The following is a 56,356-nucleotide window of genomic DNA, read 5'->3' as shown; positions in this document are numbered from 1 at the left end:
GCCGGAACCCGCTCGCGCAGCAGACGCCAGGCAACATCGGTACCGGCTCCGAAGCGTTGTTCCTTGAGGAATTCAAACGCCTGGGCCGCCAGCAGGTACTCAATGGCGAGGATCTGCGTGCAGTTTTCCAGGGCGCGGTGCAGCTTCAGCGCGGCGTTGGTGCCCAGGCTCAGGTGGTCTTCCTGCAGGCCCGAGGTGACGTAGTTGTCGAGCACGGCCGGTTGCGCCAACTGGCGGTTTTCCGCACACAGCGAAGCGGCGACGTACTGGACGATCATCATTCCGGAGTTAACGCCCGGATTGGCCACCAGAAATGCCGGCAGGCCACTGACGTGCGGGTTGATCAGACGATCCAGGCGACGCTCGGCGATGGAGCCGGTTTCCGCCATGGCAATCGCCAGCAGGTCCGCCGCCATCGCCACGGACTGGCCATGGGGGTTGGCCTGGGACACCACGCGGTAATTGTCCGCAGTGCCTAGCACCAGCGGGTTGTCGGTGGCGCCGTTGAGTTCGGTTTCGATCTGCCGGGTCGCGTGTACCAATTGGTCACGAGCGGCACCGTGCACCTGTGGAATCGAGCGGATGCTCAGGGCATCTTGCGTGCGAATGCCTTTGCTCTGGGCAATCACTTCGCTGCCTTCGAGCAAGGCACGCAGGTTGATCCCGACCTGTTGCATGCCAGGGTGCGGCTTGAGCGCGATGATCTCGGCATCGAATGCATCGATCTGCCCGCGCTGGGCTTCGAAGCTCATGGCACCGATTACATCGGCCCATTCCAACAGGCGCGTGGCATCGGCAATCGCCAGGCAGCTCAGGCCGGTCATGCACGGTGTGCCGTTGACCAGGCACAAACCATCTTTCGCTCCAAGCTTGACCGGTTGCAGGCCTTCTTCGGCCAGCGCTTGCTGCGCGGAAACGATCTGGCCGCGATAGCTGACATTGCCGACACCCAGCAGCGCGATGCCGATGTGCGCCATATGGGTCAGGTAGCCCACGGAACCCTGGGATGGCACTTGCGGGGTGATGCCCCGGTTGAGCAATGCCAGCAGCGCTTCGACGACCTGACGATGCAGGCCGGATTTGCCGTGGCTGTAGTTGACGATGGCAGCGCACATGATCGAGCGGGTCTGCTCGTTGGTGAGCGGTGCACCGACGCCACAGGCGTGGCTGAGTAAGGTATTGCGCGACAATTGGCTGAGTTGTTCGTCCTGCAGCGAGACGTTGCACAACGCACCCAGGCCGGTGTTGATGCCGTAGGCACGTTCGCCGCTGGTGACGATGCGCTGGACGATGGCCTGCGCGTTTTCAATCCGTGCCCAGACCTGCGCCGACAGCTCGAGCTGTGCGCCATGACGAGCTACGGCCACCACATCCTGCCAACGCACCGGGGCATCGGCGATAACGATTTTTTCAGCCTGGGACATCATTAACCTCGTGCTTACAACCTGAATATTGATGCAGCTTTACCGGCCCTTTCGCTGGCAAGCCAGCTCCTACAACGCGTGCGCAACTCTGTAGGAGCGGGCTTGCCCGCGAAGGGGCCCGTCCAGCCACCACAATTCTTTTAAACCACCGCCGCCCGACGCTGCACAAAGCGGTCGACATACTCATCCGCCGGCGAATGCAGGATCTCTTTCGGCGTGCCGACCTGGATCAGGCGGCCGTCCTTGAGGATCGCGATGCGGTTGCCAATGCGCACGGCCTCGTCGAGGTCGTGGGTGATGAAGACGATGGTCTTGTGCAGGGTCTTTTGCAGTTCCAGCAACTGGTCCTGCATCTCCGCGCGGATCAGCGGGTCAAGGGCACTGAAGGCTTCGTCCATCAGGATGATGTCGGTGTCTGCCGCCAATGCGCGGGCCAGGCCCACACGCTGACGCATGCCGCCGGAAAGCTGATGCGGGTATTTGTTTTCGTAGCCCTTGAGGCCCACGGTGTTGATCCAGTGCAGCGCACGCTCGGCGCACATGGCTTTGCTTTCGCCACGGATTTTCAGGCCGTAGGCAACGTTGTCCAGCACGCTCTTGTGCGGCAACAGGCCGAAGCTCTGGAACACCATGCTGATCTTGCGCCGGCGAAATTCGCGCAGGGCTTCCATGTCGTATTGCAGGATGTCCACGCCGTCCACCAGGATCGCGCCGCTGGTCGGGTCGATCAGGCGGTTGAAGTGGCGCACCAGGGTCGACTTGCCGGAACCCGACAGGCCCATGATCACGAAGATCTCGCCGCTGCCGATGCTCAGCGACAGGTCGTTCACGCCGACCACGCAGCCGGTTTCGGCCAGCACCTGGTCCTTGGTCTTGCCTTGGCCGACCATGGCCAGCGCGTCCTTGGCACGGTTGCCGAAAATCTTGAAGACGTTCTTGACTTCGATCTTGCTCACGGTTGCGTTGTTCATTTGCTCACCTCATGCCGTGCGCGACCATACGCCTGAGTAATGCGGTCGATCACAACGGCCAGAATCACGATCGCCAGACCGGCTTCGAGGCCACGTCCGACGTTGAGGGTTTGAATCCCCACCAGCACGTCTTCACCCAAACCACGGGCACCGATCATCGAGGCGATCACCACCATCGACAGGGCCATCATGGTGGTCTGGTTGATCCCGGCCATGATGCTCGGCAGGGCCAGCGGCAGTTGCACGCCGAACAGTTGCTGCCAGCGGTTGGCACCGAAAGCGTTGATCGCTTCCATCACTTCGCCGTCGACCTGGCGAATGCCCAGATCGGTCAGGCGGATCAGCGGTGGCGCGGCGTAGATCACCGTGGCGAAAATCGCCGGGACCTTGCCCAGGCCAAACAGCATCAGCACCGGGATCAGGTACACGAAGCTCGGCATGGTCTGCATGATGTCCAGCAACGGCATCAGCACCGAACGCAGGCGATTGCTGCGCGCCGAGAGGATGCCCAACGGCACGCCGATCAGCACCGAAATGACCGTCGCCACCATCATCAGCGCGAGGGTCTGCATCAGTTTGTCCCAGAGGCCGACCGCACCCACCAGGAACAACAGACCGACGATCACCGCCGTGGTCACGACTTTACGGGTCGCGTGCCAGGCCACGCCTGCCACGATGGCCAGCATCAGCCACCAGGGTGCAGCGCGCAGCAGGCTTTCGAGATTGACGATGGCCCACAACAGGGTGTCGGAGATGTGCCGGAACACGTCGCCGTAGTTGGTGACCAGCGAATCGACCCAACCGTTGACCCAGTCGGCGATAGAAAAGGTAAAGCTTTCGGGAAACATAAGAGACTCTCAATCAAGGGGTTGCGATCAAGCGTCCGACTGCCGTTGCCGACAGTCGGCGAAGCTCAACCTACAAGGCCGCGTCGATTTTCTTGGCTGCGTCGTCGCTCACCCACGCGTGCCAGACTTCAGGATGTTCCTTCAGGAAGATCTTCGCCAGTTTTGGCGACTCGATCCGCTCTTTGGTCATGCGTCCCAGGTTCTGGTTCAGCAGGTCGATCGGCACGTTGACCTTTTCCAGCACGGCCACCAGTTCCGGTGCTTCGTCGTGGAAAGTCTTGGACAGGCCGACCTTGATATCCACGGTCTTGTTCACGCCTGGCTTCTCTTCGAGTTTGACCACGTCGACCTGGCCCATCAGCGGCGTTGGCGACCAGTAGTAGAACAGGATCGGCTCGCCACGCTTGTAGCTCGACAGTACGGCGGCATCCAGCGCCGGGCCGGTGCCTGGGCGGAAGTTGGTATAGGTGCTTTCCAGGCCGTAGCTTTTCAGCATTTCGCTGTTATCGAGCTCACAGGTCCAGCCAGCCGGGCAGTTGTAGAAACGGCCCTTGGAGGGCTCTTCGGCGTCCTTGAAGATCGCCGAGTACTTGCCCAGATCGGCAATGTTTTTCAGGTCCGGGGCCTTGGCTTCCAGCTTGCGCTTGGCGTCGCCTTCGATCACGTAGCGCGGGACGTACCAGCCTTCGACGGCACCCACCACTGGCGCGCCAACACCGACGACTTTGCCGGCCTTCTCGGCCTTGTTCCAGACTTCGCTGCGGCCGACCCACTCTTCGGCAAACACCTGGATGTCGTTGCTGCTCAGGGCGTTTTCCATGGTGATGGAGTTGCCTGGCAGGCTGTCGGTCTTGCAGTCGTAGCCTTTCTCCAGCACGACTTGCAGCACGTCGGTCAGGAGCATGGCGCTTTCCCAGTTCAGGCCGGCAAATTTCACCGGTTTGCCGGACTCGCACCAACCCGCCGCTTGAGTGGCGCCAGCGCTGGCCAGCAGGCCCATGGAAAGCAATGTGGTCAGCAGGGTCTTGTTCGATTTCATTGTTGTGACGCTCCTAATCATGAATTGGCTTACGGCAGTCAAGAGGCATCCAGCCCTGGCAACGTCCAATCAGGCCTGCGCTGCAGCGCGACCAGCCTCGCTTTTTTTAGGTTGTACAACACTGTCCTGCTCGACCGGCAGAATCAGTTGATCGGGCACTGCGCCGTGCCATTTTTTCGCGCACACGTAATACAGGGCTGCGGGAAGCACCAGACCGATGATCCAGGAAATATCCACATCACCCAGAGCTGCCACCAGCGGACCGGTGTAGAACTTGGTGGAGATGAACGGCAGCTGCACCAGCACACCGAAAACATAGACGCTGATACCGAGAGGGTTCCAACGGCCGTAACGACCGTTCGGATCGGCCAGTGCCGGCACGTCATAGCGTTCGCGAGTGATGCAGTAGTAATCCACCAGGTTGATCGCGCTCCATGGCGTAAAGAACGCCAGCAAGAACAGGATGAAGGACTTGAACGCACCGAGGAACGAGTGCTGACCGAGCAACGCCATCAGGGTCGCAGCACCGACGATGACCAGCACGAAGACCAGACGCTGCAAGCGCGTGACTTTCAGGTCACCACGGAAACCGCTGATGATGGTCGCGATGCACATGAAGCTGCCGTAGGAGTTCAGCGTGGAGATGGTGACCTTGCCGAACGCGATGCTGAAGTACAGCAGCGCAGCGGTGGCACCGGTACCGCCCAGACCCACGATGTAAGCCACTTCATGGCCAGCGAATTGCCCGTTGGCCGAGGCGGCAGCGAACACGCCGAGGACCATCGCCACCTGTGCACCAATGACCGAACCTGCGCCTGCGGCAAAAAAAGTTTTCACCGAGGAAATCTTGCTCGGCAGGTAGCGAGAATAGTCAGCCACATAAGGGCCGAAGGCGATCTGCCAGGACGCCGCGAGCGACACCGCGAGCAAGAAACTGCTCCAGCTGAAGTGGCGGATTTGCAACAGAGCGCCAACGTCAACCTGGCTCATCAGACGGCTGAACAGATAAACAAAGGCAATCACGCCAATGACACTGGCAACACGGCCGATCCAATGGATCACCCGATAACCGAGCACCGTGACCAGCACGATGACACTGGCGAAAAAGAGGATACCGACGGTGTCGCTGACGCCAAACAACTGGCCCAGCGCCTGGCCGGATAACACGGTTCCCGTTGCGGTGAAGCCCAGGTACATCAAGCACACCAGCACGATCGGGATGGCCGCGCCATACACGCCGAACTGTACCCGGCTGGAAATCATCTGCGGCAGGCCGAGCTTGGGCCCTTGCGCCGCATGCAGCGCCATCACGCCACCGCCGAGCAATTGCCCGATCAGCAGGCCGATCAACGACCAGAACACATCACCGCCGAGTACCACGGCCAGGGCCCCGGTGACAATCGCGGTGATTTGCAGGTTGGCACCCATCCACAGGGTGAACTGGCTAAACAGACGACCGTGTCTTTCCGCTTCCGGGATGTAGTCGATCGAGCGTTTCTCGATCAACGGTTTGTTGCCTGCACGTTCGTCAGTGACAGCCATGGTTCAACCTCTGTGGATTGTTATTCTGGGTTGGGACAACCCCTGTAGGAGCCGGCTTGCTGGCGATGGCGGTTTGCCTGACACCTTGCGGTGTCTGAATCGCCAGCAAGCCGGCTCCTACAGGTTTTTTTGCGTTATGCCGAAGGCTGTTTTATTTGCCGGTAATCATCGGCAGGTTCAGCCCTTGTTCCTTGGCGCAGTCGATCGCGATCTGGTAACCGGCATCGGCGTGACGCATAACGCCGGTGGCCGGGTCGTTGTGCAGGACGCGAGCGATACGCTCGGCTGCTTCGTCAGTACCGTCGCAGACAATCACCATGCCCGAGTGCTGGGAGAAGCCCATGCCGACGCCGCCGCCGTGGTGCAGGGAAACCCAGGTCGCGCCGCTCGCGGTGTTGAGCAGGGCGTTGAGCAGTGGCCAGTCGGAAACGGCGTCGGAACCGTCCTGCATCGATTCGGTTTCGCGGTTCGGGCTCGATACCGAACCGGAGTCCAGGTGATCGCGACCGATCACGATTGGCGCGGACAACTCGCCGCTGCGCACCATTTCGTTGAACGCCAGACCCAGCTTGGCACGCAGGCCCAGGCCAACCCAGCAGATACGTGCCGGCAGACCCTGGAAGCTGATGCGCTCGCGGGCCATGTCCAGCCAGTTGTGCAGGTGGGCGTCGTCAGGGATCAGCTCTTTGACCTTGGCGTCGGTCTTGTAGATGTCTTCGGCGTTGCCCGACAGCGCAGCCCAGCGGAACGGGCCGATACCACGGCAGAACAGCGGACGGATGTAAGCCGGTACGAAGCCTGGGAAGTCGAATGCGTTTTCCACGCCTTCTTCCTGGGCCATCTGACGGATGTTGTTGCCGTAGTCGAAGGTCGGAATGCCCATCTTCTGGAAGTCGAGCATCGCTTTGACGTGCACGGCCATCGATTGCTTGGCGGCTTTGATCACAGCGGCCGGCTCGGTCTTGGCGCGAGCGCGGTATTCGTCCCAGGTCCAGCCGGCAGGCAGGTAGCCATTGAGCGGGTCGTGGGCGCTGGTCTGGTCGGTGACCATATCCGGGCGCACGCCGCGCTTGACCAGTTCTGGAAGGATTTCAGCGGCGTTGCCCAGCAGAGCGATGGAAATCGCCTTGCCTTCTTTGGTGTATTTGGCGATACGGGCCAGAGCGTCGTCGAGGTCGGTGGCTTGCTCATCGACATAGCGGCTTTTCAGACGGAAATCGATGCTGACCTGCTGGCATTCGATGTTCAGCGAGCAAGCGCCGGCCAGGGTTGCAGCCAGAGGCTGGGCGCCACCCATGCCGCCCAAACCAGCGGTCAGGACCCAACGACCTTTCAGGTCATCGTTGTAGTGTTGGCGACCGGCTTCGACGAAGGTTTCGTAGGTGCCCTGGACGATGCCCTGGCTGCCGATGTAGATCCAGCTGCCGGCGGTCATCTGGCCGTACATGGCCAGGCCTTTGGCGTCGAGTTCGTTGAAGTGTTCCCAGCTCGCCCAGTGCGGTACCAGGTTGGAGTTGGCGATCAGAACGCGCGGGGCGTTGCTGTGGGTCTTGAACACGCCGACCGGCTTGCCGGATTGCACCAGCAGGGTCTCGTCGTCGTTCAGGTTGGTCAGGCTTTCGACGATCTTGTCGTAGCATTCCCAGTTACGTGCAGCGCGACCGATACCACCGTAAACCACCAGTTCCTTAGGGTTCTCGGCGACTTCCGGGTCGAGGTTGTTCATCAGCATGCGCAGCGGCGCTTCGGTCAGCCAGCTCTTGGCGGTCAGCTTGTTACCGCGGGCAGCGCGGATTTCGACGTCGCGAAACTTGGTACGTTTATTCTCGGTCACGAAAAGAACTCCTCAGCAATCAATCCAAACCAACCCAGGCAGTGGGCGAGCAAGCCAATGGGCATCAGTGCACACCGGCGAATCAGTGGACGATGGTTGAGTCCTCGCGACTCATACACATACGTCTTTACTTGTACATACAAGCATATGCAATCAAGCGGCCAACTTGTTGGATGAGCATTCAAGAAAAGTTCAGAACCGGCTGGAGAGCGCCTGGAACAAGGGTTCTGGGAAAGATGAAATATTTTCCGGGGGACTTTTGTGGCGAGGAGACTTTGTTACTTGAGCGTGGTTTTGCGCCACGCTGGGGCATTCGGTAACAAAGTGGTGCGCGATGGGAAACGGGGTCGGGGAGAGAAACAACATCGTGGGCAAACATGGCCCTCTGTAGGAGCGAGCTTGCTCGCGAAAGTCGTGAACGAATACGCGTAAAACCAGATGCCCCGTGGTGCATTGAGGTTCTTCGCGAGCAAGCTCGCTCCTACAGAGGATCAGGATTGCCCGCGAAAAGGTGTCAGATCAGTGTGCGGACAGCTCAATCACGCAGCATGGGCCGTTGACTGAGATTTCCAGCAGGCCAGTGTTACCGTCAAGTTGCAGGCAATCATGCCGGTCAAGTTGCGAAGCGTTGTTACCGACTTTCACTTCCAGTGCATCGCTGATGCTGAACACCAACAGCGTACCCGCCGAGCTGAAGAACCGCTGCTCACCGCTCAACCACTGCAACCGTGCACCGTAACGCTGCGGCGCATAAATCAGGTTGAAATCGCGAATCGGGCCGCCGAGCAATGTGCAGGAAACCTTGCTTTCACCGCTGAAGGCAAACGGGTCCAGCGGTAACAGTGACCGAGTATTCTGGCCATCCACTGTCAGGGTCATGCCCTCGCCTTGCAGCACGGTGATTACCCGCTCATAACCGGCGAACGTGGAAAACCCGCCCGATTCACCAATGTCGGCAATCGACAGGCGCCAGCCAAAGCCGTCCAGGCCGGTGCCCGCATCGCGGGTGATTTCTTCGGTGCTGCCGCCGCCGTTTTTCCACGGCATGCGCGGGTAATCTTTGGCGCGTAAAACCTTCAATTGATTCATTTGTGAAAGCGTCCTTCCAGACGATGACGGGAACCGGGGTGGATCAAGCGAGCGGCGGTCACCGGCTGGCGACCGGACCAGGTGCGGCGACGGATCAGCAGGCACGGCTCGCCCTTTTCAATCTGCAGCAATTTGCATTCGGACGGCTCGGCCAGGATCGCCTCGACCACGTGCTCGCCTTCGGTCAGCGGCGCGACCTGGTTCAGGTAGGCGTAGGGCGTTTGCAGGGTGAAGTCCTGCTTGAGGTAGTCCGGTGCCACCAGCGCATTGACGAAACGATCTTCGATTTGCACCGGGATATCGTTTTCGAAATGCACGATCAGCGAGTGGAACACCTTCTGCCCTTCGCGCATGTCCAGCGCCAGGGCGCGCTCGGAACCGGCGGCCTCTTCTTCAAGGGTGATCACCTTGCAGGTGTGGCGATGGCCACGGGAGGCGATTTCGTCGGCAATGTTGTGTACTTCGAACAAAGCGGACTGGCTTTTCGGCTCGGCGACGAATGTGCCAACACCCTGCATGCGCACCAACAGACCGTCGGCAGTCATCTCGCGCAGCGCGCGGTTGATGGTCATGCGGCTGAAGCCCAACTGATTGACCAGTTCGCTTTCCGACGGCACACGATAGTGCGGCGGCCAGTTTCCACTGTCGATTTGCTGGGTGATCATTTGTTTGACGCGGGCGTACAAGGGCGCCGGACTGTCGCCCATGTTCGCGGCCAACGGAGAGACTGGAGGCGGAGTCGGCACGGTTAATCCTTGGTCATTTGATTGATGTCGCTAGCTTGCCGGAGTTTACCGGGCAGGCAAACGTCTGTATATGTATATACAAATAACACACGATGGGGTGCTGAACCATGTCCGCCTTCTTTGCCGAACGCGCGCTGCTGCCTAGTGGATGGGCCAACAATGTACGTCTTGAAGTCAACGCCGACGGCGTATTGACCCATATCCAGGCCGATTCCCATGCAGATGGCGCCGAACGGTTGAGCGGTCCGCTGCTGCCGGGCATGCCGAATCTGCATTCCCACGCCTTCCAGCGGGCCATGGCCGGGCTGGCGGAAGTGGCGGGTAATCCGAACGATAGTTTCTGGACCTGGCGCGACCTGATGTATCGCCTCGTCGGAAAAATCAGCCCGGAACAACTCGGCGTCATCGCCCGTCAGCTGTACATCGAAATGCTCAAGGCCGGTTACACCTCGGTGGCGGAATTTCACTACGTGCATCACGACATCAGTGGCCAGCCTTACGCGGATCCGGCCGAACTGGCCCTGCGTATCAGCCAGGCTGCCAGTTCCGCCGGTATCGGCTTGACCCTGTTGCCGGTGCTCTACAGCCACTCCGGTTTCGGTGGCCAAACGCCGAACGACGGTCAGCGCCGCTTTATCAACAGCACCGAAAACTACCTCAAGCTGCAATCGCGCCTGCAACCGGTTCTGGCGCAGCAACCGGCGCAAGCCCTGGGTCTGTGTTTCCACTCGCTGCGCGCGGTCACGCCGCAGCAGATCAGCGAAGTGCTGGCGGCCAGCGACAAGCAATGCCCGGTGCACATCCACATTGCCGAGCAGCAGAAAGAAGTCGACGACTGCCTGACCTGGAGTGGCCGTCGTCCGCTGCAATGGCTGTACGAGAACGTCGACGTCGATCAACGCTGGTGCCTGGTCCACGCGACCCACGCCAACCCGGAAGAAGTCACGTCGATGGCCAAGAGTCGCGCCATCGCCGGCCTGTGCCTGACCACTGAAGCCAACCTCGGCGACGGGATTTTCCCGGCGGTGGATTTCCTCGCCCAGGGCGGCCGCATGGGCATCGGTTCCGACAGCCATGTGTCGTTGAGCGTGGTAGAAGAATTGCGTTGGCTGGAATACGGCCAGCGTCTGCGCGACCAGCGGCGTAATCGTTTGTATGGTGCGGATCAGCCAATGGTCGGTCGCACGCTGTTTGATGCCGCGCTGGATGGCGGCGCTCAGGCGCTGGGCCAGCCGATTGGCGCGCTGGAAGTCGGCAAGCGCGCCGACTGGCTGGTGCTCGACGGCAATGATCCGTACCTGGCAACGGCCAGCGGCGACGGGATTCTCAACCGCTGGCTGTTTGCCGGCGGCGATCGTCAGGTGCGAGATGTGTTGGTAAACGGCCAGTGGGTGGTGCGCGACGGGCGCCATGCTGATGAAGAAGAAAGCAGCCGCGCCTTCACCCAAGTCCTGCGCGAACTTTTAGGCTGATACAAAACAAAATGTGGAAGCGGGCTTGCTCGCGAAGAGGACATCACATTCAACAGAGATGTTGACTGACAGTCCGCCTTCGCGAGCAAGCCCGCTCCCACATTTGTTATATGCTGACAGTTAGTTCGAGGTCTCGGCCATCTGCTGTTCCGACGCCCGCCAGATCAGCCGCGTGGTGTCGTAACCCTGCTGGCGCGCCTTGCTCAGCAGCTCCTCACGCACCACACCGTTCACGGTCGGTGTGCGTGACAACAGCCACAAATATTTCCGGCTAGGATCACCGACGATGGCAGTCTTGTAGTCATCGCTGACGTACAGCACCCAGTATTCGCCCTTCGCCGTACCCGGGATCAGCCTGGAGAACCAGGTATCGAACTCAATCCACAGCTTGTCGCTCTTGCCGGGCACCTGTGGATAAGCCGTGCCCTTGACCTCTTCCCATTGCCACTGTGCCGTCAGGCAGCGGTTCAACACCGCGACATTGCCGTCGGGCTTGAGTGTGTAATGGGCTTCGGATTGCGCACAGTCGCGCTGGAAGTACATCGGCATGCGAGCCAGCTCGTACCAGGTGCCCTGATAACGCTTGAGGTTGACACTGTTGACCGTCTTGGGCGCCAAAGAATCCTGGCCAGACGTGGCACAGCCGGCCAATACCAGACCGGCAAAAAGGATGATCAATAACCGCTTCATTATTTTTCTCCCGTGGGCAATCGCCCCGGTTTACTTCAGGCCTTGGCCGGAAAACATCAGCACTTTTTCACCGGCGAACTGCACGCTGATAAAGCTGTTCTTGTCGCCCCAGGTGCAACTGGACATGCCGAGCGCGCCTGAACAATCGGCGGGTTTGCCCAACAGCGTCTCCACATCGGCCTTGGCCATGCCGGCCGAGAGTTTCGAGTAGTTTTCCTGATTAACCTTGCTGCAGGCAGCGAGCAATACGCAGAACGAAAGCAGGGCGATGGAACGCAGCGACATGGTGAAACTCCGGGGGGCGTAGGGGATTGGCATGGCTGCCAAGCTGAAGCTTAGAAGAGAAAACCCCTGTCAGGTTCCCTGCCCGGCAGGCTATTTATCGGGCCACTCGTCTGCCTTTTGCCAAAATCAGCCACTTTCCGTGTTTACCGGGCATTTCGTCGTTTTTCAGAAAATCCGCCTAATCTTTGGCGCCGTTCAGTCGACATAAATGCAACGCAAAGCCACGTCGGTGGCATTTGCTCCCCCATTTTGTTGAACAGCCCCTCTGCGGTAGCGCATCCATGACCAGAAACATGAAATTCAGCCACAAGATCTTGCTGGCTGCCGCCCTCGTGGTAGCCGTCGCATTCGCTTGTTTCATCCTGTTCAACGACTATCGCCAGCGCGAAACCTTGCGCAACAGCACCGAAGCCTCGATGCAGGAACTCGGCAGCCTGACCACCAGTAACATCCAGACCTGGCTGGAAAGCCGCATGCAGTTGCTGCAATCAATGGCCCAACAAGTCACCGCCGATGGCAACGCTTCCGCCAGCCTGAAACGGATCATCGACCTGCCCGCCTACACCGGCAACTTCCAGCTGAGTTACTTCGGTGGCGCCGACGGCGTGATGTTCTCGGTCCCGGCGGGCAACCGCGCAGCGGACTACGACCCACGGGCTCGTGGCTGGTACAAGGCGGCCAATAGCGCGCAACAGACCATCGTCACCGAACCGTACATCGCCGCCTCCTCCGGAAAACTGGTGATCACCGTGGCCACCCCGGTGCAGCACCAGGGCCAGATGATTGGCGTGGCCGGCGCCGACATCGACCTGTCCAGCGTCAGCGCGATCATCAACTCGCTGAACTTCGGCGGTCACGGTCATGCGTTCATCGTCAGTGCCAACGGCAAGATCCTGATTCACCCGGACAGCAAGCTGGTACTCAAGAGCCTGGCCGAGGCTTATCCGAACGACACGCCGAAAGTCAGCCCGGGCATGAAAGAAGTCGAGATCGACGGCAAGCGCCAGTTCATCTCCTTCACCCGCGTCAACGGTGTGCCATCGGCGGACTGGTACGTGGCGCTGGTGCTCGACCAGGAAACGGCGTTCTCGATGCTCAGCGAGTTCCGCACCTCGGCGATCATCGCCATGGTGATTGCCGTGGTGATCATCATCGCCCTGCTGGGCATGCTGATCAGCCTGCTGATGCAGCCGCTGCTGACCATGGGCCGCGCCATGCACGACATCGCTGAAGGCGAAGGTGACCTGACCAAACGCCTGACCATCCACGGCCACGACGAATTCGGCGCGCTGGGGCTGTCGTTCAACCGCTTCGTCGAGCGCATTCACGCCTCGATCATCGAAGTGTCCTCGGCCACTGGCCAGGTCAACGAAGTGGCTCTGCGTGTAGTCGCCGCCTCGAACTCGTCGATGTTCAACTCCGACCAGCAAGCCTCGCGCACCAGCAGCGTGGCCGCGGCGATCAACCAGCTCGGTGCCGCCGCCCAGGAAATCGCCCAGAACGCCGCCCTCGCCTCGCAACATTCCAGCGATGCCCGCAGCCTGGCCGAAGACGGCCAGCAGGTTGTGGATAAAACCATCGCGGCGATGCAGCAATTGTCGGCCAAGATCAGCGATTCGTGCGGCAACATCGAAACCCTCAACAGCAACACGGTAAACATTGGGCAGATTCTGGAAGTGATCACCAGCATCTCCCAGCAAACCAACCTGCTGGCCCTCAACGCCGCCATCGAAGCGGCCCGCGCCGGTGAGGCCGGCCGAGGCTTTGCCGTGGTAGCCGATGAGGTACGCAACCTGGCCCACCGCACCCAGGACTCGGCGCAGCAAGTGCAGACGATGATCGAAGAGCTGCAAGTCGGCGCCCGGGCAGCGGTGGGCATCATGACCGACAGCCAGCGCCAGAGCGAAAGCAGCGTCGGCATCGCCAACCAGGCCGGCGAACGCCTGGGCAGCGTGACCCAGCGCATCGGCGAGATCGATGGCATGAACCAGTCGGTAGCGACGGCCACCGAAGAACAGACCGCCGTGGTGGAATCGATCAACGTCGACATCACCGAGATCAACACGCTGAACCAGGAAGGCGTGGAAAACCTGCAGTCGACCTTGCGTGCGTGTGCCGATCTTGAGCAGCAGGCGGCGCGGTTGAAGCAGCTAGTTGGTAGCTTCAGGATCTGAGGCGCGTTCACCGGCCCCTTCGCGGGCAAGCCCGCTCCCACAGGGATCTACGGTGGACACAAATTTTGTGTCCGACCAAATCAACTGTGGGAGCGGGCTTGCCCGCGAAGGCGGCATCAGCCGCCATGAAGATCTAGAACCTTGACCCTGGCTTGGAGAGAAACGCCAACTCCTCAGCCGTAGACTCGCGCCCCAACACCGCATTGCGATGCGGAAAGCGCCCAAATTGCGCAATCACCCTCTGGTGTCGCTCGGCATAGTCCAGGTAATCGCTGAACAGCGCCCGATCAGTCTCCGGCTGCTGCGCTACCAGCTCGATGTAGCGCGAGACGCCTTCGTTCTGCACCGCAAGGTTTTCGCTGTGCTCGAACACCAGGTAGATGAACACCCGCTGAATCGGCTGCAACTGCCGGTCGAAATCCGCGGCAATGCCTTGGGCTACCAGCTTTTGCGCCCGGAGATCGCCTGCAAAGGCTTTGGGAGTATCGCGAAAGATCATTCGCGGAATTTGATCGAGCAACAGCACCAGCGCCAGCCAACCTTCGGGACGTTGCATCCACTCGGTCAATCCGCCGGCCAGTGCCTGCTCGGCCCAGTCCCCGAAACGCTCGCGCGCTTCGAGGTCCTGGCTGTCGCGCTTGCCGAACCATAACTTGCCCTTCTGCGCCGCCACTTCGCTCGCTGACTCGGAACTCCCGAACCACCAATCAAGCAACGGCTGCCAGGGCGCGGTCATGGTTTATTCCTTGTGGTAAGCCGTGACGCGGGCAACTTCTTCTTTCGAACCGAGGAACACCGCAACACGCTGGTGCAGGCCTTCCGGCTGGATGTCGAGGATGCGCTGGTGGCCGTCGGTGGACGCGCCGCCCGCTTGTTCCACCAGGAACGACATCGGGTTGGCTTCGTACATCAGGCGCAGTTTGCCCGGCTTCGACGGCTCGCGGCTGTCACGTGGGTACATGAACAGACCGCCGCGGGTCAGGATGCGGTGTACGTCGGCCACCATCGCGGCGACCCAGCGCATGTTGTAGTTCTTTTTCAGCGGACCTTCTTCGCCGGCCAGCAATTCGCCGACGTAGCGCTGTACCGGAGCTTCCCAGTGACGCTGGTTGGACGCGTTGATGGCGAATTCCTGGGTGGTTTCAGGAATGGTGATGTCTTCATGGGTCAGGACGAAGCTGCCCATTTCACGGTCCAGGGTGAAGCCTTTCACGCCGTCGCCCAGGGTCAGGATCAGCATGGTCTGCGGACCGTAGATCGCGTAACCGGCGGCCACTTGCTGGGTACCTGGCTGCAGGAAAGCCTTTTCATTCAAGGGCTCGTTCTGGCTCAGGTATTCGTTCGGGCAACGCAGCACCGAGAAGATCGTACCGACCGGCGCGTTGATGTCGATGTTCGACGAACCGTCCAGCGGGTCGAATACCAGCAGGTACGCGCCTTTCGGGTATTTGCCCGGGATCTGGTAGGCATTGTCCATTTCTTCGGACGCCATACCGGCCAGGTGACCGCCCCATTCGTTGGCTTCGAGCAGGATTTCGTTGGAGATCACGTCGAGCTTCTTCTGCACTTCGCCCTGGACGTTTTCAGTGCCCATGCTGCCCAAAACGCCACCCAGGGCGCCTTTGGATACGGCGTGGCTGATCTCCTTGCAGGCACGCGCCACCACTTCGATCAGGAAGCGCAGATCGGCAGGAGTGTTGTTGCTGCGGGTCTGCTCAATCAAATAGCGACTCAAGGTAACGCGGGACATGGAAGGCTCCGGTGGAATGGGGGGGCTAAAAACCCGCGCAGTTTAGCGCGAGTCGGGGCGCATTTCCTCCTATCAGACGTGATCGGTCAAAGAGAGTTCATGCGCGGGGATGAGCGTAGTTGGAAATGGGCCGCGCGTGGAGCTCGAATGGATAGCAGATTTCGATATCTTTGGTGATCGGCAGACCGTATTCGCGAGCAATCCCGCTCCCACATTGGACCAGCTGTGCACACACCATTTGTGCCACGAAGCAGATCCAGTGTGGGAGCGGGCTTGCTCGCGAATGGCGCGAAGCGCCAGCCTTCTTCAGGATTTGGCAGAGGGCTTGCGCAGCAAACTGAACGCCATCGCCACCAGGAACACCACGCTGAGCAACAACACCGTCCACAAACCGAATTTCTTCCAATGAGCGTCAATCGGCGCAGACGTGATGACCGTCGACGGCTTCATGGCCACCGCCCCGACATCTACCATGGCCCTGCCCAGGGTCGCCAGTTTCTCCGGGGTGTAATCGGGAATCAGCGTCGACAGCGGCAAGTTCGCGGTCTTCGCTGTCGCATTCCCCAGCGCCAGGGTATAAGGCCCTGGCCCGCGCGCCAGGAACACCAGTTGCGTGGCGCGCACGGCAAACTTCAGCGTCGGCGCCTGTGCACCCAGGCCGCCGCCGCGTTCGTCCACGCTCAGTTTCAATTGCTGTACGAATTGCCCTGACAACGACAATTCGTTTTGCACCACGTCCTGACCGTTCTGGCTCAGGCGATAGAGCAAACCGCTGACCACTGGCTGCCACGGCAGACTGCTGTCGCGACGGCCGGCCAGGCTCACCGGCGCCAGGCTGTTGGGCTGGCTCAACTCAACCTGCACCCGCTCGACATTCAGCCCCATCGGCAACTGCCAGGTGTATTCACCCGCCTTCACGCTGCTGCCGGCCAACGCCTGGGACCAGACCAACGGCAGCGGCAGGCTGCGGGTGCTGGCACTTTGCAGTTGCGCCGAAGTCAGCGTCGGCGCCGAATGCGGTGTGATCCACAGCAATCGCAAGTAGCGCGCCGACTGGCCCGGCAGGCTGATTGCACGCTGTTCGATCCGCTCGTCGGCAAAGGCCAGGCGCGCCACCTGCCCTTCGCCCCAGGACTGCCAATGCTGTAAATCGTCGCTGGCTTCGAGAGTGAAACGCTGAAAGCCGTCGTGCTCGCTGGTCCAGTCGAGAATCAACTGCTGCAACGGCGCCTTGATAGCCGAAGCGTCGAGCAGCCAGCCGCGCAACTCCTCTTCACCCGCCTCCAGCTGACTGGAGGGCTGTACCTCGACCAACGTGCCGCTGGCGCTCGATTGCACCCGCACGCTCGGCGCGGTTTCAGTGGCGTCCACCGAGTTGTACAGCGCAAACCATTTCACCTCGGTCAAGGTGCGGGTTTCACTGCTCTGCGCCGACTGCCGGGCCAGGGCATAAGCCTGAACATCACCCACGGCATTGAACACACGCACATCGCTCAGGTCAGCCTGCCGTGCATTCAGTTGTACGTTCAGGGGCAGCTCAAGGCGATACCAAGGGCCTTCGCCCGTCACCGACAAGGGCACTTGCGTGGTGAAGTCCGCCGGTTTTTCCTGCGCAACCGCCGACAACGCCACACCCATTGCAACAGCGCCCAACCAACCCAGGCTCAGCTTCTGACTCAAGACGACACTCCTTCGGATTCCGGGACCGGTTTCTCGATATCCGGCACAGCTTCGGCGCGTTTGGGCGGCAGCGGGGCGAAGTAGCCCACCACCAGCAGCAACACGCCGACACCGATAAACGACACGATCCGCGCCAGCCCGCCGCGATTACTCAGTTCGACAAAAAACAGTTTGGCCACGACCACGCCGATCAAGACAGCACCGATCAGCCAGACTTCGCGGCGGCGACGCAAATGGCCGCCGATCATCAGGCTCAGGGCCATCAAGGTCCAGACGATGGACAGCCCGGCTTGTACCCGCATCGACTCCAGCAACAGATCCAGCTCATAGGGCACCCCGCTCCAATGGTGCGCCGTGCGCATCACCAGCGCAGTAAAGAACACGAACAACGAGGCACCTGCGAGCCCTTGCGTGGCGATGGCGGTGTAATCCTCGCGGACCGCCAGTTGTGTCATGGCGCTGCGGGACCAGACATAGACACCGAACAACGCAAACAACAGGCCCAGCTCCAGCGGATTGATCAATGGCACGTAGGGTAATGGCTCGGCGTTGCCGTCACTGGCGATGTTCGCCAGCCAGAACCAACCGAGCATCAACAACGCCAGCGGCGCGGCAGCGTATACGCGGTATTCGCGTGGATACGCCGACACCGGCCAAGGCCACGCGCGAGGGGCCGCCATCAACACCAGATAAAGGCTTGGCAGAATTGCCCAGCCCAACCAGCGCCAGGCGTTGTATTGCTCGGACAACACCAGCAAGCCGTAACGCAGTTCCAGGGCCAGTACGCCAATCAACAGCCAGCAGCCGAGCACATGGGCGACACTTGGTGCGCGTGCCGGCAGCATTGGCGCCAGGCGTCGCAGGGACATGAAATGCACCACGAACACGGCGGCCCACGCCAGCCAGCCGAAGTTGGCGGCCGGGTGATAGCGCGAATGCCAGGCCGCGAGCAGCACCAGCGCCGCAACGGGAATCAACACCGTGCAGAGCCCCCCCAGTGACGGCCAACTCAGGCGCAGTGCCAATATCGTCCACAGCGCAACACTCACGGCAGCGATGCTCAATAACAAGGTTGCCTGCATCGGCAACGGCGCAAAGTGCAGCACGTCGATGACCCAGGCCAACGCCCACCAGCCTGCACCCCACACCAGCAACGCCTGGGACAACCGCAATAGACTGAGCCCTTCGAACGCTCCGGGCGAATGACCCCTCTGCAAACGCCAGGCACCGACCATCGCGGCCAGCCCCAGCACCAGCGGCGCCCAGAATCCGCCATGGGCCAAGGGTTGCAGCCCTTCACTGAACAACGGTCCCGTCGCCAGGAACAGCGCACCACCCAACAATTGCACAGCGAGCGCGGTGAACAGGAACGTGCGCGATTGCAGGCGCAAGCCAACAAACAACGTCAGCGCCCCGGCCAAGGCCCAACTGATCACCGTGCCGTGGCTGAAGAAAAACAACGGTGCCAGCAAATAGAGAAACGCCAGCCCGAGACAAGCCAATACCGGCAGACCCTTTAGCTCCCAAGACCTGGTCTGCTCCGGCAAGGCTTTACGCAACTGCTGGAAACTGAACAGCAATGCGATGCCCAGCAACAGCGCGCCTAACGGCACACCGCCGAGCAGGCTGCTCTCGCTGCTGTGCAACTCACTGAGAAACGCCAGCGCAGAGCCCAGCTGCAGGAGCAAGGCAAAACCCCGGGCCAAGGGCCTTTGCTGGCGCAGGCCGAGCCAGAAGATCCCCGCGCCTTCCACCGCCCACGCCGCCGTCGTCCAGCGTGCATCGAGCCCCATTGGAATTGCCAGGCTGGCGAAGATCACGCCCAAGGCCAGGCAAGTTTCCCCCAGCAACAGGGTGCGCCCGGTCATCAGCCAACGGGCGAGCCCCATGTAAATCATGCCCAGCGCCAAGGCACTGAACGCTGCAGCGAATTCCAGATGCTGCACCAGTGCGAACTGCAAGCCGAAACCCGCCAGCGGCGGACCGAACAGCAGCGTGCCGTCGACGTAGTCACCCTTGCGCGCCGACCACTGCAGCAGCGCTTCGCGACTGCCCTCTGCCGGTGCATCGCTCATTTCCATCAGCTTGCGCCGGGCGAACAGCAATCCAATGGCCAGGTACATCAGGAAAAACACAATCAGAAACGGCTCGGTGCTCCACAGCAGCTCCGGCGAGTAGGAGCGCAGACCCCAGGCGAAACCGATGCCGAAGGTGCCGCTGAACCCGATGACATTCAACAGCCGCCAGGCCTTGAACCAGGCAATGGCGAGGATGCCGGCGTTGAGCAGGGCAAAGTAACTGAACAGCGCGACGTGGCTGCCGGCGCCGGTGGAGGCCAGGATAGGGGCGGCGAATCCACCCAGTGCGGCAGCGGCGGCCAGCCCCAGGGAATCCTGGGTAATGGCGAGGATTGCCGAGCAGACCGTCACCGCCACCAGCAGGCCAAATGCCGCCGAGGGATCGAGCAACGGATGCAGGCGCATCGCGGCAAACACTGTCAGGTACAACACGGCGATCCCGGCGCCTTGCAAGATCAACGCATAACTGCTGTTGCGGGTTCTCAACCACCAACCCAGCCCAAGCAACCCCAAGGCTGCCGCCGCAACGCCTGCGTAGCGCAACTCAACCGGCACCACCATGCCTTCGGTGGCGTAGCGCAACAAAAAGGCCAGGCCGAGGAACAGCAGCACCACGCCGACCCGCAACACGGTATTGCCGCCGAACAGCCAGGCGCGGGCGCGGCTGATGGCGCGGTCAATAAGGTTCGGGCCACGCGGGGGGACGGGTGGTTGTGCTTCGCGAGCGATCGGCTCGGACTTCCAGGCATCGACGGGCTGTGGGCGACTGGTTTCGCTGGCTGCTGCGGCGATCGGTTCGAGCTCTGGCGGCAATTCCCAGATCAATTCCGGGGCTGCAGCAGGTGCTTCATCAAGGACGGTTTCAGGCGATACAAACGGTTCGCGGGTTTCCGGCGCCTTGACGCCTGATGCTTCGAGCGCCGCCAGCCGTTGCTCGACCGCCTGCAGCGCTACCTGCGCCTGTTCCAGCAGGCGCTGCTGCTCGACTGCCCGAAGGTCCATGCGAGCCATGCGAACGACCTGGCCGATACCCAATCCGAGTAATGCGCCCAGCAGTGCATCACTGAATGACTCGTCGAGTATCCAGCCGAGCACCAGCCCGATCAGCATGAACATCCATTGCATGGTTGATATCCCTAAGCAGCCCCATCGCGGGGCAAATCCGGGTGGTACAGCGTCTGGTTCAGTTTAGTGGCCAGACACCCGGAATCCAGTGTGAGAGCAGATTACATCTGCACCACAAACCCAATGTGGGAGCGGGCTTGCTCGCGAAGGGGACATCACATTCACCATTGATAGTGAATGTCGGTCCGCTTTCGCGAGCAAGCCCGCTCCCACAGGGGATGAAGGTGATGCTTAGTATATCGACCAGGCCCGGCAATACGGGCGTAAAACTACTCCAGCGCCTTCCAGATCTCCGTGGCGTACTCGCGGATGGTCCGGTCGGACGAGAACCAGCCCATCCGCGCCGTGTTCAACACCGCCGAACGCCACCACTGGTTCGAATCGTGCCAATGGGCTTCGACGCGCATCTGCGCGTTCCAGTAGGAATCGAAGTCAGCGCAGACCAGGAAGCGGTCGTAGTCCACCAGCGAATCGATCAACCCGGTGTAACGGGACGGATCATCCGGCGAGAACACCCCGCCACGAATCGCTTGCAGCACATCGTTCAGGCGATGGGACGCGGCGATGTCCGGTACGGCACTGAACTCATGGTTCTGCTTGCGTGCTTCCACCTGTTGCGCACTGAGGCCGAAGATGAACATGTGTTCGGCACCGATGCGCTCGCACATTTCCACGTTGGCCCCGTCCAGGGTGCCGATGGTCAGCGCGCCGTTCAGGCCGAATTTCATGTTGCTGGTACCGGATGCTTCGAAACCGGCGGTGGAAATCTGCTCGGACAAATCTGCCGCCGGAATGATGCTCTCCGCCAGGCTGACGTTGTAGTTGGGCAGGAACACCACTTTGAGCAAGCCGCGTACGGTCGGGTCGTTGTTCACCACCCGGGCGATGTCGTTGCTCAGTTTGATGATGAGTTTGGCCTGGTGATAACTCGCGGCGGCCTTGCCGGCGAAGATTTTCACCCGTGGCACCCAGTCGATTTCAGGTTCGGCGCGAATCGCCTGGTACAGCGCCACGGTGTGCATCAGGTTGAGCAACTGGCGTTTGTATTCATGGATTCGCTTGACCTGCACATCAAACATAGCCGCCGGGTTCACCGCGATACCCAAGCGCTCATGAATCAGGTACGCCAGGGCTTTCTTGCTGTGCAGGCGTTGCTCGGCAAACGCCTTGCGAAATGCATTTTTCTCGGCGAACGGTTCGAGGGCGAGCAAGCGCTCTTCCGGGTTATCCAGCACTTGAGGCCCGAGGGCATCGACCAGCATCGAGGTCAGCTCGGGGTTGGCCTGATACAACCAGCGACGGAAGGTGATGCCGTTGGTTTTGTTGTTGATCCGCTCCGGGTAGAGCTTGTGCAGTTCGGAGAACACCGTTTGGCGCATCAGTTGCGTGTGCAACCCGGACACACCGTTGATGCTGTGGGAACCGAGAAACGCGAGGTTGCCCATGCGCACCCGGCGACCGTTGTCTTCCTCGATCAGCGACACCGCGCGCAGCACGTCGAAGTCATGAATGCCTTTGGCCCGCAGGGAGTCGATGTGCTGGGCGTTGATCAGGTAAATGATCTGCATGTGCCGCGGCAGCATGCGTTCCATCAAGCCGACTGGCCAGGTTTCCAGCGCTTCGGGCAGCAAAGTGTGGTTGGTGTAGGACAGTGTATCGACGGTGACCTGCCACGCTGCATCCCATGCCACGTCATAGACGTCGACCAGTTGCCGCATCAGTTCAGCCACGGCAATCGAAGGGTGAGTGTCGTTGAGCTGGATCGAGGCGTGATCGCCCAGGGTCAGCACCGAGGTGTGCATGTTGCGATGGCGGCGCAACAGATCCTGCAATGAGGCGGCGACGAAGAAATACTCCTGGCGCAGGCGCAACTCCTGGCCGGCCTCGGTGCTGTCCGCCGGGTACAGCACCCGGGAGATACTCTCGGCCCGGGCCACTTCGGCAACGGCGCCCAGGTGGTCACCGGCGTTGAAACGCTCCAGGTGCAGATCTTCCATGGCCCGGGCGCGCCACAGGCGCAACGTGTTGACGCTCGCCCCGCGCCAGCCGACCACCGGCGTGTCGTAAGCAATCGCCCGCACGGTTTCCGCTGGGGACCAGATTTGCCGGGATTTGCCGGCGTCGTCGGTCAGGGTCTGGACACTGCCGCCAAAACCGATGGTGTAAACCACTTCCGGCCGCTCGAACTCCCAGGGGTTGCCGAAGTCCAGCCAGTGTTCGGTCTGCTCCTGCTGCCAGCCGTCGACAATTGCCTGGCGGAACAATCCGTGTTCATAGCGGATGCCATAGCCATGACCGGCGATGCCCAGGGTCGACATGCTTTCCAGGAAACACGCTGCCAGACGCCCGAGGCCGCCGTTGCCCAGGGCCGCATCGGGCTCCAGCAAGCGGATGCGCTCAAGATCGACGCCGAGTTCGGTCAGGGCTTCACGGGCCACATCGAGCAGGCCAAGGTTGCTCAGGCTGTCGAAGAGCAGCCGGCCGATGAGAAACTCCAGGGAAAGGTAATAAACGCGCTTCTGGCCTTTGCGGTAAATCTGCCGCGTGTGGTCCATCCAGTGCTCGACCATGTGATCCCGCGCGGCCAGGGCAATGGCTTCGAACCAGTCGTGGTCGAAGGCGTGATCCGGGTCTTTACCCACTGCATAAGTGAGTTTGGTCAAGACGGCGTCGCGAAATGCGGCCACCTCTGCTTCGCGAACAAGTGGTTCTTGAGTCATCGATAGGACCTCGAGCGAGCTTGGGTTGTCTGAGCCTAGACGGTCTGACAGGCGGTAGAGGCTCTGGTTCGGCAGTTTTTCCTTTGAATACGAGCTGGTCCGACAATGCGTTGTCATGTGCCTGAATGAATGCAGGGCTCGTGCCTAATTTTCCGGTTGTTTGCACCGCCCGCGAAAAAAATCTGGCGAAAGGTTGTTCAAAAATCCACCAGTCCCGGTATGATCGCGCGCCCTGATGCACACGCTGGTAACAAACGATGATGAAGCCGAACCTGATCGCTGCCGCAGAGATCGACCGCCTCGATACCTGGGCCAAGTACTCTGCCCCGATGTGCGGCTCGTGCATGTCCAGCTGCTGCACCCTGCCCGTCGAGGTCAAGATCAAGGATCTGATCCGCATTGGCATCGTCGACGAGTTCGAGCGCGGTGATCCACCGAAGAACATCGCCAAGCGCCTGCAAAAGGAAGGGATCGTCGAGCGTTACAACCAGAAGTCGGAAATCTTCACCCTGCAGCGCATGAGCAACAACGATTGCCTGTACCTGGATCGTAAGAGCCGTCTGTGCACTATTTATGAAAAGCGCCCGGATACTTGCCGCAACCACCCGAAAATCGGCCCGCGGCCGGGGTATTGCGCGTACAAGCCGAAAGAAGTGGAGCGCGAGCGGAATTCGCGGAGTATCGAGCGGTTCTGATACTTCCTGACATTTTCGGCGGTTGATCGGCCGCCTTCGCGGGCAAGCCCGCTCCCACATTGATTGGTGCCGGACATAAATTATATGTACGACACAAAACCCTGTGGGAGCGGGCTTGCCCGCGAAGGGGCCGGCACAAACACCGCATAAATCCCACACAAACAAAAACGCCCCCGGCCTTTCGACCGGGGGCGTTTTTGTTCAGCCGGGGCTAAATCTTATGCCTTGGCTTTCTTGGCAGCGCGGGTACGCTCGCTTTCGTCCAGGATCTTCTTGCGAAGACGGATGGACTTAGGAGTCACTTCACACAGCTCGTCGTCCTGGATGAATTCCAGAGCCTGTTCCAGGGTGAAGCGAACAGGTGGAACCAGGGCGATGGTTTCGTCTTTACCCGAAGCACGCATGTTGTCGAGCTTCTTGCCCTTGGTAGGGTTGACGCCCAGGTCGTTGTCACGGCTGTTCAGACCAACGATCTGACCGTTGTAGATTTCCTGACCGTGTTCAACGAACAGCTTGCCACGCGCCTGCAGGGTTTCCAGGGAGTAGGTCAGTGCCTTGCCGGTTTCAACCGAAACCAGAACGCCGTTCTGACGGCCGGACATGTCGCCGGACTTCATCACGTCGTAACGGTCGAAGATCGAGGTCAGGATGCCAGCGCCGTTGGTCAGGGTCAGGAACTGGTTACGGAAACCGATCAGACCACGAGCAGGGATGTTGTATTCCAGACGTACACGGCCCTTGCCATCCGGCACCATGTTGGTCAGGTCGCCCTTACGCAGGCCCATCTCTTCCATCACCTTGCCCTGGGATTCTTCCGGCAGGTCGATGGTGACGTTTTCGAACGGTTCGTGCTTCACGCCGTCAACCAGACGGATGATCACTTCCGGACGGCCTACAGCCATTTCGAAGCCTTCGCGACGCATGGTTTCGATCAGTACCGAGAGGTGCAGTTCGCCACGGCCGGAAACCTTGAACTTGTCAGCCGAGTCGCCTTCTTCAACGCGCAGTGCAACGTTGTACAGCAGCTCTTTGTCCAGACGTTCCTTGATGTTACGGGAAGTCACGAACTTGCCTTCTTTACCGCAGAATGGCGAGTCGTTTACCTGGAAGGTCATGGAAACGGTTGGCTCGTCAACGGTCAACGGCTTCATCGCTTCGACCATGTCCGGGTGGCACAGGGTGTCGGAGATGAACAGCGAGTCCATACCGCTGATGCACACGATGTCGCCTGCTGCAGCTTCTTCAACGTCTACACGGTGCAGACCGTGGTGACCCATCAGCTTCAGGATACGACCGTTACGCTTCTTGCCGTCGGCGCCGATAGCCACAACCGGGGTGTTCGGCTTGACGCGACCACGAGCGATACGGCCAACACCGATAACACCCAGGAAGCTGTTGTAGTCCAGTGCGGAGATTTGCATCTGGAACGGACCTTCACGGTCAACAGCCGGCGCCGGTACGTTGTCGACGATCGACTGGTACAGCGGGGTCATGTCTTCAGCCATTTCGGTGTGGTCCAGACCGGCAATACCGTTCAGGGCCGAGGCGTAGACGACTTTGAAGTCCAGCTGTTCTTCGGTGGCACCCAGGTTGTCGAACAGGTCGAAGATCTGGTCCAGAACCCAGTCAGGACGCGCGCCCGGACGGTCAACCTTGTTGATGCACACGATTGGACGCAGGCCGGCTTCGAAAGCCTTCTTGGTCACGAAACGGGTTTGCGGCATAGGGCCGTCTTGAGCGTCAACCAGCAGCAGAACGGAGTCGACCATCGACATTACGCGTTCAACTTCGCCGCCGAAGTCGGCGTGGCCCGGGGTGTCCACGATGTTGATGTGGTAGCCGTTCCAGTTGATGGCGGTGTTTTTCGCCAGAATGGTAATACCGCGCTCTTTTTCCTGGTCGTTGGAGTCCATCACGCGCTCGTCATTGAGCTCGTTGCGCTCCAGGGTGCCGGATTGACGCAGGAGTTTGTCTACCAGGGTGGTTTTACCATGGTCAACGTGGGCAATGATGGCGATGTTACGTAGATTTTCGATCACTTGTGTATCTCGATCAGAGGATTCGGTGTGCTGACAAGTCTTGGCAGCGATTAACAGTAGCGTCCGTGAAAGCCGTTACAGCTTGACGGTGGCATCGGGGGGCCGGTGACGCAGGCCACAGGCAAACAGCCCCGGGCACTTAGCTCGGTCGATAAACGCGCACATTGGCATGCCCCTCACTGAGCAAATGGTGGGCATGCAGGCGACTCATCACGCCTTTGTCGCAATACAGCAGGTACTGGCGAGTAGGGTCCAGTTCCTTGAAACGAGCGTTCAGTGCATAAAACGGCATCGTTTGTACCTCGATGCCAGCAAGGTCCAGCGGGTCGTCTTCAGCGGCATCCGGGTGACGGATGTCGATGACGATCTGACCGGCCAGCGCTTCGCTGACTTCTTCAATCTGCAGGTCCTGGCCCAATTCGTCGATCACCCGATCGATCGGCACCAGCTTGGCGTTTTCGAGCGCACGCTCGAGCACCGCCATATCGAATTCTTTCTCTTCGTGCTCGACACGGTAGCGCTTGGCGGCCGTCTTCGGATTGACCGAAATGACGCCGCAGTACTCCGGCATGTGCCGGGCGAAATCGGCGGTGCCGATTTCGTTGGCCGTGTCGATGATGTCCTGCTTGTGACTGGCGATCAGCGGGCGCAAGACCAGTTTGTCGGTCACGCAATCAATCACCGACAGGTTCGGCAGCGTCTGGCTCGACACCTGGGAAATCGCCTCACCGGTGACCAGTGCCTCGATGTGCAGTCGATCGGCAATTTGGGACGAAGCGCGCAACATCATACGCTTCAATACTACGCCCATATGACTGTTATCGACTTTGCCGAGAATTTCGCCCAGCACTTCCTCGAACGGCACACTGACAAATAGCACGCGCTGGGAGCTGCCGTACTTCTTCCAGATGAAATGCGCGACTTCCATGACGCCCAGTTCATGGGCACGTCCGCCCAGGTTGAAGAAGCAGAAATGCGCCATCAGGCCGCGGCGCATGATCTGGTAAGCCGCCACGGTGGAGTCGAAGCCGCCGGACATCAGCACCAGCGTCTGCTCCAGTGCACCCAGCGGATAACCGCCGATGCCGTTGTGCTGGTTATGGATCACAAACAACCGTTGGTCGCGAATTTCGATACGGACTTCGATTTCCGGGTTTTTCAGGTCAATTCCGGCGGCGCCGCACTGGCGACGCAGCTGGCTGCCGACGTATTTTTCGACATCCATGGAGCTGAACGGGTGCTTGCCCGCACGCTTGCAGCGCACCGAAAAGATCTTGCCGGCCAGCGCATCGCCGTAGTGCAGCTTGCACTTTTCGAGCACGTCGTCGAAGTCGACGTACGGGTATTCATCAACCTGCAGGAAATGCGCGATGCCCGGCATGCAGCACAGGCGTTCGCCCATCTCTTTCAAGGCCTTGGGCTCGGTGATACGGGTTTCCAGCTCGAGGTTGTCCCACACGCCGTTCACCACCACGGCCGGGTCCAGATCGCGGAGCACGGCACGGATGTTCTTGGCCAATTGGCGGATGAAACGCATCCGTACCGGGCGGCTCTTGATGGTGATCTCGGGGAAGACTTTTACGATTAATTTCATGGAAACAGCGCGCGCAGGGCCTGCCGAAAAAGGGGGGCGCGGATTATAGCGGAAATTGCTCAAGGTTTAACCAGTTAATGTGCAGAAGGTTTTGCGCGCACCAAAACAGGTCATTTATTGGATTTAGCGCCACATTACAGGGCGAGATTTTCTGCTTTAAAGCGCAAAATGCCCTCACTAGCGTGTTTTTGGGGCAAAAAACCCATGCTGGGGCACTGGCATGCAATTTGCTCCCTTGTGAGGCAGGTTGCCTTGGCAGAGTATTCGCGCCGGCATCACCCACATTTAAGGGCATCCATTACTAGCCCGAAGCCACCCGGAGGACACTATGTCGAAGTCGGTTCAACTCATCAAAGATCATGACGTCAAGTGGATTGATCTGCGCTTCACGGACACCAAAGGCACTCAGCACCACGTGACCATGCCGGCTCGCGATGCGCTGGATGACGACTTCTTCGAAGTCGGCAAAATGTTCGACGGTTCCTCCATCGCTGGCTGGAAAGGCATCGAAGCCTCCGACATGATCCTGATGCCGGACGACTCCACCGCTGTTCTGGATCCGTTCACCGAAGAACCGACCCTGATCCTGGTCTGCGACATCATCGAACCTTCGAGCATGCAAGGCTACGACCGCGACCCACGTGCGATCGCCAAGCGCGCCGAAGAACACCTGAAGGCCACCGGTATCGGTGACACCGTATTCGCCGGTCCGGAGCCAGAGTTCTTCATCTTCGACCAGGTCAAGTTCAAGTCCGACATTTCCGGCTCCATGTTCAAGATCTACTCTGAACAAGGTTCGTGGATGTCCGACCAGGACATCGAAGGCGGCAACAAAGGCCACCGTCCAGGCGTCAAAGGTGGTTACTTCCCGGTTCCGCCGTTCGACCACGACCACGAAATCCGTACCTCCATGTGCAACGCACTGGAAGAAATGGGCCTGACCGTCGAAGTTCACCACCACGAAGTGGCGACTGCCGGCCAGAACGAAATCGGCGTCAAGTTCAACACTCTGGTGAAGAAAGCCGACGAAACCCAAACCCTGAAGTACGTCGTGCACAACGTTGCCGATGCCTACGGCCGCACCGCGACCTTCATGCCTAAGCCACTGTACGGCGACAACGGCTCGGGTATGCACGTACACATGTCCATCTGGAAAGATGGCAAGAACACCTTCGCTGGCGAAGGCTATGCCGGCCTGTCCGACACCGCCCTGTACTTCATCGGCGGCATCATCAAGCACGGTAAGGCCCTGAACGGCTTCACCAACCCGGCAACCAACTCCTACAAGCGTCTGGTTCCAGGCTTCGAAGCTCCAGTGATGCTGGCCTACTCGGCTCGCAACCGTTCCGCTTCGATCCGTATTCCTTACGTGTCGAGCCCGAAAGCCCGCCGTATCGAAGCACGCTTCCCGGATCCAGCTGCCAACCCGTACCTGTGCTTCGCAGCACTGTTGATGGCTGGCCTGGACGGCATCCAGAACAAGATCCACCCTGGCGACGCTGCCGACAAAAACCTGTACGACCTGCCGCCTGAAGAGGCGAAAGAGATCCCACAAGTTTGCGGCAGCCTGAAAGAAGCCCTGGAAGAGCTGGACAAAGGTCGTGCGTTCCTGACCAAAGGCGGCGTTTTCAGCGACGACTTCATCGACGCTTACATCGCCCTGAAAAGCGAAGAAGAAATCAAGGTACGTACCTTCGTACACCCACTGGAATACGAGCTGTACTACAGCTGCTGATCCGGTAGCGCTGCGGCACGCGGCGTGACAAAAAGAGGCCTCCTTCGGGAGGCCTTTTTATTGCCCACGATTCAACGGCTGACGCACATCCCTGTGGGAGCGGGCTTGCCCGCGAAGGCGTCGGTACATCCAATATCTCTTTCTCAGACAGACCGCTTTCGCGAGCAAGCCCGCTCCCACAATGAATTACTGCGTTCTAGAGAGATTGATAATTCATACCCAAATGTTTAGCGGCTTGGTTCAAACACACAGCCTGACCTATGCTGCAACCCAACACTTTCGTTTCCGGTCGATTCCATGGGTCGTGGTTTTCTCTTCATCCTGTTGCTGATCGTTCTACCCGCCACGGCGCAGATCTATAAGTACACAGACGCCAACGGCACCACCGCGTACAGCAACCAACCGCCTGACGGCATCAACGCCCAACCCGTCGACTTGCCACCCCTCAACAGCGTTGAACGCCAGCCTCCCGGCGAAGCCGCGCCTGCTGCTGAAACCGCGCGTAATGAACAACTCCGCAAGGCCTATGAAGTGCTTGAGCTGACGGGCCTGCCGACCACCGAAGCCCTGCGTGCCAACAACGGCACGTTCACCGTTAACGTACAGATCAAACCACGCCTGCAAAGCCCGCATCTGCTTCGGCTGCTGCTGGACGGTCAGCCCTACGGCCAGCCAGGCAATGTGCCGATCCTGCAACTGGTTAACATCGATCGCGGCGAACACAGCCTCGCCGTGCAGGTGATCGATGGCGAAAACGTTGTGCAGCAGAGCCCCACCGCGACCTTCACTGTGCAACGAGTACACACACCTTGAAGACCTGGCTGCTGATCGCCTGCTTCATCGCGCTTCCCGCGTCGGCAGAGGTCTTTACTTACGTTGACCCTCAAGGCAACCGTGTTTTCACCGACCAACCCAAACCCGGCAACGCCACGCATGTACCGCTGGTAAAGAGAAATCGAATAGCAGCCAACCCCACCAGCGCAGCGCCGTTGGTTGCCGAGAGCCGTCCCGAAGAACAAGCGCTGTTCCACTATGATGTGCTGCGCATTCTGGTCCCGGAACCCGACGCGACCATCCGCAGCAGCGCCGGTGAAATCATCGTCAGCGTCACCAGCGAACCAGGCCTGCAACGGGGTCATCGCTACCGATTGCTGCTCGACGGCCAGCCCACCGCCGAACCCGGCCTGAGCCCGGTGTTCCCGTTAAGTAACATTGATCGCGGCAGCCATACCCTGTCCGTGGAAATCCTCGACGAACAGGGGCGCATCGTCGAACGTACCGCCAGCCAACCTTTCCATATGCAGCGCACGTCTCTTGCCCAGAAGCACAAGATCAAACCCTGCGCCCTCGAAGACTACGGTCAGCGGCCGGAATGTCCGCTCGGCGACAAACCCGCCGAAGAAAAAAATCCTTTCCTGCGACTTTTCTAACCTCGTTCAGGTTTGCGCACTATATTGGTGCAATTGCTTGCACCCTACTCACATTCCAACCCATTTTGGTTCGAAAGTACCCGCAAAAGCCGGAAGAACGCCACGCAAACGAGCGTCAAACGCCTGTTTCAGGCGCTGAACGCTTCTTTTCGGAGCCTTGGTTTGGTTTTTGCATTTTGCCCGTACCAGCGTTTTTTTCTTGCGCATGCTCTGCTCTAAAAGAGGTCCCGATGACCATTAGCGACGCACTCCACCGTTTGCTACTCGACAACCTCACCACCGCCACCATCCTGCTCGACGCCGGACTGCGCCTCGAGTACATGAACCCGGCGGCGGAGATGCTGCTGGCCGTCAGCGGTCAGCGCAGCCACGGGCAGTTCATCAGTGAGTTGTTTACCGAATCGACCGAAGCGCTGAACTCGTTGCGCCAGGCCGTCGAACAAGCGCACCCCTTCACCAAGCGCGAAGCCATGCTCACCGCCCTCACCGGCCAGACCCTGACCGTCGACTACGCGGTAACGCCGATTCTGAGCAACGGCGACACAATGCTGCTGCTCGAAGTCCACCCCCGCGACCGCTTGCTGCGAATCACCAAGGAAGAAGCACAGCTGTCGAAGCAGGAAACCAGCAAGATGCTGGTGCGCGGCCTCGCCCATGAAATCAAGAACCCGTTGGGCGGGATTCGCGGCGCGGCACAATTGCTGGCCCGGGAACTGCCGGAAGAAAGCTTGCGCGACTACACCAATGTCATCATCGAAGAAGCCGACCGCCTGCGTAACCTGGTGGATCGCATGCTCGGTTCCAACAAGTTGCCGTCACTGGCCCCGTGCAATGTCCACGAAGTGCTGGAGCGCGTCTGCCATCTCGTAGAGGCCGAAAGCCAGGGCTGCATCACCTTGGTGCGCGACTACGATCCAAGCATCCCCGACGTCCTGATCGACCGCGAGCAAATGATCCAGGCGGTCCTGAACATCGTGCGCAACGCCATGCAGGCCATCAGCAGCCAGAACGAACTGCGCCTGGGGCGCATCAGCCTGCGCACCCGCGCCATGCGCCAGTTCACCATCGGCCACGTGCGCCATCGCCTGGTGACCAAGATCGAGATCATCGACAACGGCCCGGGCATTCCTGCGGAACTTCAGGAAACCATCTTTTTTCCCATGGTCAGCGGTCGTCCGGACGGTACCGGGCTGGGCCTGGCCATTACCCAGAACATCATCAGCCAGCACCAGGGCCTGATCGAATGTGACAGCCACCCCGGCCACACCACTTTCTCGATCTTTCTGCCACTGGAACAAGGAGCCACATCGACATGAGCCGTAGTGAAACCGTGTGGATCGTCGATGACGACCGTTCTATCCGTTGGGTCCTGGAAAAAGCCCTGCAGCAGGAAGGCATGACCACGCAAAGCTTCGACAGCGCCGATGGCGTGATGAGCCGCCTGGCGCGCCAGCAACCGGACGTGATCATTTCCGACATCCGCATGCCCGGCGCCAGCGGCCTGGACCTTCTGGCGCGGATTCGCGAGCAGCATCCACGGCTGCCGGTCATCATCATGACCGCTCACTCCGATCTGGACAGCGCTGTCGCGTCCTATCAGGGCGGCGCCTTCGAGTATCTGCCCAAGCCATTCGATGTCGACGAAGCGGTTTCCCTGGTCAAACGCGCCAACCAGCACGCTCAGGAGCAGCAGGGCCTGGAAGTCGCCCCGACACTGACCCGCACTCCGGAAATCATCGGTGAGGCGCCGGCGATGCAGGAGGTGTTTCGCGCCATCGGCCGCCTGAGCCACTCCAACATCACCGTGCTGATCAACGGCGAGTCCGGGACCGGTAAAGAACTGGTGGCCCACGCCCTGCACCGTCACAGCCCGCGGGCGGCTTCGCCGTTCATTGCGCTGAACATGGCGGCGATTCCAAAAGACCTGATGGAGTCTGAACTGTTCGGCCACGAGAAAGGCGCGTTCACTGGCGCGGCCAACCTGCGTCGCGGGCGCTTTGAACAAGCAGACGGCGGTACGCTGTTCCTCGATGAAATCGGCGACATGCCCGCCGATACCCAGACCCGTTTGCTGCGCGTACTGGCCGATGGCGAGTTCTACCGTGTCGGCGGCCATGTGCCGGTGAAGGTCGATGTGCGCATCATTGCTGCGACCCACCAGAACCTGGAAACACTGGTACATGCCGGGAAATTCCGTGAGGACTTGTTCCATCGTCTGAATGTGATCCGCATCCACATCCCGCGCCTGTCGGACCGTCGCGAAGACATCCCGACCCTGGCCAAGCACTTCCTCGGCCGCGCCGCGCAAGAACTGGCCGTCGAGCCAAAACTGCTGAAAAGCGAAACCGAGGAATACCTGAAGAACCTGCCGTGGCCCGGCAACGTGCGGCAACTGGAGAACACTTGCCGCTGGATCACGGTGATGGCGTCGGGTCGCGAAGTGCACATCGGCGACCTGCCACCGGAGCTGCTGAGCCTGCCGCAGGATTCGGCGCCCGTGACCAACTGGGAGCAGGCCCTGCGTCAGTGGGCGGACCAGGCGCTGGCCCGCGGTCAGTCAAGCCTGCTCGACAGCGCCGTGCCAGCCTTCGAACGGATCATGATCGAGACCGCCCTCAAGCACACCGCCGGTCGCCGCCGCGATGCCGCCGTTTTGCTGGGTTGGGGCCGCAACACCCTGACGCGCAAGATCAAGGAATTGGGGATGAAGGTTGATGGCGGGGATGATGAAGAGGGCGACGAAACCTGAGTAATCACTGAGCACACGATCCTGTGGGAGCGGGCTTGCTCGCGAAAGCGGTGTAACAGTCAACAACGGGGTTGAATGTTATGGCCCTTTCGCGAGCAAGCCCGCTCCCACATTCAAAGCTGCGTGCACCGCCTGAATGCACCGTGAACCGCAATCGCGCACAAAAACAGCTTCGAATCCCCACCTGCTTTCGCAATCGAATCTCTTTCGAAAAAACACGAAAGCCCCGAATCTCGGGGCTTTCAGCGTTTCAAACCGTTTTTTTGTTTCTCTTTGTGAAAGCTGGCACGCCCCCTGCAATAACCCTTTCAAGTGATTCAGATCACCGACCCGGTTTCGGGGACCTTGGTACAGGCAGGCCGGGGATTCCCCTCTTTACACCGGGCTCACACCGCACCCGCGACGAGCCCGACCGTTTTGGGGCCCTTGATACAGGCAGGTCAGGGGTTCCTTCTTTACACCAGGCTCAAACCGCACTCGCGACGAGCCTCCCGTTTCGGGAACCTTGGTACAGGCAGGCCGGGGATTCCCTCTTTTATTGCTCCCGGAGATGGATCTCCAGCCGCCAGCGGTCATCGACCTCACTACCGGCCCACTCGCCCTGCAGGGGCCGGGCCGCCACCAGTGTCAGCAACAACCCCCCATCGCTCAAACGTACCCGCCAGTTCACGTCCTTGTCGCCGAGCTTGAGCTGGCCTTTCTGCGCCTTGCCCTCGGCGCCAATCAGCAGCGCGACACTGCCGTCCACCATTTCGCCGTGGGTCTTGGGTTCATTGTTGAACCACACCACCAGTCCGTCGTTCGTCACCTCGACCTGCTGCAACTGACTGGGGTCTGGCGTGGTCAGGCGACCGATCATCATCCCGACCATCACCCCGACAATCGCCAGCGAGCCCATCACCCGCAGGAATAGTTTCGAACGCACGCCGGCTGGCGGCGTAGAATGCGCGTCATCTTTACCTTCGGAGCCGTGCATGTTTCACGTCATCCTTTTCCAACCAGAAATTCCGCCGAATACCGGCAACGTTATCAGGCTGTGCGCCAACAGTGGCTGCCACCTGCATTTGATCGAGCCGCTGGGCTTCGAGATGGACGACAAGCGCCTGCGCCGGGCCGGTCTCGACTACCACGAGTATGCCACCCTGCAACGCCATGCGGACCTGGCCAGCTGCCTGGAAAGCCTCGGTCACCCGCGGGTGTTCGCGTTCACCACCAAGGGTTCGCGACCGTTCCATGATGCCAGCTTCGCCCCGGGCGACGCATTCCTGTTCGGCCCGGAAAGTCGAGGCCTGCCCGCCGAGGTGCTCGACGCCCTGCCCGCTGACCAACGCCTGCGCCTGCCGATGCGCGAGGGCTGCCGTAGCCTGAACCTGTCGAATACCGTGGCCGTCGCGGTTTACGAAGCCTGGCGTCAAAACGGCTTCAAATAACACCGCAATCCCCTGTAGGAGCTGGCTTGCCAGCGATAGCGGTGTATCAGCCAGCTCAAAGGTTGGATGTTATGGCGCCTTCGCTGGCAAGCCAGCTCCTACAGGTTTCGTTTGCTCCATGAAAAAAGCGCCCTCAGAGGCGCTTTTTTCATGGAGCAAACGAAGCTTTTATTGAACGGTCGGAGTCTCGCCAGCAGCCTGCATGCGTTGCAGCTCTTGAGCGTACAGCGCATCGAAGTTCACCGGAGCCAGCATCAGTGCCGGGAACGAACCGCGGGTCACCAGGCTGTCCAGGGTTTCGCGAGCGTACGGGAACAGGATGTTCGGGCAGAACGCACCCAGGGTGTGGCTCATCGAAGCGTCATCCAGATTCTTGATCAGGAAGATCCCGGCCTGCTGCACTTCGGCGATGAACGCCACTTCGTCACCGTTTTTCACGGTAACCGACAGGGTCAGCACGACTTCGTGGAAGTCAGCTTCCAGCGTCTTTTGACGGGTGTTCAAATCCAGTGCGACGCTCGGCTCCCACTGCTGGCGGAAGATCGCCGGGCTTTTCGGAGCTTCGAAGGACAGGTCACGCACATAAATGCGCTGCAAGGAGAATTGCGGTGCAGTTTCTTCTTCGTTCGCAGCAGTGTTCTGTTGGTCAGTCATCGCAGATCCTTCTTGATCCAGGGTTCTTTTAGGTTTGCTTGTTTGGGGTATAACCGTCAGGCCTCGAGCAGCGCGTCGAGTTTGCCCGCGCGCTCCAGGGCGAACAAGTCATCACAACCGCCCACGTGGGTGCTGCCGATCCAGATTTGCGGCACGGACGTACGTCCGGCCTTCTGGGCCATCGCAGCGCGCACCTGCGGTTTGCCATCGACCTTGATCTCTTCGAAGGCCACGCCTTTGTTCTCGAGCAGGTACTTGGCTCGCGAGCAGTAAGGGCAGTAATCGCTGGAATAGACGACGACGCTACTCATATCACTTCACCAGCGGCAGATTGTCGGCTTTCCAGCTGGAGATACCGCCGGACAGCTTGGCGGCGGTGAAGCCGGATTTCATCAATTCGCGAGCGTGGGTGCCGGCGGTCTGGCCCATGGCGTCGACCAGAATGATGGTCTTGGCCTTGTGCTTTTCCAGTTCGCCAACGCGGGCGGCCAGTTTGTCCTGGGGAATGTTCACCGCACCGACAATGTGACCGGCGGCGAAATCCTTGCTCGGACGAATATCGACCACGACGCCAGCGTCCTTGTTGACCAGGCCGGTCAGTTCGCCGGTGCTCAGGCTACGGCCGCCGCCCTGCATTTGATAGGCAATCAGCAACGCCAGCAGTACGACGAAGATACCGACGAGAATGTAGTGGTTAGTGGCGAATTCAATCAGGTGAGCAACCATCGAAGGAGGTTCCAGGGCGTTAAAATGTCGGCCAGTATACACAGCCACTATGGTGGGCCAAACCCCGTCCGGCGGTGACGTGGCCGGAACTTAGCTTTAAACTGCCACTCCCTTTTCCATCGCCCCTTTTTACTTAAGCCAGAGCGAATTCCATGACTACCACGCCTAAACCTTTGGTCCTGATGATTCTCGACGGCTTCGGTCACAGCGACAACCCCGAATCCAACGCCATTTTCGCGGCGAAGAAGCCTGTACTGGATCGCCTGTGGGCCACCGTGCCGAACGGCCTGATCTCGGGCAGCGGCATGGACGTCGGCCTGCCGGATGGCCAGATGGGCAACTCCGAAGTCGGCCACATGAACCTCGGCGCCGGCCGCGTGGTGTATCAGGACTTCACTCGCGTCACCAAATCGATCCGCGACGGCGAGTTCTTCGAAAACCCGACCATCTGCGCCGCCGTGGATAAAGCCGTCGCCGCCGGCAAAGCCGTGCATTTCATGGGCCTGCTGTCCGATGGCGGCGTGCATAGCCACCAGGATCACCTGGTCGCCATGGCCGAACTGGCGTTCAAGCGCGGTGCTCAAAACATCTACCTGCACGCCTTCCTCGACGGCCGCGATACCCCGCCGAAAAGCGCGCAATCGTCGATCGAACTGCTCGACGCGACCTTCCAGGCCCTGGGCAAAGGCCGGATCGCCAGCCTGATCGGTCGTTACTACGCCATGGACCGCGACAACCGTTGGGACCGCGTGTCCCAGGCCTACAACCTGATTGTCGATGGCCAGGGCGAATTCAACGCCGCCACCGCTCAGGAAGGCCTGCAAGCGGCATACGAGCGTGGCGAGAGCGACGAGTTCGTCAAAGCCACCTCCATCGGTGAGCCGGTAAAAGTCGAAGACGGCGATGCCGTGGTGTTCATGAACTTCCGCGCCGACCGCGCCCGCGAGCTGACCCGCGTGTTCGTCGAAGACAACTTCAGCGAGTTCGAGCGTGCCCGCCAGCCGAAACTGGCCGGTTTCGTCATGCTGACCCAATACGCCGCCAGCATTCCTGCCCCGTCGGCCTTCGCCGCCGGCAGCCTGGAAAACGTGCTGGGCGATTACCTGGCGAAAAACGGCAAGACCCAGCTGCGTATTGCCGAAACCGAAAAATATGCCCACGTAACCTTTTTCTTCTCCGGCGGTCGCGAAGAACCGTTCCCGGGCGAAGAACGCATCCTGATTCCGTCGCCGAAAGTCGCTACTTATGACTTGCAGCCGGAAATGAGCGCACCGGAAGTCACCGACCGCATCGTCGACGCCATCGAAAACCAGCGTTACGACGTGATCGTGGTCAACTACGCCAACGGCGACATGGTCGGCCACAGCGGCGTGTTCGAAGCGGCGGTCAAGGCTGTTGAATGCCTCGACCTGTGTGTGGGCCGCATCGTCGATGCCCTGGAAAAAGTCGGCGGCGAAGCCTTGATCACCGCTGACCATGGCAACGTCGAGCAAATGTCCGATGAAACCACTGGCCAGGCGCACACTGCGCACACCACCGAGCCGGTGCCGTTCATCTATGTCGGCAAGCGCGACTTGAAAGTCCGTGAAGGCGGCGTGTTGGCGGACGTGGCGCCAACCATGCTGAAGTTGCTGGGCCTTGAGCAACCGGCGGAAATGACCGGGACTTCGATTCTGGTCTGATTAGATCTCCAAAACGCAACAAACCCTGTGGGAGCGGGCTTGCTCGCGAAAGCATTGTGCCAGTCGACATCAATGTTGCCTGACACGCCGCATTCGCGAGCAAGCCCGCTCCCACTTTGCTTTGTGGTGTTTTTCCGCCCAGTTATCACACAGTCAGAAATGGGCATTTTTTTTGCCGCCCATGGCGGGCATACTAGGCCGTCCCTTTCCCTGGTGCCGCCCGCCCCTATGCTTCGCGTCCTGATAGCCCTAGCTCTGACATGCCTGCTCCAACCGGCCTTTGCTGACGAGCGCGCAGACACCCAACAACAGTTGGACGCCACGCGTCAGGACATTGCCGAGCTGAAGAAACTGCTGGGCAAGCTGCAGGAAGAAAAATCCGGTGTGCAGAAAGAGCTCAAGGGCACCGAAACCGAAATGGGCAAGCTTGAGAAACAGGTCGAAGCCCTGCAAAAAGAGCTGAAGAAAAGCGAAGCCGAGTTGCAGCGACTCGATGCGGAGAAAAAAAAACTCCAGAGCGCGCGCACTGAACAGCAACGACTGATCGCCATGCAGGCCCGGGCGGCGTACCAGAACGGTCGTCAGGAATACCTCAAGCTGCTGCTCAACCAGCAGAATCCGGAAAAATTCGCCCGTACCCTCACCTATTACGATTACCTGAGCCAGGCTCGCCTGGAGCAGTTGAAGAACTTCAACGAAACCCTGCGCCAACTGAGCAATGTCGAGAAAGACATCGCCATGCAGCAGGCGCAATTGCTGGTACAGCAAAGCAGCCTCGACACCCAGCGTGGCGAACTCGAGAAAGTCCGCCAGGAACGCCAGCAAGTCCTGGCCAAACTCAATGACGACGTAAAGGCTCGCGATCAGAAACTGGCGGCACGCGAGCAGGATCAGGCAGACCTGTCTAAAGTCCTTAAAACCATTGAAGAAACCCTGGCCCGCCAGGCCCGTGAGGCAGAAGAAGCGCGGCAAAAAGCGCTGATTGCCCAGCAGGAAGCCGAAAAAAAGCGTTTACGTGAGGCCCAGGCGCAGGCTGATGCCAGCGACGACGCCCCACGCAAACCGGTCAAGTCGACACCTGGTGCACTGGTTTCCAGCTCCGGCGAGACCTTTGGCGGTCCGTTTGCATCAACCCGCGGCAAACTTCCCTGGCCTGTCGATGGTCGACTGTTGGCGCGTTTCGGTGAAAACCGTGGCGACGATGCCCGGACCAAGTGGGATGGCGTGATGATCGGCGCGTCTGCCGGCAGTGCGGTGCATGCCGTGCACGGTGGTCGCGTGGTGTTTGCCGACTGGTTGCGTGGCGCCGGGCTGCTGGTGATTCTCGACCACGGCAATGGTTATTTGAGTCTGTACGGTCACAACCAGACGCTGCTCAAGTCTGCGGGTGACGTTGTAAAAGCCGGTGAGCCTATTTCCACTGTCGGTAACAGTGGCGGGCAGGACACACCAGCGCTGTATTTCGCAATTCGTCAGCAGGGTCACCCGAGTGACCCTGCGCAATGGTGTCACGCGCAAGGATAAGCGCGTCGCCTAATTCAGGAGTTCGTTCGACATGCTGCATTTGTCCCGCCTTACCTCGCTGGCCCTGACGATCGCCCTGGTGATCGGCGCGCCTTTGGCGTTTGCCGCTCAACCAGCCCCGGCGGTTGCGCCTGCGGGCACTGCTGCGACCACCAAGGCGCCATTGCCGCTGGACGAGTTGCGCACCTTTGCCGAGGTGATGGACCGGATCAAAGCCGCTTATGTCGAACCGGTGGACGACAAGACCCTGCTGGAAAACGCCATCAAGGGAATGCTCAGCAACCTCGACCCGCATTCCGCCTACCTCGGCCCTGAAGATTTCGCCGAGTTGCAGGAAAGCACCAGCGGTGAGTTCGGTGGCCTTGGCATCGAAGTCGGCGCCGAAGATGGCTTCATCAAAGTGGTGTCGCCCATTGACGACACCCCGGCCTCCAAGGCCGGCATCCAGGCCGGCGACTTCATCGTCAAGATCAACGGCCAGCCCACCCGTGGCCAGAGCATGACCGAAGCCGTGGACAAGATGCGCGGCAAGATCGGCCAGAAGATCACCCTGACCCTGGTGCGCGACGGCGGCACGCCGTTCGACGTGACCCTGGCTCGCGCCGTCATCCAGGTGAAGAGCGTGAAGAGCCAGCTGCTGGAATCCGGCTACGGCTACATCCGCATCACCCAGTTCCAGGTCAAGACCGGCGAAGAGGTTTCCAAGGCCCTGGCCAAGCTGCGCAAGGACAACGGCAAGAAGCTCAAAGGCATCATCCTCGACCTGCGCAACAACCCGGGTGGCGTGTTGCAGGCCGCGGTGGAAGTGGTCGATCACTTCATCACCAAGGGCCTGATCGTCTACACCAAGGGCCGCATCGCCAATTCGGAGCTGCGCTTCTCCGCTACCGGCAAGGACGAAAGCGAAGCCGTACCGATGGTCGTACTGATCAACGGCGGCAGCGCCTCGGCTTCGGAAATTGTCGCCGGCGCCCTGCAGGATCAGAAACGCGCCGTGCTGATGGGCACCACCAGTTTCGGCAAGGGCTCGGTGCAAACCGTACTGCCGCTGAACAATGAACGCGCATTGAAGATCACCACAGCGTTGTACTACACGCCGAACGGCCGCTCGATCCAGGCCCAGGGCATCGTGCCGGACATCGAAGTACGCAAGGCCAAGATTACCAGCGAGCAGGACAGCGACTACTTCAAGGAAGCCGATCTGCAAGGTCACCTGGGCAATGGCAACGGCGGCGCCGACAAACCGACCGGCTCCAGCGGCAAAGCCAAACCTATGCCGCAGGACGACGATTACCAATTGGCCCAGGCCCTGAGCCTGCTCAAAGGGCTGAGCATCACGTCCGGCCGCTGAGATGCTTCTGCGGTTGCTGATTGGTCTGTTGTGTTGTCTGGCGGGTGTTGCTCACGCAGAACCCGCCGGATCGACGCCTCACAAAGCCTACCTGAGTCTGATCATCGATGACCTGGGGCAGAACCTGCCCCGGGATCGCCGTGTGCTGGCCCTGCCCGGCCCGGTGACCACGGCGATCATGCCCGACACGCCCCACGCGACCGAATTCGCCCGAGAAGCCCATCGCGCCGGCAAAATCGTCATTCTGCACATGCCCATGGATCCGGCCACCGGACCGTTCGCCTGGCATCCCGAGCTGCCAGTCGATGAGCTGGAAAAACGCCTGAACGCCGCGTTCAAAATGGTCCCATACACCAGCGGCATCAACAATCACATGGGCAGCCGCATGACCGCACAACCCGCGGCGATGGCCTGGCTGATGGCGGACTTGCAACGACGGCACAAATTCTTCGTCGACAGCCGCACCAGCGCCCGGACCGTAGCCGCTGCCGAAGCGCAGAAGATCGGTTTGGCCAGCGTTTCGCGGGATGTGTTCCTCGACGATGAACGTACTGAAGCAGCGATCTTCACCCAGTTGCAGACAGCGATCAGCCTCGCGCACAAGCAGGGCTCGGCGGTGATGATCGGGCATCCGTATCCGCAGACGCTGGCGGTACTGGAACGCGAACTGCCCAAGCTCAAGGCCCAGGGGATCGAGTGGATTGATATCCGGCAGATGATCAGTGTGCGCGGTAATCGGGCAACCGCAGCGCATGGCAAAGATGGGGTGTACCGCTAACCCGCGGCACCGCATAACAAATGTGGGAGCGGGCTTGCTCGCGAAGGCGGTTTGTCAGACACCATTAATGTCGACTGACACGACGCCTTCGCGAGCAAGCCCGCTCCCACATATAAGCATTGGGTGTTAGAGATACCGCCCCATAATCTCGTCCACCACGCCTTCCTTGCGCAGCTGATCCAGCGCGGCTTGCAGCTTGGCGACGGTTTCGTCCGGCACGTCCTTGTTCAGCGCCAGATACAGTTCGGCACTGTTGAAACGCAGTACGGTTTTCAACCCGTTAACCCCTTCCTGACGCGCCAGATAGCGCCCGGCCGGGTCACCGGTAGCCCACAGGTCGATCTGACCGTTAACCAGTTTCCTGGCGTTGTCCTGATCACGCAGCACAACGATCGGGTTGAGGCCTTGCTTGGCCAGCGTCTCGGCAATCGCGTCGCCCTTGTAGGCGCCGATCTTGTATTTGCGCGCGTCATTCAAGGTTTCGAGGGTGATCTTGCTGTCCGCCCTGGCCAGCATGATCCAGTCGTCCGGGCCAATTGGGCCGACCCATTTGAATAGCTTCTCGCGATCCGGCAGCCGCGCCATGACGAATACGCCGTAACCGGGTTTTTCCAGGGTGAGCTTGTAGATTCGCTCCCAAGGGAAACGCAGCGTCAGGCTGTAGGTAATGTCGGCGCGCTTGAACATCTCGCGGACGATATCGGTGGCGATGCCATTGATGTTCTCGTCCTGAGCGAAGTTCTTGCCGTTCTTCGCCATGTTGTACGGCGGGAAGTTTTCCGTCAGCAACACCAGGTCGGTATCGGGGCTGTCTTTAGCGTGTGCTCCGCTGATCAACAACAGAGAAGCGCTGGCAAGGACGAGAAGAAAGCGTCTGAGCATGTCTGGCTACCGAAATCCATGGCGTACCCAAGAGTGCCTTGGGTACGCCATGGTGTCCACTGGCCTGTATCGTTTTTGGCGTTTAGCGCATCACGATTCCGCGATGAGCCATATACGCCTTGGCTTCCTGCACGGTGTATTCGCCGAAGTGGAAAATACTCGCCGCCAGTACAGCGCTGGCGTGGCCTTCGATAATGCCGTCCGCCAGGTGCTGCAGATTGCCAACACCGCCGGAAGCGATCACCGGAATGCCCAGCGCATCGCTGATGGCGCGGGTGACGCCCAGGTCAAAACCGTTTTTCATGCCGTCCTGGTCCATGCTGGTCAGCAGGATCTCACCGGCGCCCAGGCCTTCCATTTTCTTCGCCCACTCGACCGCATCGAGGCCGGTCGGCTTGCGCCCGCCGTGGGTGAAGATCTCCCAGCGCGGGGTTTCGCCAGGTCCCGAGACCTTCTTCGCGTCGATCGCAACCACGATGCATTGCGAACCGAAATGCTGCGCCGCTTCGCCGACGAATTCCGGGTTGAACACCGCGGCGGTGTTGATCGAGACCTTGTCCGCACCGGCATTGAGCAGGTTGCGAATGTCCTGCACGGTACGCACGCCACCGCCCACGGTCAGCGGGATGAACACCTGGCTGGCCATGCGCTCGACGGTGTGCAGCGTGGTGTCGCGGCCGTCGACGCTGGCAGTGATGTCGAGAAAGGTAATCTCGTCGGCGCCTTGCTCGTCGTAACGACGGGCAATTTCCACCGGGTCACCGGCGTCGCGGATGTTTTCGAATTTCACACCTTTGACCACCCGGCCGTTGTCCACGTCCAGGCAAGGGATGATGCGTTTGGCCAGCGCCATGGTCAGTCCTCAGCCTTTGTACGAATCGCAGAAAGCTTGCGCTTCGGCGACATCGAGGGTGCCTTCGTAGATCGCGCGGCCGGTAATGGCGCCGATGATGCCCGGTGCCTTGGCGTCGAGCAGGGTCTTGATGTCACCCAGGTTGTGGATGCCGCCGGAAGCGATCACCGGGATCTTTGTCGCCGCAGCCAACGCCGCAGTGAACGGTACGTTGCAGCCCTGCATCATGCCGTCTTTGGCGATGTCGGTGTAAACGATGGCGGACACGCCGTCGGCTTCAAATTGCTTTGCCAGGTCGATCACCTGAATGGTGCTGATTTCAGCCCAACCGTCGGTGGCAACGAAACCGTCCTTGGCGTCCAGGCCAACAATCACTTTGCCCGGGAAGGCGCGGCAGGCTTCGGCAACGAAGGCCGGATCTTTCACAGCCTTGGTGCCGATGATCACGTAGCTCACGCCCGCTTTCACGTAGTGCTCGATGGTTTCCAGGGAGCGGATACCGCCGCCGATCTGAATCGGCAGGTTCGGGTAGCGTTTGGCGATGGCGGTGACCACTTCGCCGTTGACCGGCTGGCCTTCGAATGCGCCGTTCAGGTCGACCAGATGCAGACGGCGGCAACCGCCCTCCACCCACTTGGCAGCCATGCTCACCGGATCATCGGAGAACACCGTGGAATCTTCCATGCGGCCCTGGCGCAGACGAACACAGGCACCATCTTTAAGATCGATAGCAGGAATAATCAGCATCTGGCAAACCTTCAGAATTGAATGTTCAGCTTGGCTCGAAAATCAGTTTTTCTCGAGCGCCCACAAGTCGCTTTCGATGCTTTCGAACCTCTCTTTGAGGTGCGCCTGCACATCGAAAATCGCCCTGTTGTAATAGTGCGGAGCAATTTCACGGGTAAACAGCTCAAGAATCTCAGCCGCCTCGAACGAGCCGAGGTCGAGTTCGAAGCGATCTTCCATGAAACGCTTGATCTTGCTGTTCGCCTCGTTTTCCTGCTCAGGTGTGAGAGTCAGGATCGGCGGCTTGGATTTCTTGACGGCCATTTACCAGCGACCATCCCACGCAGCGAAGTTCTGCAGCAACTGCAGGCCATGGGTATGGCTTTTCTCCGGGTGGAACTGCACGGCGAAACGCGAGCCTTCGGCCAGTGCCGCGGCGAAATCGACACCGTAGTGACCGCCACCCACGACCTGACGCGCGTTGGCGGCAGCGATGTAGTAGCTGTGCACGAAGTAGAACCGCGCCAGATCCGGAATGTCGTGCCACAGCGGGTGACTCACCTTCTGCTTCACTTCGTTCCAGCCCATGTGCGGCACTTTCAGGTGTTCACCGTCCTCGACCAGATCCTTGCCGAAGAACTTCACCTGGCCCGGGAACAGGCCGATGCAGTCAACACCGTCGTTCTCTTCGCTGGTATCGAGCAAGGCTTGCATGCCCACGCAGATGCCAAGGAACGGACGATCCTGACTGACTTCACGCACCAGCGAATCGAAACCGAGGCGACGGATCTCCGCCATGCAATCGCGGATGGCACCGACACCGGGGAAAACTACCCGGTCGGCTTCGCGAATCACGTTGGCATCGCTGGTGATCAGCACCTTGCCGGCACCCACGTGCTCGAGGGCCTTGGCCACCGAGTGCAGGTTGCCCATGCCGTAATCGATAACCGCGACTGTCTGCATTACAGGACGCCCTTGGTCGAAGGCATTTGCCCGGCCATGCGGTCATCGAGCTCGACGGCCATGCGCAGGGCGCGGCCGAAAGCCTTGAACACGGTTTCGATCTGGTGGTGGGTGTTATGCCCACGCAGATTGTCGATGTGCAAGGTGACGTTGGCGTGGTTGACGAAGCCCTGGAAGAATTCCTGGAACAGGTCAACGTCGAAGCCTCCGACGGTGGCACGGGTGTACGGAACATGCATCTGCAGGCCGGGACGGCCGGAGAAATCGATCACCACGCGCGACAGCGCTTCATCGAGCGGCACGTAGGCGTGGCCGTAGCGACGGATGCCTTTCTTGTCGCCGATGGCTTTGGTGAAGGCCTGGCCGAGGGTGATACCGACGTCTTCCACGGTGTGGTGGTCATCGATATGCAGGTCGCCCTTGCTGACAATATCCAGGTCGATCAGCCCGTGACGGGCGATCTGGTCCAGCATGTGCTCAAGAAAAGGTACACCGATATCGAATCGGGCCTTTCCGGTGCCATCGAGGTTGATCGAGGCTTTGATCTGGGTTTCCAGAGTGTCGCGCTCGACAGACGCCTTACGTTCGGCCATCACCAGCTCCGCAAAATCATTGGGCGAAAAAGGCAGCCATTATAGGCGTGCGGGCGCCAAACAGAAACACGGGAGGTGATATCCCTGACGGAGTGAATCCGGGGGTGGCAGAGGTGTACATGTCAGTACAAGCCGGCATTCATTGCAAATGCATGGCTTTTGACCTTTTGTAGGAGCTGGCTTGCCAGCGATGGCGGTGTGTCTGGCACACCGCGTTGCATTGATCGCCGGCAAGCCGGCTCCTACAGGGGGTTGGTGTTAGTGGAAGAGTACCGCCGTCTTCTGCAGGGTCACCCACACACCCCACGCCAGCGGAATCCCTACCACCAGCCAGGCAGCCACCGCCAGCGGCTTGGTGCCTGGGGCGGCTTTCCACTCCAGCACGGTACTGCCGTCAGCGCCTTTGTCATGGCCCAGCGCCTGTTCGGCGGCCAGTTCGGCGTCGGTCATGAAGTACTTGTCCGCCACCGGACGCACCAGCAGGTTGCACAGGAAACCCAACACCAGCAGGCCGGCGAGGATGTACAGGGTGATGTCGTACGCCGCTGCGCGCTCGACGCCGATACTCAGTTGATACTCACGCAGGTAGTTCACCAGTACCGGACCGAGCACGCCGGCAGCAGCCCACGCCGTCAGTAGACGACCGTGAATCGCACCGACCATTTGCGTACCGAACAGGTCAGCCAGATACGCCGGAACCGTCGCGAAACCACCGCCGTACATCGACAGGATGACGCAGAACGCCGCCACGAACAGCGCGATATTACCCAGGTGCCCCATGTTCGGAATCAACGCATACAGAGCAAAGCCCAGGGCGAAGAACACGAAGTAAGTGTTTTTGCGGCCCAGATAATCCGAGAACGAAGCCCAGAAGAATCGGCCACCAATGTTGAACAGACTGAGCAAACCGGTGAAACCGGCAGCGATGGCGGCAATCGAAGCCAGTTGCGAAGCATCGAGTTGGCCGAACGCCAGGTCATTGCCCAGCAACTTGCCAGCGAACACTTCCTGCAACAGCGGCGACGCCATGCCGAGGATGCCGATACCGGCCGATACGTTCAGGCACAGCACCAGCCACACCAGACGGAACTGCGGCGTTTTCCAGGCCACATTCACGTGAACATGACGATGAGTAATCATCGCGTTCGAGGCTTTTTTCGCCGGCGCCGTCCAGCCTTCCGGCTTCCAGCCGGTTGGCGGAACGCGGTAGGACAGCGCGCCACCGATCATGAACACGAAGTAGATCGCGGCCATCACCAGGAAGCTCTGCCAGACGCCGACGCTGGTTGGCGAAGCGAAATGCCCCATCAGCGCCGCCGCCAGCGGAGCGCCGACCATTGCGCCGCCACCGAAGCCCATGATCGCCATGCCGGTCGCCATGCCGCGCTTGTCCGGGAACCACTTGATCAGGGTCGACACCGGCGAGATGTAGCCCAGGCCCAGGCCGATACCGCCAATGACCCCGGAGCCGACCCACATCAGCCAGATCTGGTGGGTATATACCCCCAGCGCCGAAATCAGCAGGCCGCCGCACCAGCACAATGCCGACACTACGCCGGCCTTGCGCGGCCCGGCATGTTCCAGCCAGCCACCCCAGATGGCGGCCGAGCAACCCAGGAAGATGAAGAACAGGGTGTAGATCCAGCCGAGCATCGAGATCGGCCAGTCACACTGGGACGAAAAGACTTGTGCGATAAAACTCATGTCTGGCGCGCAGGCCACTGGAGCCGTGATGCCCAGCGCCTTTGACAGCGGCAACCAGAACACCGAAAAGCCGTAGGCCATGCCGATGCACAAGTGGATGGCCAACGCGGCCGGCGGCACCAGCCAACGGTTGAAACCGGGCTTGGCGATGATCCGCTCCTTGGACAGGAACGCAGGCTGGCCGGCGCTGAAGCCGTCCGCCGTGATGCTCGTGGTCATTGTGTATCCCCCAATTATCAGTATGGTTCGCCAGCCACAGTTCACTCCCGGCCTTTATGCACGCAGGCATGACCGTTTTTTTCGGTGGAGCACCTTGTTATGCGACAACAGGTCGCAGAAGGACGGACGAACGGGCAAAGGTTACCATCTGCAAGTGACAGGAAAACCAAACTGACATCATCTTTTGTACGTCATCTGATCTCCCTCGCTTCATGACCTCACAGGAATCACCATGCCGATCATTGTCGAGCCGCTGAACCAAGCCACTGCCCAGGATCGGCAGGATCTGCAGAAGATCTACTGCGATGCTCCGGACTGGTTGTTCGCCCCTTTTTCCGGGGGCGCGCAGTTGATCGAAGACTGTTTGCGCGACGGCACACTGATCGCCGGACGCTTCAATGATCGCCTGCTGGGCGCGGCCCGCTTGCAACGGCACCAAGATGCCTGGCACTTGTCACAAATTTGTGTGCGAAAAATTACCCGTCGCCGTGGTGTTGCCGAGCGACTGGTTGCCGAAGCCCAAAAAATGGCCGCGCAATCGGGCATGACACTGCGCCTGCTCGCGCCTGCCGGGCATCTGGAGGCTCAGGCACTGGCCGCCAAGCTGAAACTGCCGCTGGATGTACTGCCGGCGTGATCACTGACCGGTCGTCCGTTCCGGAGCGCTATACTCCTCGGCTAAATTTTGAATTCGATTAATTACAAGGACTCGCCCATGAAAGCGTTCGGCAAAATCCTGGGTCTGGTACTTCTCGGGCTGTTGCTGATCATTGTGGCGCTGGGCTTTGCCCTGACCCACCTCTTCGATCCCAACGACTACAAAGACGAGATTCGCCAGATTGCCCGCGACAAGGCCCACATCGAGCTGACGCTCAATGGCGATATCGGCTGGAGCCTGTTCCCGTGGCTGGGCCTGGAGCTGCACGACGCCAGTGTCGCGACCCTGATCAAACCGACCGAACCGTTTGCCGACTTGCAGATGCTCGGCCTGTCGGTGCGCGTACTTCCGCTGTTGCGTCGTGAAGTGCAGATGAGCGACGTGCGCGTCGAAGGCCTGAACCTGCGCCTGAACCGCGACAAGGACGGCCACGGCAATTGGGAAGACGTCGGCAAGCTGCCGGCACCGGCCAACTCCGGCGCGACCAGCACTCCGCCCGCTGCGGCTGAACCTGCACCCGCAGCCAGCGTCGCGGCGGAAAAACCGCCGCAGCCGATCCGCCTGGACATCGACAGCCTGACCGTGAACAACGCACGGGTCGAATACAGCGACGAAAAAACCGGCAAGAGCTACAGCGCCGAAAGTATTCAGTTGAGCACCGGTGCGGTTCACGACTCCGTCAACATTCCACTCAAGCTCACGGCTTTCCTGTCAGCCAACCAGCCCGCATTGCGAGTGCGCACCGAACTCAATGGTGAGCTGCGTATCGCACGTGCACTGCAGCGCTATCAGTTCGAAGACATGAGATTTTCAGGTGAAGTGACCGGCGACCCATTGCAAGGCAAGACCATGACCTTCTCCGCCCAGGGCCAACTGGTACTGGACAAGGCCGCCAATGTCGCCGAGTGGACCGGAATCAAGATCTCCGCCAACCAACTGCGGGCACTGGGTGAACTGAAGGTCAACGACCTCGACAAGACGCCACAAGTCAGCGGCGGCATATCGATTGCCCAGTTCGACCTGCCGAAATTCGTCGAAAGCATCGGCCAGAAGCTCCCGGCCATGGCCGAAGGCAGCCTGAGCAAAGTCGAGCTGGTCAGCCGATTGGCCGCGACACCGACCAGCCTGGTGCTCGACAACATCAGCCTGAAGGTCGACGACAGCACCTTCAGCGGGCGCGTTGCCGTCGAAGACTTCGCCAGGCAATCGCTACGCGCAGTGCTCAAGGCCGACACCTTCAACGTCGACCGTTACCTGCCGCCGAAATCCGCCGAGGCCAATAGCACGACACAAGTGCGCCAGGCCGAAGTCGCCAGCACCGAAGCCGATGCCATGGCCGGCGCCGGCAGCACGCCGTTGCCGCCCGCGCCGACCAAGGACGCGTGGAGCAACGAGCGCCTGTTGCCAGTGGAACGCTTGAGCAAGCTCGATGTGGACGCCGACCTGACCTTCGGCCAGTTGACCCTGCAAAAACTGCCGATCCATAACGCCGCGCTCAAGGCCACCGGCCAGGGCGGCCTGCTGACGCTGGCCAACCTGCGCGGCGATCTGTACGAGGGTAACTTCGAAACCACCGGCACGCTGGATGTGCGCCAGCCAGTGCCGGCGCTGAACCTGCAGACGAAGATCAGCCGTGTGCCGTTGGAAAAAATCCTCGAAAGCCAGGGCAAGAATCCGCCGGCCAAAGGCCTGGTCACACTCAACAGCAACCTGACCGGCAGCGGCAACAGCCAGAAAGCGTTGATCGAGACCCTTAATGGCAATGCCAGTTTCATCATCAACAACGGCGTGCTGCTCAACGCCAACCTTGAACAACAGCTGTGCAAAGGCATCGCCACGCTCAACCGCAAAACCCTCAGCGGCGAGCCACGGGGCAAGGACACACCGTTCCAGGAACTCAAGGGCAACCTGACCTTGCGCAACGGCGTGGCCAGCAACCCGGACCTGAAAGTGCGTATCCCGGGCATGACCGTCAACGGTGACGGTGACATCGATCTGCGAGTGCTGGGCATGGACTACCGCGTCGGCATCATCGTCGAAGGCGATACCAGCGCCATGCCGGACCCTGCTTGCCAGGTGGGTGACAAGTTCGTCGGTATCGAGTGGCCACTGCGTTGCCGCGGCCCACTGGAGCTGGGCGCCAAGGCCTGCCGCGTGGATAACGAGCGCATGAGCCAGGTTGCGAGCAAACTGGCGGGCGAGCGGATCAGCGAAAAAATCGAGGAGAAATGGGGCGACAAGGTCAACCCGAAACTGAAAGACGCGCTCAAGGAACTGTTCAAGCGATGAGAGCCGAGCAGTTTTCAACGGCGGTGCTGGACTGGTTCGACCGCCATGGCCGTCACGATTTGCCCTGGCAACAGGACATCAACCCGTATCGGGTATGGGTCTCGGAAATCATGTTGCAGCAAACCCAGGTCAGCACCGTGCTGAACTACTTCGACCGCTTCATGGCCTCGTTGCCAACGGTCGAAGCCCTGGCTGCGGCACCGGAGGACGAAGTGCTGCATCTGTGGACGGGCCTGGGTTACTACACCCGCGCGCGCAATTTGCAGAAGACCGCAAAGATCGTCGTCGAGCAGTACGGCGGCGAATTTCCCCGGGACGTGGAAAAACTCACCGACCTGCCGGGGATCGGACTGTCCACCGCCGGCGCCATTGCCAGCATCAGCATGGGCCTGCGCGCGCCGATCCTCGACGGCAACGTCAAACGCGTGCTGGCGCGCTTTACCGCGCAAGAGGGCTACCCCGGCGAGCCGAAGGTCGCCAAACAGCTCTGGGCCAACGCCGAGCGCTTCACGCCGCACGACCGGGTCAACGCCTACACCCAGGCGATGATGGACCTCGGTGCCACGCTCTGCACCCGCAGCAAACCGAGCTGCCTGCTGTGCCCGCTGGAAAAGGGCTGTGAGGCGCACATGCTTGGCCTGGAGACCCGCTACCCGATCCCCAAGCCACGCAAGGCCATCCCGCAGAAGCGCACGCTGATGCCGATGCTCGCCAACGCCGAGGGCGCCATTCTGCTTTACCGTCGCCCGTCCACGGGCCTGTGGGGTGGCTTGTGGAGCCTGCCGGAGCTCGACGACCTCGACGACCTGCCGCATCTGGCATTGCAGCACTCGCTGGAACTGGGCACCCAGCAGGCATTGCCAAGCCTGGTGCACACCTTCAGCCATTTTCAGTTATCCATCGAACCCTGGCTGGTTCAGGTCCAGGAGACCGGCCATCACGTGGCCGAGGCTGACTGGCTCTGGTATAACCTCGCCACCCCGCCGCGCCTGGGCCTTGCCGCCCCGGTCAAAACCTTGCTCGAACGCGCGGCCGCCGTATTGAACGCAGGAGAGTCGTCATGACCCGCACCATCATGTGCCGCAAGTACAAAGAAGAATTGCCAGGCCTGGAGCGCGCTCCCTTCCCGGGCGCCAAAGGCCAGGACATTTTTGACCACGTCTCGCAAAAGGCCTGGGCCGACTGGCAGAAACACCAGACCCTGCTGATCAACGAAAAACGCCTGAACATGATGAACGCCGAAGATCGCAAATATCTGCAGGGCGAGATGGACAAGTACTTCTCCGGCGAGGATTACGCCAAGGCCGAAGGCTACGTACCGCCATCGGAATAACCCCGATTTATCGGGGGTCGGAACGTAAGCGACGGTAATAATTAAAATTTTTTTGAAAACTTGCTTGACGACCCCCTGAAAAACCCGTTTAATGCGCCCCGTTGCCCAGATAGCTCAGTCGGTAGAGCAGGGGATTGAAAATCCCCGTGTCGGCGGTTCGATTCCGTCTCTGGGCACCACCTTTCGTTTTCAGGTGATGCCAAGCACACCTGAAAGCACACAAAAAGCCCGCCTCGTGCGGGCTTTTTGCTTTCTACGGTTCCCAACCGTTCCCTTGTAAGCCCAAACATATGTGAGTAGATTCGTGAGTAGATCCAGTTCGGTCTAGAAATCTACTCACACCTCGGTGGCAATAAGCCCACTCGGTGCGGCCTACAAGGAGGCTGCGTGCCACTGTCAGATACCACCATCCGTACCGCCAAGCCGAAGGACAAGCTCTACAGGCTGACCGACGCCAACGGCTTATGCCTTGAAGTAACCACGACTGGCTCCAAGCTATGGCGCTATCGATACCGCTTCAACGGCAACGCAAAGATGCTGGCAATTGGCGCATACCCATCCATCACCCTGCTCAAAGCTCGTCAGACCCGCGATGAAGCCCGCCAGATGCTCATCGATGGCGTTGACCCCGGCGAGCAGAAAAAAGCCGCCAAACAGGCTCAGAAGGTCGAGGGGCTAACTTTCGAGACGCTGGCGCGAGAGTGGTTTGCCTACAACGCTCCACGCTGGGCAGAAAGCACCACCTACAAAGCTAAGCTGTATCTGGATAACGACATCATCCCCGGCATCGGCGCACGCCCGATAAAAGCCATTACCCGGCCCGAGCTGGTTGAACTGGTGCGCACGGTAGAGGCAAGAGGCACGCTCAATGCCGCTGGCAAGATTCGCCAGTGGTTACACCAGATATTCCGGTACGGCCTGGCAAAGGGCGTCGTAGAGGTCAATCCAGCCACCGACTTAAACGTGGTCGCCGCGCCAGCCAAAGCCGCTCGCCATCACCCGCACATCACCTTTGCCGAACTGCCCGAGCTGCTGGGCAAGTGCGAAGCCGCAAACATCCACGCCCTGACCCGGCACGCCATTCGCCTACTGGCGCTGACAGCCGTTCGCCCTGGTGAACTTCGCCAAGCACCTTGGACAGAGTTCGATCTAGACGCCGCCGTCTGGACGATACCCGCCGTACGCATGAAAGCCCGCCGCCCTCATGTCGTCCCCCTGCCCCGCCAGGCCGTTGCGATCCTGCACCAGCTCCAAGAAATCACTGGGCGCTATGCACTCGTTTTTGCTGGCGCCAACCCTGAACGCCCCATGAGCGAGAACACCGTCAACAAAGCGCTTCGTCTGATGGGGTACGAGGGGCGCCAGACAGGCCATGGCTTCCGCCACTTGCTCAGTACCGAGTTGAACGGGCGCGGGTACAACAAGGATTGGATTGAGCGCCAGCTCGCTCACGGCGACAGCGACGAGATACGCGGTACCTACAACCATGCCGCCTATGTCGAGCAGCGACGAGAAATGATGCAGGCCTGGGCCGACTCAATAGACGCCCTATGCGCTGGAGCTAATGTAGTGAGCATCAAGCAGAAGGCTTAGCGACTTTGACTGAATGTCGAAAATCAGATTTGCCATTTTCTGACCGACAATTTTTCAGAATTTGAGCTCACGGACTACCACAAGCATGATCAAAATTAAAGAAACCACCCAACTTCCGGAATGGTTCAATTTAGAAAAATACAGCAAGGCGAATGATCTGGACGCGGCAGGCTGGTTTATCCAGCTAAGTCATCGCAAGGAGTTTTATGACCTTTACGCAATGATGGAGCGAGAGGGGAAGGACGAGTCATCTTTTTTCATTGGTGACCCGATATTCCATAGAATGGTCCGGAAATCGCTAGAGCACCTGCGATCTCAACCAATCAAGACTTTTGCGGTCCAGACCGCCAGCTATGAAACTCTATACGCGGAGTGTAGAGCGCAAGATTACAGAAAAGACTTATCTATAAAGCCAGTCAGAGGACTGTCCCTTCAGGACTTAACGGCGCAACTTCTAACAGACCAATGGGAGGCTTCAGAAGGCATCGGCAATCTCTGCCAAGCAAATCGCTGGAAAATACTGGCGGCCTCCGAACTTGGTGAATGTCCAACCGAGCCAGTATTAGTAGGAAGCTTGGGGCAAAACGGATTTGCAACATTTGTAGATTTAAACGCAACTGATACCGTGCTGAAAAAAGCATTTGCGCTATGGCTAAAAGAGGCAAGAAAAAATTCGTCTGGCATCCCCCACAAGCAAAGCAAGTTCTACGACCGCTGGGCACGCTCTGGACTGCTACCGTACCTTGACTTGCGCATATGGGCGATGGAGAAAAAATATCACATCCCTGGCCACGTTATGTCCAAAGCAATAAATAGGAATGACACTGGCGAAGAGAACCTACGAAAGACCCTTGCCCCCATAGCCATCAGCCTGATGGACGACCTGTCAGAGCTTCAAGCACTGGCCGCCATCGAGTCCACAACCCTAGCGCCAGACGTCTCGGAAAATTCTGACGGTTGAAACTTTCCGGAAACTTACGCCTCTTGAAACTCGCCTCGATACTGCCCGTTTTAGTGTATTTAATCCGTAGCCATGTTCCCAACGCAGCCCAAGAGGTCGTAAAACATGGCACGCACTACCGACGCTACACGAAAGCAACCAGAGCAAACCGCAACACCAGCAGAGCATGCATGCCTCTTTATCAAGTTGGGAGAGGTCAAGCTCTTGACGACCTTTTCCACATCCGAGATCTACCGGCGCATAGCTGCCGGCACTTTCCCTGCGCAAGTCATGCTTGGGCCGAAGTCCGCTGTTTGGATCAAGACTGAAATACTAGACTGGTGTGAGGCGCGGATCGCAGAAAGCCGCGAGGCGGCCTGAAATGAAAAAGGCTACGATCCCCGAAGAGAAACGCAGCCAGTCGCACGGCGATACTAGCAACAAAACCACTCAATGTTCTCGCTTTCTGAAGCGCCTCCAAATGGGGCCTGTGGACACGCTTACAGCACGTAGCGAGCTGAGTATTCTGCATCCAGCTGCACGGGTTCAGGAACTCAAAGACCAGGGCCACAAGATTCAGAAACATACCCTTACTCTGACTGACGACCAAGGCCAAAAGCATCACGGAGTGGCCCTTTACTACCTCAGCACCCACCTACCAGCCGAGGTGGACGCATGATTGGAAATTACGCCGAAAACCTCACCCACTCAGGCTTATTGTCGGTTCAATCTGAGGTTGGGCGAAACGGCTTCTCCCTTAATAGTGGGGCTGAAGGCGCCAAGCTGGAGGCCGAGGGCCTTCGCCACTTTGAGGACGGTAGTGAGCTTGATGTTTTCATCACCGGACAGCGCACTATAAAGCGCGTCAAGCCCGATACCGGTGTCACGCGCCAGTTGATTCATGCTCTTCGCACGAAGAATAGTGCCAAGCGCCTGTGCGATAAGCGCCGCATTGTCTCCCGCATCGTCGATGCAAACATCAAGGTGAATAACCATGTCCTCGTCAGTCTTGAGGAACTGCGCGGGGTCCAACACTTTCGATTTGACGTTAATCATAAATACCTCCCGGAGCCTTCGCACAATGTCGAGGGCAAACCCTGTCTCAACTTTCAATTGTTCCCGACGGCTGCCAAGTACGCCCATCGCCCGTATCGTACGCCCGTCGCTGCAAATTCAGCGACTCGGGTTTGGTCACTCGATAACGTAAAAGGCACACAAGCGCCCCATAAAAACGCAGGCACTTTTTTTGTGCCTGTCGTTTGGACTTATGGCAGCTGTATGTGGGAGGCGTTCGCGCCTGCCGGGTTCCTTTTGCCCCGGTTGACCAACCTGCATACAGTTCGCCTCCATTCGTTTGGTCACGAAGGTGGCGGCTCCCCCGCAAAGGGGGCTGTACCCATGCAATACATCTTAGGCCTCAATCCATCCAGAATCCGCGCACTTGCTCACCGCCGCCTGGCATTGCGAGCCCTTCACGCCGACTCAGCTCTATCCGTTCGACTCAAGCGCTACAACGACCACATGACCATTGTTCGCGCCCTGGACGTGCAGGCTGGCTATCGGAAATCATCGAGAACTTTGAGGCGTTAATCGCACGACTTAATCCTTCGCAGGCAAGTGAATGACAGATGCAGCAACTCTTTTTCGTGACGCACTCCAGTCTGCCTAACGGCGCTGGAGCGAGTAGCACCGAAAGCCTCGTAACGGAATAACCACCATGATCAAAACAACCTGCAAAAAAGCGGGAAC

The 56,356-nt window shown here is 59.8% G+C and carries 52 protein-coding genes, 1 tRNA gene and 1 pseudogene (2 of these 54 only partly in view); 24 read left to right on the top strand and 30 right to left on the bottom strand.

Features of this window, described 5'->3' with window-relative positions; genetic code table 11:
* The 8 genes from AC07XF_RS05620 to hutC form a co-directional block, all read right to left on the bottom strand.
* Positions 1-1,424: the 5' portion of an HAL/PAL/TAL family ammonia-lyase gene (locus AC07XF_RS05620; protein WP_495025716.1), read on the bottom strand. Its footprint begins 100 nt before the window's first position; only the first 1,424 of its 1,524 coding nucleotides appear in the window; its start codon is at positions 1,422-1,424; its stop codon lies beyond the left edge, outside the window.
* Positions 1,425-1,564: 140 nt separating this feature from the next.
* Positions 1,565-2,395: a quaternary amine ABC transporter ATP-binding protein gene (locus tag AC07XF_RS05615; protein WP_007989255.1), complete on the bottom strand. Its 831-nt coding sequence runs from the start codon at positions 2,393-2,395 to the stop codon at positions 1,565-1,567.
* Positions 2,392-3,243: an ABC transporter permease gene (locus AC07XF_RS05610; protein WP_007989253.1), complete on the bottom strand. Its 852-nt coding sequence runs from the start codon at positions 3,241-3,243 to the stop codon at positions 2,392-2,394. The genes AC07XF_RS05615 and AC07XF_RS05610 overlap by 4 nt, the downstream gene beginning before the upstream one ends.
* Before the next feature lie 70 nt (positions 3,244-3,313).
* Positions 3,314-4,282, bottom strand: a complete 969-nt coding sequence (locus AC07XF_RS05605; protein WP_057397170.1) for an ABC transporter substrate-binding protein — start codon at positions 4,280-4,282, stop codon at positions 3,314-3,316.
* A gap of 69 nt (positions 4,283-4,351) precedes the next feature.
* Entirely contained in the window at positions 4,352-5,824 is a 1,473-nt protein-coding gene (locus tag AC07XF_RS05600; protein WP_495025715.1) for a purine-cytosine permease family protein, read from the bottom strand.
* Positions 5,825-5,975: 151 nt separating this feature from the next.
* Positions 5,976-7,658, bottom strand: a complete 1,683-nt coding sequence (hutU, locus tag AC07XF_RS05595; RefSeq protein WP_495025714.1) for a urocanate hydratase — start codon at positions 7,656-7,658, stop codon at positions 5,976-5,978.
* A gap of 519 nt (positions 7,659-8,177) precedes the next feature.
* Complete coding sequence (locus AC07XF_RS05590; RefSeq protein ID WP_495025713.1) at positions 8,178-8,747, bottom strand: HutD/Ves family protein; 570 nt, start codon at positions 8,745-8,747, stop codon at positions 8,178-8,180.
* Positions 8,744-9,454, bottom strand: a complete 711-nt coding sequence (hutC, locus tag AC07XF_RS05585) for a histidine utilization transcriptional repressor HutC (protein ID WP_161793960.1) — start codon at positions 9,452-9,454, stop codon at positions 8,744-8,746. The genes AC07XF_RS05590 and hutC overlap by 4 nt, the downstream gene beginning before the upstream one ends.
* 146 nt (positions 9,455-9,600) lie before the next feature.
* Between hutC and AC07XF_RS05580 the strand changes: the two genes are divergently transcribed.
* A complete protein-coding gene (locus AC07XF_RS05580) occupies positions 9,601-10,965 on the top strand; it encodes a formimidoylglutamate deiminase (protein WP_495025712.1) in 1,365 nt (454 codons plus the stop codon).
* Between the two features lie 120 nt (positions 10,966-11,085).
* On the opposite strand, the gene AC07XF_RS05575 is transcribed toward AC07XF_RS05580, so the two are convergent.
* A complete protein-coding gene (locus AC07XF_RS05575) occupies positions 11,086-11,655 on the bottom strand; it encodes a lipocalin family protein (protein ID WP_495025711.1) in 570 nt (189 codons plus the stop codon).
* A 30-nt stretch (positions 11,656-11,685) separates the two neighbouring features.
* Positions 11,686-11,940, bottom strand: coding sequence for a hypothetical protein (locus tag AC07XF_RS05570; protein ID WP_495025710.1), 255 nt, complete (start codon positions 11,938-11,940; stop codon positions 11,686-11,688).
* A 281-nt stretch (positions 11,941-12,221) separates the two neighbouring features.
* Between AC07XF_RS05570 and AC07XF_RS05565 the strand changes: the two are divergent.
* Positions 12,222-13,259: pseudogene (locus AC07XF_RS05565) on the top strand (HAMP domain-containing protein); the annotation flags it as partial.
* Positions 13,260-13,349: 90 nt separating this feature from the next.
* Positions 13,350-14,114, top strand: a complete 765-nt coding sequence (locus AC07XF_RS05560; protein ID WP_371318464.1) for a methyl-accepting chemotaxis protein — start codon at positions 13,350-13,352, stop codon at positions 14,112-14,114.
* Between the two features lie 133 nt (positions 14,115-14,247).
* Here AC07XF_RS05560 and AC07XF_RS05555 read toward each other — a convergent pair whose 3' ends face one another.
* From AC07XF_RS05555 to AC07XF_RS05535, 5 genes are all read right to left on the bottom strand, one after another.
* A complete protein-coding gene (locus AC07XF_RS05555) occupies positions 14,248-14,850 on the bottom strand; it encodes a DUF924 family protein (RefSeq protein WP_495025709.1) in 603 nt (200 codons plus the stop codon).
* A 3-nt stretch (positions 14,851-14,853) separates the two neighbouring features.
* On the bottom strand, positions 14,854-15,864 hold the full coding sequence (locus AC07XF_RS05550; RefSeq protein WP_008005114.1) for a class 1 fructose-bisphosphatase: 1,011 nt from the start codon (positions 15,862-15,864) through the stop codon (positions 14,854-14,856).
* Between the two features lie 306 nt (positions 15,865-16,170).
* Positions 16,171-17,544: a DUF3999 domain-containing protein gene (locus tag AC07XF_RS05545; protein WP_495025708.1), complete on the bottom strand. Its 1,374-nt coding sequence runs from the start codon at positions 17,542-17,544 to the stop codon at positions 16,171-16,173.
* The gene (locus AC07XF_RS05540) at positions 17,541-20,747 is read right to left on the bottom strand and encodes a DUF2339 domain-containing protein (RefSeq protein ID WP_495025707.1); all 3,207 of its coding nucleotides are present in this window, start codon (positions 20,745-20,747) and stop codon (positions 17,541-17,543) included. The genes AC07XF_RS05545 and AC07XF_RS05540 overlap by 4 nt, the downstream gene beginning before the upstream one ends.
* Before the next feature lie 269 nt (positions 20,748-21,016).
* The gene (locus tag AC07XF_RS05535; RefSeq protein ID WP_495025706.1) at positions 21,017-23,467 is read right to left on the bottom strand and encodes a glycogen/starch/alpha-glucan phosphorylase; all 2,451 of its coding nucleotides are present in this window, start codon (positions 23,465-23,467) and stop codon (positions 21,017-21,019) included.
* A gap of 257 nt (positions 23,468-23,724) precedes the next feature.
* Here AC07XF_RS05535 and AC07XF_RS05530 point away from each other — a divergent pair, with 257 nt between their 5' ends.
* Entirely contained in the window at positions 23,725-24,162 is a 438-nt protein-coding gene (locus AC07XF_RS05530) for a YkgJ family cysteine cluster protein (protein WP_007989226.1), read from the top strand.
* A gap of 218 nt (positions 24,163-24,380) precedes the next feature.
* On the opposite strand, the gene typA is transcribed toward AC07XF_RS05530, so the two are convergent.
* Together typA and thiI are read right to left on the bottom strand one after the other, a co-directional pair.
* Entirely contained in the window at positions 24,381-26,201 is a 1,821-nt protein-coding gene (typA, locus tag AC07XF_RS05525; RefSeq protein WP_495025705.1) for a translational GTPase TypA, read from the bottom strand.
* A gap of 139 nt (positions 26,202-26,340) precedes the next feature.
* Complete coding sequence (gene thiI / locus AC07XF_RS05520) at positions 26,341-27,795, bottom strand: tRNA uracil 4-sulfurtransferase ThiI (RefSeq protein WP_495025704.1); 1,455 nt, start codon at positions 27,793-27,795, stop codon at positions 26,341-26,343.
* Between the two features lie 328 nt (positions 27,796-28,123).
* Between thiI and glnA the strand changes: the two genes are divergently transcribed.
* From glnA to AC07XF_RS05505, 3 genes are all read left to right on the top strand, one after another.
* Complete coding sequence (gene glnA, locus AC07XF_RS05515) at positions 28,124-29,530, top strand: glutamate--ammonia ligase (RefSeq protein ID WP_007970634.1); 1,407 nt, start codon at positions 28,124-28,126, stop codon at positions 29,528-29,530.
* 297 nt (positions 29,531-29,827) lie between these two features.
* A complete protein-coding gene (locus AC07XF_RS05510; protein ID WP_495025703.1) occupies positions 29,828-30,343 on the top strand; it encodes a DUF4124 domain-containing protein in 516 nt (171 codons plus the stop codon).
* Complete coding sequence (locus AC07XF_RS05505; protein WP_495025702.1) at positions 30,340-30,960, top strand: DUF4124 domain-containing protein; 621 nt, start codon at positions 30,340-30,342, stop codon at positions 30,958-30,960. The genes AC07XF_RS05510 and AC07XF_RS05505 overlap by 4 nt, the downstream gene beginning before the upstream one ends.
* A gap of 48 nt (positions 30,961-31,008) precedes the next feature.
* Here the strand turns inward: AC07XF_RS05505 and AC07XF_RS05500 are convergent, their stop codons facing one another.
* Positions 31,009-31,167, bottom strand: coding sequence for a hypothetical protein (locus tag AC07XF_RS05500; protein WP_477775528.1), 159 nt, complete (start codon positions 31,165-31,167; stop codon positions 31,009-31,011).
* Positions 31,168-31,190: 23 nt separating this feature from the next.
* Between AC07XF_RS05500 and glnL the strand changes: the two genes are divergently transcribed.
* The gene (gene glnL, locus AC07XF_RS05495; protein WP_495025701.1) at positions 31,191-32,276 is read left to right on the top strand and encodes a nitrogen regulation protein NR(II); all 1,086 of its coding nucleotides are present in this window, start codon (positions 31,191-31,193) and stop codon (positions 32,274-32,276) included.
* The gene (ntrC, locus tag AC07XF_RS05490; RefSeq protein WP_495025700.1) at positions 32,273-33,709 is read left to right on the top strand and encodes a nitrogen regulation protein NR(I); all 1,437 of its coding nucleotides are present in this window, start codon (positions 32,273-32,275) and stop codon (positions 33,707-33,709) included. The genes glnL and ntrC overlap by 4 nt, the downstream gene beginning before the upstream one ends.
* A gap of 535 nt (positions 33,710-34,244) precedes the next feature.
* Here ntrC and AC07XF_RS05485 read toward each other — a convergent pair.
* On the bottom strand, positions 34,245-34,685 hold the full coding sequence (locus AC07XF_RS05485; RefSeq protein WP_495025699.1) for a hypothetical protein: 441 nt from the start codon (positions 34,683-34,685) through the stop codon (positions 34,245-34,247).
* On the opposite strand from AC07XF_RS05485, the gene trmL reads away from it, so the two are divergent.
* Complete coding sequence (gene trmL / locus AC07XF_RS05480) at positions 34,684-35,139, top strand: tRNA (uridine(34)/cytosine(34)/5-carboxymethylaminomethyluridine(34)-2'-O)-methyltransferase TrmL (protein WP_429489195.1); 456 nt, start codon at positions 34,684-34,686, stop codon at positions 35,137-35,139. The genes AC07XF_RS05485 and trmL overlap by 2 nt on opposite strands.
* A 168-nt stretch (positions 35,140-35,307) precedes the next feature.
* On the opposite strand, the gene secB is transcribed toward trmL, so the two are convergent.
* Genes secB through AC07XF_RS05465 form a run of 3 tightly spaced genes read right to left on the bottom strand, consistent with a single transcriptional unit; the run spans position 35,308 to position 36,519 of the window.
* A complete protein-coding gene (gene secB / locus AC07XF_RS05475) occupies positions 35,308-35,793 on the bottom strand; it encodes a protein-export chaperone SecB (RefSeq protein ID WP_057397192.1) in 486 nt (161 codons plus the stop codon).
* 56 nt (positions 35,794-35,849) lie between these two features.
* The gene (gene grxC / locus AC07XF_RS05470) at positions 35,850-36,104 is read right to left on the bottom strand and encodes a glutaredoxin 3 (RefSeq protein ID WP_007989217.1); all 255 of its coding nucleotides are present in this window, start codon (positions 36,102-36,104) and stop codon (positions 35,850-35,852) included.
* 1 nt (position 36,105) lies between these two features.
* The gene (locus tag AC07XF_RS05465) at positions 36,106-36,519 is read right to left on the bottom strand and encodes a rhodanese-like domain-containing protein (RefSeq protein ID WP_007989216.1); all 414 of its coding nucleotides are present in this window, start codon (positions 36,517-36,519) and stop codon (positions 36,106-36,108) included.
* Positions 36,520-36,671: 152 nt separating this feature from the next.
* Between AC07XF_RS05465 and gpmI the strand changes: the two genes are divergently transcribed.
* The 4 genes from gpmI to AC07XF_RS05445 all read left to right on the top strand — a co-directional run bounded on the left by gpmI (position 36,672) and on the right by AC07XF_RS05445 (position 41,854).
* Positions 36,672-38,201: a 2,3-bisphosphoglycerate-independent phosphoglycerate mutase gene (gpmI, locus tag AC07XF_RS05460; RefSeq protein ID WP_015093081.1), complete on the top strand. Its 1,530-nt coding sequence runs from the start codon at positions 36,672-36,674 to the stop codon at positions 38,199-38,201.
* A 228-nt stretch (positions 38,202-38,429) separates the two neighbouring features.
* Positions 38,430-39,725, top strand: a complete 1,296-nt coding sequence (locus AC07XF_RS05455) for a murein hydrolase activator EnvC family protein (protein ID WP_495025698.1) — start codon at positions 38,430-38,432, stop codon at positions 39,723-39,725.
* A 31-nt stretch (positions 39,726-39,756) separates the two neighbouring features.
* Positions 39,757-41,076 carry a S41 family peptidase gene (locus AC07XF_RS05450; RefSeq protein ID WP_111286749.1) on the top strand — a complete coding sequence of 440 codons (1,320 nt, stop codon included), beginning with the start codon at positions 39,757-39,759 and terminating at the stop codon, positions 41,074-41,076.
* Between the two features lies 1 nt (position 41,077).
* The gene (locus tag AC07XF_RS05445; protein WP_495025697.1) at positions 41,078-41,854 is read left to right on the top strand and encodes a divergent polysaccharide deacetylase family protein; all 777 of its coding nucleotides are present in this window, start codon (positions 41,078-41,080) and stop codon (positions 41,852-41,854) included.
* 126 nt (positions 41,855-41,980) lie between these two features.
* Here AC07XF_RS05445 and AC07XF_RS05440 read toward each other — a convergent pair whose 3' ends face one another.
* The 7 genes from AC07XF_RS05440 to AC07XF_RS05410 all read right to left on the bottom strand — a co-directional run bounded on the left by AC07XF_RS05440 (position 41,981) and on the right by AC07XF_RS05410 (position 47,794).
* Positions 41,981-42,736, bottom strand: coding sequence for a substrate-binding periplasmic protein (locus AC07XF_RS05440; RefSeq protein ID WP_495025696.1), 756 nt, complete (start codon positions 42,734-42,736; stop codon positions 41,981-41,983).
* An 82-nt stretch (positions 42,737-42,818) separates the two neighbouring features.
* A complete protein-coding gene (hisF, locus tag AC07XF_RS05435; RefSeq protein ID WP_007972752.1) occupies positions 42,819-43,589 on the bottom strand; it encodes an imidazole glycerol phosphate synthase subunit HisF in 771 nt (256 codons plus the stop codon).
* A gap of 9 nt (positions 43,590-43,598) precedes the next feature.
* Positions 43,599-44,336: a 1-(5-phosphoribosyl)-5-[(5-phosphoribosylamino)methylideneamino]imidazole-4-carboxamide isomerase gene (hisA, locus tag AC07XF_RS05430; RefSeq protein ID WP_007972753.1), complete on the bottom strand. Its 738-nt coding sequence runs from the start codon at positions 44,334-44,336 to the stop codon at positions 43,599-43,601.
* Between the two features lie 42 nt (positions 44,337-44,378).
* On the bottom strand, positions 44,379-44,639 hold the full coding sequence (locus AC07XF_RS05425; protein WP_495025695.1) for a DUF2164 domain-containing protein: 261 nt from the start codon (positions 44,637-44,639) through the stop codon (positions 44,379-44,381).
* Entirely contained in the window at positions 44,640-45,278 is a 639-nt protein-coding gene (gene hisH, locus AC07XF_RS05420; protein WP_007989198.1) for an imidazole glycerol phosphate synthase subunit HisH, read from the bottom strand.
* On the bottom strand, positions 45,278-45,871 hold the full coding sequence (hisB, locus tag AC07XF_RS05415) for an imidazoleglycerol-phosphate dehydratase HisB (RefSeq protein WP_003186751.1): 594 nt from the start codon (positions 45,869-45,871) through the stop codon (positions 45,278-45,280). Before hisB ends, hisH begins: the two co-directional genes overlap by 1 nt.
* A 258-nt stretch (positions 45,872-46,129) precedes the next feature.
* On the bottom strand, positions 46,130-47,794 hold the full coding sequence (locus AC07XF_RS05410) for an OFA family MFS transporter (protein ID WP_495025694.1): 1,665 nt from the start codon (positions 47,792-47,794) through the stop codon (positions 46,130-46,132).
* A 232-nt stretch (positions 47,795-48,026) separates the two neighbouring features.
* Between AC07XF_RS05410 and AC07XF_RS05405 the strand changes: the two genes are divergently transcribed.
* From AC07XF_RS05405 to AC07XF_RS05365, 9 genes are all read left to right on the top strand, one after another.
* Positions 48,027-48,431, top strand: coding sequence for an acetyl-CoA sensor PanZ family protein (locus tag AC07XF_RS05405; protein ID WP_495025693.1), 405 nt, complete (start codon positions 48,027-48,029; stop codon positions 48,429-48,431).
* A gap of 78 nt (positions 48,432-48,509) precedes the next feature.
* The gene (locus tag AC07XF_RS05400; protein WP_495025692.1) at positions 48,510-50,741 is read left to right on the top strand and encodes an AsmA family protein; all 2,232 of its coding nucleotides are present in this window, start codon (positions 48,510-48,512) and stop codon (positions 50,739-50,741) included.
* Positions 50,738-51,805: an A/G-specific adenine glycosylase gene (gene mutY, locus AC07XF_RS05395; RefSeq protein ID WP_495025691.1), complete on the top strand. Its 1,068-nt coding sequence runs from the start codon at positions 50,738-50,740 to the stop codon at positions 51,803-51,805. Before AC07XF_RS05400 ends, mutY begins: the two co-directional genes overlap by 4 nt.
* Positions 51,802-52,074 carry an oxidative damage protection protein gene (locus tag AC07XF_RS05390; protein WP_007989188.1) on the top strand — a complete coding sequence of 91 codons (273 nt, stop codon included), beginning with the start codon at positions 51,802-51,804 and terminating at the stop codon, positions 52,072-52,074. The genes mutY and AC07XF_RS05390 overlap by 4 nt, the downstream gene beginning before the upstream one ends.
* Before the next feature lie 103 nt (positions 52,075-52,177).
* Positions 52,178-52,253: transfer RNA gene (locus AC07XF_RS05385), tRNA-Phe, on the top strand.
* Positions 52,254-52,461: 208 nt separating this feature from the next.
* Positions 52,462-53,667: a tyrosine-type recombinase/integrase gene (locus tag AC07XF_RS05380; RefSeq protein WP_495025690.1), complete on the top strand. Its 1,206-nt coding sequence runs from the start codon at positions 52,462-52,464 to the stop codon at positions 53,665-53,667.
* Between the two features lie 85 nt (positions 53,668-53,752).
* Positions 53,753-54,628 (top strand): DUF6387 family protein, encoded by an 876-nt coding sequence (locus AC07XF_RS05375; protein ID WP_495025689.1) that lies wholly within the window; start codon positions 53,753-53,755, stop codon positions 54,626-54,628.
* Positions 54,629-54,733: 105 nt separating this feature from the next.
* Positions 54,734-54,988, top strand: a complete 255-nt coding sequence (locus AC07XF_RS05370; protein ID WP_495025688.1) for a helix-turn-helix transcriptional regulator — start codon at positions 54,734-54,736, stop codon at positions 54,986-54,988.
* 1 nt (position 54,989) lies between these two features.
* On the top strand, positions 54,990-55,286 hold the full coding sequence (locus AC07XF_RS05365; RefSeq protein ID WP_495025687.1) for a helix-turn-helix domain-containing protein: 297 nt from the start codon (positions 54,990-54,992) through the stop codon (positions 55,284-55,286).
* 35 nt (positions 55,287-55,321) lie between these two features.
* Here AC07XF_RS05365 and AC07XF_RS05360 read toward each other — a convergent pair whose 3' ends face one another.
* The gene (locus AC07XF_RS05360) at positions 55,322-55,663 is read right to left on the bottom strand and encodes an addiction module antidote protein (RefSeq protein WP_495025686.1); all 342 of its coding nucleotides are present in this window, start codon (positions 55,661-55,663) and stop codon (positions 55,322-55,324) included.
* A gap of 661 nt (positions 55,664-56,324) precedes the next feature.
* Here AC07XF_RS05360 and AC07XF_RS05355 point away from each other — a divergent pair.
* Positions 56,325-56,356 carry the start of a hypothetical protein gene (locus AC07XF_RS05355; protein ID WP_495025685.1) on the top strand. 250 nt of this gene lie beyond the right edge of the window, so the window shows 32 of its 282 coding nt (coding positions 1-32); its start codon is at positions 56,325-56,327; the stop codon falls past the right edge of the window.

Source organism: Pseudomonas sp. GW821-FHT01C01 (assembly GCF_059422645.1).
Note: the sequence above shows the minus strand (reverse complement) of the source record. Positions and strands in the feature narration are given on the sequence as shown.

What these genes read in the sequence shown, in the direction of transcription:
- AC07XF_RS05465 (WP_007989216.1), bottom strand. Translation starts at nt 36,519, where the DNA reads ATGGTTGCTCACCTGATTGAATTCGCCACTAACCACTACATTCTCGTC.
- AC07XF_RS05540 (WP_495025707.1), bottom strand. Translation starts at nt 20,747, where the DNA reads ATGCAATGGATGTTCATGCTGATCGGGCTGGTGCTCGGCTGGATACTC.
- AC07XF_RS05365 (WP_495025687.1), top strand. Translation starts at nt 54,990, where the DNA reads ATGAAAAAGGCTACGATCCCCGAAGAGAAACGCAGCCAGTCGCACGGC.
- AC07XF_RS05555 (WP_495025709.1), bottom strand. Translation starts at nt 14,850, where the DNA reads ATGACCGCGCCCTGGCAGCCGTTGCTTGATTGGTGGTTCGGGAGTTCC.
- AC07XF_RS05410 (WP_495025694.1), bottom strand. Translation starts at nt 47,794, where the DNA reads ATGACCACGAGCATCACGGCGGACGGCTTCAGCGCCGGCCAGCCTGCG.
- ntrC (WP_495025700.1), top strand. Translation starts at nt 32,273, where the DNA reads ATGAGCCGTAGTGAAACCGTGTGGATCGTCGATGACGACCGTTCTATC.
- AC07XF_RS05440 (WP_495025696.1), bottom strand. Translation starts at nt 42,736, where the DNA reads ATGCTCAGACGCTTTCTTCTCGTCCTTGCCAGCGCTTCTCTGTTGTTG.
- AC07XF_RS05605 (WP_057397170.1), bottom strand. Translation starts at nt 4,282, where the DNA reads ATGAAATCGAACAAGACCCTGCTGACCACATTGCTTTCCATGGGCCTG.
- gpmI (WP_015093081.1), top strand. Translation starts at nt 36,672, where the DNA reads ATGACTACCACGCCTAAACCTTTGGTCCTGATGATTCTCGACGGCTTC.
- glnL (WP_495025701.1), top strand. Translation starts at nt 31,191, where the DNA reads ATGACCATTAGCGACGCACTCCACCGTTTGCTACTCGACAACCTCACC.
- AC07XF_RS05370 (WP_495025688.1), top strand. Translation starts at nt 54,734, where the DNA reads ATGGCACGCACTACCGACGCTACACGAAAGCAACCAGAGCAAACCGCA.
- AC07XF_RS05450 (WP_111286749.1), top strand. Translation starts at nt 39,757, where the DNA reads ATGCTGCATTTGTCCCGCCTTACCTCGCTGGCCCTGACGATCGCCCTG.
- AC07XF_RS05550 (WP_008005114.1), bottom strand. Translation starts at nt 15,864, where the DNA reads ATGTCCCGCGTTACCTTGAGTCGCTATTTGATTGAGCAGACCCGCAGC.
- hisB (WP_003186751.1), bottom strand. Translation starts at nt 45,871, where the DNA reads ATGGCCGAACGTAAGGCGTCTGTCGAGCGCGACACTCTGGAAACCCAG.
- AC07XF_RS05570 (WP_495025710.1), bottom strand. Translation starts at nt 11,940, where the DNA reads ATGTCGCTGCGTTCCATCGCCCTGCTTTCGTTCTGCGTATTGCTCGCT.
- AC07XF_RS05360 (WP_495025686.1), bottom strand. Translation starts at nt 55,663, where the DNA reads ATGATTAACGTCAAATCGAAAGTGTTGGACCCCGCGCAGTTCCTCAAG.
- AC07XF_RS05405 (WP_495025693.1), top strand. Translation starts at nt 48,027, where the DNA reads ATGCCGATCATTGTCGAGCCGCTGAACCAAGCCACTGCCCAGGATCGG.
- grxC (WP_007989217.1), bottom strand. Translation starts at nt 36,104, where the DNA reads ATGAGTAGCGTCGTCGTCTATTCCAGCGATTACTGCCCTTACTGCTCG.
- AC07XF_RS05485 (WP_495025699.1), bottom strand. Translation starts at nt 34,685, where the DNA reads ATGCACGGCTCCGAAGGTAAAGATGACGCGCATTCTACGCCGCCAGCC.
- trmL (WP_429489195.1), top strand. Translation starts at nt 34,684, where the DNA reads ATGTTTCACGTCATCCTTTTCCAACCAGAAATTCCGCCGAATACCGGC.
- secB (WP_057397192.1), bottom strand. Translation starts at nt 35,793, where the DNA reads ATGACTGACCAACAGAACACTGCTGCGAACGAAGAAGAAACTGCACCG.
- hisF (WP_007972752.1), bottom strand. Translation starts at nt 43,589, where the DNA reads ATGGCGCTGGCCAAACGCATCATCCCTTGCCTGGACGTGGACAACGGC.
- AC07XF_RS05375 (WP_495025689.1), top strand. Translation starts at nt 53,753, where the DNA reads ATGATCAAAATTAAAGAAACCACCCAACTTCCGGAATGGTTCAATTTA.
- AC07XF_RS05615 (WP_007989255.1), bottom strand. Translation starts at nt 2,395, where the DNA reads ATGAACAACGCAACCGTGAGCAAGATCGAAGTCAAGAACGTCTTCAAG.
- AC07XF_RS05590 (WP_495025713.1), bottom strand. Translation starts at nt 8,747, where the DNA reads ATGAATCAATTGAAGGTTTTACGCGCCAAAGATTACCCGCGCATGCCG.
- AC07XF_RS05445 (WP_495025697.1), top strand. Translation starts at nt 41,078, where the DNA reads ATGCTTCTGCGGTTGCTGATTGGTCTGTTGTGTTGTCTGGCGGGTGTT.
- AC07XF_RS05400 (WP_495025692.1), top strand. Translation starts at nt 48,510, where the DNA reads ATGAAAGCGTTCGGCAAAATCCTGGGTCTGGTACTTCTCGGGCTGTTG.
- AC07XF_RS05530 (WP_007989226.1), top strand. Translation starts at nt 23,725, where the DNA reads ATGATGAAGCCGAACCTGATCGCTGCCGCAGAGATCGACCGCCTCGAT.
- thiI (WP_495025704.1), bottom strand. Translation starts at nt 27,795, where the DNA reads ATGAAATTAATCGTAAAAGTCTTCCCCGAGATCACCATCAAGAGCCGC.
- AC07XF_RS05390 (WP_007989188.1), top strand. Translation starts at nt 51,802, where the DNA reads ATGACCCGCACCATCATGTGCCGCAAGTACAAAGAAGAATTGCCAGGC.
- AC07XF_RS05560 (WP_371318464.1), top strand. Translation starts at nt 13,350, where the DNA reads ATGTTCAACTCCGACCAGCAAGCCTCGCGCACCAGCAGCGTGGCCGCG.
- AC07XF_RS05425 (WP_495025695.1), bottom strand. Translation starts at nt 44,639, where the DNA reads ATGGCCGTCAAGAAATCCAAGCCGCCGATCCTGACTCTCACACCTGAG.
- AC07XF_RS05600 (WP_495025715.1), bottom strand. Translation starts at nt 5,824, where the DNA reads ATGGCTGTCACTGACGAACGTGCAGGCAACAAACCGTTGATCGAGAAA.
- AC07XF_RS05510 (WP_495025703.1), top strand. Translation starts at nt 29,828, where the DNA reads ATGGGTCGTGGTTTTCTCTTCATCCTGTTGCTGATCGTTCTACCCGCC.
- AC07XF_RS05610 (WP_007989253.1), bottom strand. Translation starts at nt 3,243, where the DNA reads ATGTTTCCCGAAAGCTTTACCTTTTCTATCGCCGACTGGGTCAACGGT.
- hisA (WP_007972753.1), bottom strand. Translation starts at nt 44,336, where the DNA reads ATGCTGATTATTCCTGCTATCGATCTTAAAGATGGTGCCTGTGTTCGT.
- AC07XF_RS05455 (WP_495025698.1), top strand. Translation starts at nt 38,430, where the DNA reads ATGCTTCGCGTCCTGATAGCCCTAGCTCTGACATGCCTGCTCCAACCG.
- AC07XF_RS05500 (WP_477775528.1), bottom strand. Translation starts at nt 31,167, where the DNA reads ATGCGCAAGAAAAAAACGCTGGTACGGGCAAAATGCAAAAACCAAACC.
- AC07XF_RS05580 (WP_495025712.1), top strand. Translation starts at nt 9,601, where the DNA reads ATGTCCGCCTTCTTTGCCGAACGCGCGCTGCTGCCTAGTGGATGGGCC.
- hutC (WP_161793960.1), bottom strand. Translation starts at nt 9,454, where the DNA reads ATGGGCGACAGTCCGGCGCCCTTGTACGCCCGCGTCAAACAAATGATC.
- mutY (WP_495025691.1), top strand. Translation starts at nt 50,738, where the DNA reads ATGAGAGCCGAGCAGTTTTCAACGGCGGTGCTGGACTGGTTCGACCGC.
- AC07XF_RS05535 (WP_495025706.1), bottom strand. Translation starts at nt 23,467, where the DNA reads ATGACTCAAGAACCACTTGTTCGCGAAGCAGAGGTGGCCGCATTTCGC.
- AC07XF_RS05575 (WP_495025711.1), bottom strand. Translation starts at nt 11,655, where the DNA reads ATGAAGCGGTTATTGATCATCCTTTTTGCCGGTCTGGTATTGGCCGGC.
- glnA (WP_007970634.1), top strand. Translation starts at nt 28,124, where the DNA reads ATGTCGAAGTCGGTTCAACTCATCAAAGATCATGACGTCAAGTGGATT.
- hisH (WP_007989198.1), bottom strand. Translation starts at nt 45,278, where the DNA reads ATGCAGACAGTCGCGGTTATCGATTACGGCATGGGCAACCTGCACTCG.